Origin of the sequence: Streptomyces sp. NPDC006733 (assembly GCF_040636125.1) — a bacterium.
In the GTDB taxonomy this organism is placed as follows: Bacteria; Actinomycetota; Actinomycetes; order Streptomycetales; family Streptomycetaceae; genus Actinacidiphila.
In genome coordinates, this window is sequence record NZ_JBEYJD010000060.1 from 1 (window position 1) to 44548 (window position 44548).

Consider the following 44548-nt stretch of genomic DNA (forward strand, 5'->3'; position numbering starts at 1 on the left):
CGGCCCCCCCCCGCGCCCCGGGCGGGGGGGAGCCCCTGGCCCCCACCCCCCCCCGCCCCCCCCCCCCCCGGGGGGCGGCCCCCCCCCCCCCCCCCCCGCCCGGGATCAGCGCTCGGCCGGCTCCTGGATCAGCTCTTCGAGCAGCCGGGCAGGGCGTCGGTCTTGTCGGCCTTGATGTTCTCCAGGGCCGCCATGGCGTCGTCCATGGTGCTCACCTTGACGAGGGTCAGGCCGGACGGGATGTCCTTGGCCGCCTCGGCGCAGTTGTCGGCCGGGGTGAGGAAGTACTGCGCGCCCTGGCCGCGCGCCCCGATCGTCTTGAGTCCGATGCCGCCGATCGGGCCGACCTTGCCGTCGTCGTCGATCGTGCCGGTGCCGGCCACGAACTTCCCGCCGGTCATGTCGCCCGGGGTGAGCTTGTCGACGATGCCGAGGGCGAACATCAGGCCCGCGCTCGGGCCGCCGACGTCGGCCAGCTTGATGTCGATGGTGAACGGGAACAGGTGCTCGACACCGGCCTGGATCCCGACGACCGCCCGCGCCTTGCCCTCGTCGGTCGACTTCCGGGTGGTGACCACGACCTGCTGCGTCGCCGTCTCCTTCTTCTTCGCCGCCGCCTCGGGGATGACGGTGAACGTGACGTTCTGACCCGGCTGGTGCTTGGTGACGAGCTTGGCGACGTCGCCCGGGTTCTTCACCTCGGTGCCGTCCACCGCCTTGATCACGTCGCCCGCGTGCAGCTTGCCCTCGGAGGCGCTGTCCTTGACGACCACGCCGACGATGACGCGCGAGGAGACCGGGATGTTCAGCCTCTTGAGCGCGGCGACCTTGGCGCTGTCCTGGGACTGGGTGAACTCCTCGGCGTTCTGCTGGTCGGCCTGCTCGGCCGTCTGGCCCTGCGGGTAGAGGGTGTCGTGCTCGACGACCTTCTCGTCATGGCCGATCCAGCCCACCACGGCTTCCACCAGGTTCATCCGGTACTCCGCGCCCGTGACCCGCACCGTGGTCATGTTCAGGTGACCGGTCGTCGGATACGTCGGGTGCCCGGAAATCTGCAGGACCGGTTCACCCCCGTGGTCGCCCAGGGTGTTGACGGTCGGCCCGGGAGACATCTCGGCGTAGGGAGCCGGAGTCAGGAGCGCGACGCACAGCAGCGCTATCAGCGTCATGGTCGCGGCGATCAGCGTCGCGGTGCGGCGTGGCATGCCACGAATGTACGGGACCGGTCCGACAAGCGGCCCGCTGGGCCGGTCGGCGGTGGCGGGGATGCCGGAGGCCCGACTATCCGGAATGGGACTTCTGCATCGCCTCGCGGAACCGCTCGTAGTCCGCGAGCGAGGATCCGTCCCCGGTGGCACGGGTACGTGCCGCCCAACTGCCCCAGACAGTAGCGACGAGCACGGCGACAAGCGGAATGAGCAACCAAGCCAGCGCTGCCATGAAGTACTCCCGACCCGCGAACGCCGAATATGGACCTATGAGCAGATTAACCACCCAGTAGGACAACGGTCGGGGCGGGTCAGGAGTTACGCAACCGGAGGGCGGCCAGGCGTGGGCCGGACGGCCCAACCGCGCCGGCGCTACGCGCCGACCCGCCCACCCGTCGCCCGACCACCACCCCTGTCGGACGGCGCTACGCGCCGACCCACTCTTCCTGACCATCCGCGAAGGTCTGGTGCTTCCAGATCGGGACCTCGGCCTTGAGCTCGTCGATCAGCCGGCGGCAGGCCGCGAACGCCTCGCCGCGGTGCGGGCACGAGACTGCCACGACCACCGCCAGATCGCCCACTCGGAGGTCACCCACACGGTGGACGGCCGCCAGCGCGCGCACCGGGAACTCCGCCGCGACCTTCTCCGCGATCCGCCGCATCTCCGCCTCCGCGGTGGGGTGCGCGGAGTAGCCGAGGCCCGTCACGGCCGCGCCGGAACCGCCGTCGTGGTCCCGTACGGTCCCGACGAACAGCGCCGTGCCCCCGGCCTCCTCGTGCCCGACGGCCGCGAAGACCTCGTCCACGGACAGGGGCGTGTCGCGGATCTCCAGGAGCCGGATCGGGTTCTGCGCGTCAGCGTGCGTCGGTGCCATGCGGCACATGCTGCCTCATCAGCCCGCGATGCGGAAGTTCGATTCCGGCAGCCCGACCGCAGCGTCCGGCGGCTGCCGCCCCCGGGTCCCGCCCCGGATCCGACCCCTAGATGCCGCGCCGCTTGCGGGCCCGGCGCACCAGGGCGGCCGTGCCCACCAGGGCGACCGTCGCGCCCGCCGCGCCCAGGGTGGTGGCGTCCTTGCGGCCGAGGCGGCGGCCGGCGACGGAGTTGCGGCCCGCGACCTCCTCCAGGAGCTGCGCGAGCACCTCCTCGTTGGTCCACTGGGGCCGCCAGCCCGCCTCGTGCAGCCGGCTGCCGCTGACCACCCAGGGGTGCATCGTGTACGCCAGGTCGCCGGCCGGGGACGGGGTCAGGCCGAGGCGGTGCAGCCGCGAGGCGGCGCCGAAGGCGATGGCCGGCGGCAGCTCCATACGGCGGATGCCCGACAGCTCCTCGACCTCCTCCTGCTCCAGCCAGCCGTCGCAGCCGACGGCCATCTCCCCGTCGACCTTCTCCAGGACGGCGTACTCCAGCGCCGACACCAGGTCCTCGACGTGGCAGAACTGCCAGCAGGGGCGGCTGCCCGCCACCACGAGGAGCCGCGGCGACTCGAAGTACCTGGTCAGCGCGGTGTCCGTGCCGCCGACGAGGACGGCGGGGCGCAGGATCGTCACGTTCAGCCCGGGGTGGGCGCGCGGGGCGCGGCGGCCCAGCCGTTCGATCTCCAGCAGGTCGTCGACGAAGCTCGCCTCGGCGGTGGCCCGCAGCGGGGCGTCCTCCGCGAGCGGAACGTCGTTGTCGGCCTGGGCGCCGTAGACCATCGCCGACGTGCACAGCACCGCCCGGCGCACCCCGGCGGCGGCCGCCGCGGTGAGCACCGTCTGCGTGCCGCGCACGTTGAAGGCCGTACGCGCCTTGGGGTCGGACTCCAGATCGAGGTCGAGCCCCAGGTGGACGACGACGTCGACACCGCGCAGCTTCTCCGCGATGGCCGGGTCGCGTACGTCGAGGACCCGCCAGGTCGCTCCTGGCACGTCCCCACGGCGCTCGTCGATCGCGACGACCTTCTTGACGTCGTCCGAATCGACGAGCCGCAGGGCCAGCAGATGGCCGAGGCCGGACGCCGCACCGGTGATCGCCACCACAGGGCCCGCGGGGGCCTTGGACGGGCTCCGCTCTGGGCGAACGTGTGCTTCTGGGGAACTCACCGGGTGTCTCCCACGGTTGTTTCTGGTACGAGGTGCGCACTTGCTACGCAGCCATCCTGCCTGACTGGTGTCTAGGCTGGAGGTACAGCCCACAACACACCGCCCCACAGACAGCCCCCAACACATAGAGCCGAGGAAACCCGTGAGCGACCACCCATTCGGATTCGGCGTCCCTCCGGAGGAGCCCGAGGACGGGGACGAGGGCAAGAAGCAGGGCCCCGGCGGATCGGGGCAGGGGCCTGCCAACAACCCCTTCGGCTTCGGTGGCGTGAATCCCTTCGGCGGCGCCGGCGGCGACAACCCCTTCGCCGCGATGTTCGGCTCCCTGAACCCCAACGACCTCGGTGCCGCCTTCCAGCAGCTCGGCCAGATGCTGTCCTACGAGGGCGGCCCGGTGAACTGGGACATGGCGAAGGACATCGCGCGCCAGACGGTCGCGCAGGGCACCTCGGACGGGGTGAAGGACGCGAGCGTGGGCCCGGCCGAGCGCGCCTGGGTCTCCGAGGCCGTCCGGCTCGCCGACCTGTGGCTGGACGGGGCGACGTCGCTGCCGTCCGGTTCGGGCAGCGCCGTGGCGTGGAGCCGCGCCGAATGGGTCGAGGCGACCCTGCCGGCGTGGAAGGAGCTGGTGGACCCGGTCGCGGAACGGGTCGGCGCCGCCATGGGCGATGTGCTGCCCGAGGAGATGCAGGCCATGTCCGGGCCGCTGCTCGGCATGATGCGCTCCATGGGCGGGGCGATGTTCGGCAGCCAGATCGGCCAGGCGCTGGGCACCCTGGCGGGTGAGGTGGTCGGCTCCACGGACGTGAGCCTTCCGCTCGGCCCGGCCGGCAAGGCCGCGCTGCTGCCCGCGAACATCGCGGCCTTCGGCGAGGGCCTGGGCGTCCCGCAGGAGGAGGTGCGGCTCTACCTGGCGCTGCGTGAGGCCGCCCACCAGCGGCTCTTCGCCCATGTGCCGTGGCTGCGGGCCCACCTGTTCGGCGCGGTCGAGGGGTACGCCCGCGGCATCAAGGTCGACACGACCAAACTGGAGGACGCGGTCGGCCAGCTCGACCCGTCGAACCCCGAGGCCATGCAGGAAGCGCTGGCGCAGGGCATGTTCCAGCCCGAGGACACCCCCGAGCAGAAGGCGGCCCTGGCCCGGCTGGAGACGGCGCTCGCGCTCGTCGAGGGCTGGGTGGACGCGGTCGTGCACGCCGCCGCGGCCCCGCACCTGCCGTCCGCCGCCGCGCTGCGCGAGACGCTGCGCCGCCGCCGGGCGACCGGTGGCCCCGCCGAGCAGACGTTCGCGACGCTCATCGGTCTGGAGCTGCGCCCGCGCCGGCTGCGCGACGCCTCCCGGCTGTGGGCCTCGCTGACCGACGCCCGCGGTGTCGACGGGCGGGACGGGCTGTGGGAGCACCCGGACATGCTGCCCACCGCCGAGGACCTGGACGATCCGGACGGCTTCGTGCACCGCGAGACCGCCGACTTCTCCGAGCTCGACAAGATGCTCGGCGAGGCCGCCGAGAAGCGCCTGTCCAAGGGCGACGCGGACAAGAACGACACGCCGACCGACCGCCCGAAGGGCGACGACAGCAAGGACGACGAGGGCAAGTGAGTCTGCACGCGGACGCGGCGCGCGTCCTGAAGGAGTGGGACGCGCCCGACGCCGGCCAGGAGAAGCTGCGGCTGGCCTACCTCGACCACCTCGACAGCGCCCCCGAGGGAATGTGGAAGGCGTCGCAGCCGGGCCACATCACCGCCAGCGCGCTGGTGGTCGACCCGGGGACCGGGCGGGTGCTGCTGACCCTGCACAAGAAGCTGCGGATGTGGCTGCAGATGGGCGGCCACTGCGAGCCGGAGGACGCCACACTGGCGGCCGCCGCGCTGCGCGAGGCCACCGAGGAGTCCGGCATCGCCGGGCTGGAGCTGCTCCGTCCGGAGCCGGTGAACCTGGACCGGCACCTGACGCCGTGCGCCTGGCACCTGGACGTGCAGTACGCGGCAATCGCGCCGCCCGGCGCGGTCGAGGCGATCAGCGAGGAGTCGCTGGACCTGCGCTGGTTCGGCTACGACGAGGTCGGCTCGGTCGCCGACGGTTCGGTGGAGACACTGCTGGCCCGGACCCGCGCGCTGCTCTGAGCCGCTGCCGGGCCGTGCCCGCGCGCTGCTTCGAGGCGGCGCGCGGGCACGGGCCGTGCCGTGGACCGGCTCAGCGGTTGTTGGTCCAGATGTTGCCCTGGTTCTGGGCGTGGGCGCCCTGCTGGCCCACCCCGAACTGGGCGCGCAGGCCCTGGCCGATCTGCGCGTTCTGCGGCGGCATCAGCTCGCTGGGCTGGACCAGGACGTATCCCTGGCCCACGAAGTTGAGCTCCCAGCCCTCGCCGGTGTTGCCGCGCCGGCGGTAGACCGACGAGCTGCTGGTCTGCGCCTGCATCTGCACCCGCAGCGAGGACGACCAGGCGACCACCGCGTCCGCGTCGCAGGAGACGTACTTGTCCGGGGTGACCGGCATCAGCAGCGGCTTGCCGGAGGTCATCAGCGCGACCTTGCCCTGGCCCGAGATGTTCAGGTTGTAGGCGCCGGTGCCGGACAGGCCGAACTGGCTGTCCACGGCGATCACGTCCCAGTGCAGCCCGGAGTCGAGGGCGAGCACGTAGGCGCTGTCCACGGTGAGGCCGTCGTGGTCGACGTCCACCACGTGGATGTGCTGCGCCAGGTTGGCGAGGTAGACCGTGCCCTGCCCGGAGCAGCGCATCAGGTCCAGGCCCTCGCCGGTGGCCATCCGCGCGCCGCGCTGGTTGCGCGACTGGAACTCGCCGTCGAATTCGATCATGCCCTGGTAGGCGACCATCGCGCCCTTGCGGGCGAGGCAGTCACGGCCGGAGTTGCCCTCCAGCTTGACCCGCAGCAAGTACGGGTTCTGGAGTGCGTAGAGGTCGTTCGACTGGACCTCGGTGTTCGCGAAAAGCGGGCTCTGCATATCGGTCGCTCCCCCTCAGCCCCGTGCCCGGAGGCGGTCTGTGCTGTCCTCGCTGGGCTGTACGACGACGAAGCCCTGGCCGGAGAACGCGATCTGGAACGCCTCGCCGCTGCCCCGCCCGATCAGGGAGGACGCCTTGAAGCTGCGCTTGGCCTTCATCTTCAGCCCCGACGACCAGGCCACGAGTGCGTCCGGGTCGACGTAGGTCTCGTCGGCGCCGCTTCCGCAGTCGACGACGATCGGTGTGCCGCGGGAGGTGATGGCGACCCAGCCGGTGCCCTTGACCCCCACGTTGAACAGGCCCTGGCCGGCGAACTTGGCGAGCCCCTTGACCCGCTCGACGCCCCACTGCAGGTGCGCGTCGAAGGCGAGCAGGTTGGTGCCGTTGACCGACAGGGACTCGTTGTTGAGGTTGACGCACACCACGTCGGCGCCGTAGTCGGCCAGGTAGAGCAGGCCGTCCCCGGTGCACTTCATCAGGGGCGCGCCCTCACCGGTGAGCCACTGCGAGGCCATCTGCCGGACGGCGGGCGGGTTGGGCTCGTACTGGACGAAGCCCTCGTAGGCGACCATCGAGCCGGTGCGGGCGAACAGGTCCTGGCCGGTCTGCATGGCGACCTTGAGCATCGCCGAGCCGTGCGTGTCCATCCGGGCGGTCACCGGGGCCGGTGCGTAGCCCGCGATCATCTGCTGGTCCATGTGCGGGTCACACCTCGTAGGGCTGGACGACGATGAAGTTGCCGGGAGCGCCGCGGAACTGCAGGTTCACGGTCTCTCCGCTGTGGCCGGGGTAGGCGTTCCTGCGCAGCCGGACCTGGCTGGAGATGATCACCTGGGACGCCGCCGACCAGGCGACGATCGCGTTGCAGTCCGCGTATGTGGTCGGGGTGACCGGCAGCACCACGGGGGTGCCGTGGGTCTTGACGATGATCGTCCCGGTGCCCTGGAACTGCATCGTGAAGAGCGCGCCGCCGGGGATGCCGTGGCCCTCGATCCTGCGCACCTCGTACTGCAGGGTCTCGTCGAACGCGAGCACGTTCTCCGAGGAGACGCAGATGGCGTCGCCCTGGAGTTCGATCGGGTGCAGATGGGCGCCGTTCTCCGCGAAGAAGACCTGGCCCTGGCCGGTGCAGCGCATCAGCTGCATCTCCTGGCCGGTGGCGCCGCCGACGATCCGGCCGGCGAAACCCGCGCCCTTGTAGCTGTACTCGACCTTGCCCTGGTAGAGCACCATGCTGCCCTGGCGGGCGAGCACCGGCTGCCCGCCGGCCTGCGAGAGGTCGACCCGCATCATCTTGTTGTTCTGCTGCGTCCACCGCTGGCCGGTGGGCGTCTCGCGGAACTTCTGCAGCGCGCCGGAGATCCCGCCCACCGGCTGGCCCGCCTGCGGCTCGCCGTACGGTGCCGGCTGGCCGGGGACCTGGCCGAACTGGGGCTGGCCGGGCGGCTGACCGAACTGGGGCTGGCCCGGCGGCTGCGCGTACTGCGGCGGGCCGGGGGGCTGGCCGAACTGCTGGCCCGGGGGCGGTCCCGGCGGCGGGACCTGGCCGAACTGCGGCGGGGTGGCCAGCGGCGCGACCATGGTCGGCTGCTGGTGTATCGACGGGTTGCCCGGGGGCGGCGCGAAGCCCTGCGCGGCGGCCGGCTGCGGAGCGCCGAACGCGGGCGCGGGCTGCGGGGGGCCGGGCGGAGCACCGAAGGAGGGGGCGGGCGCGGCACCGCCGGGCGGCGGCGCGAAGCCGGGGGCGCCGCCCTGCTGCGGCGGCGCGGCGGCCGGCGCCTCCTCGGCGACCTCGCCGCCGAAGTTGCGCAGCAGCGCGTCCAGCCCGCCGTCGAAGCCCTGGCCGACGGCGGCGAAGCGCCACACGTCCTTGAGGTAGATGTCGGCGAGCATCACCGCACGCTCGGTGGTGAACTCGGCACCGGTGAATCCGTAGCGCGCGACTTCCTCACCGCCGGCGACGATCCGGATGTACCCCGGGCCCACCTGCGACATCTGGCCGTTGCCGTCGACGGTCGCGGTGAAGGAGAGCTTGCGGATCTTGGGGGGAATCCGGTCGAGCGTGACGCGGAAGGACTCGCTGTCCCCCGCCTGCGCGCCGAGCTGCTGGATGGATTCCTCGGGCGACTTGGGCTGGTTGAAGAAGATGAAGTAGCTGTCGTCGGACAGCTGCTCCTTCTCGTCGAGCCCGAAGCAGCTGATGTCGAACGACAGGCCGGGTCCGGCGATCTGCACACCGATGTACAGATCCGTCCCCGCCGTGAGATCACTGATCTTGGCCTTGTGGCCACGTTGGAATTCCCTGGCCATACGAACGACCGTCCCCCATCCCGTAAATACATGTGCGTTGCGACAGGCTAGCCCCTGGCCCCGACAGCGGCTATTCCTCGCGGACGGTCGGAAGCTGCGGCAGCCGACCTGCCGCCACGACGCCCTCCAGGTACCCGCGGGCCCGCTCGGTCCGCGGGTACGACTCCAGCAGCTTCCAGAAGCTCGGGCCGTGGCCCGGCACCAGCAGATGCGCGAGTTCGTGCAGCAGAACGTAGTCGATGACGTACTCGGGCATGCCCTGCAGCCGGTGCGAGAGGCGGATGCTGCCCTCGGAGGGGGTGCAGGATCCCCAGCGCGAGTTCTGGTTGGTGACCCAGCGGACCGAGTCCGGCTCCGCGCGGGCGTCCAGGTACTGCTCGGAGAGCTGGGCGGCGCGCGCGGAGAGCTCGTCGTCGCCCAGGATCCGTTTGCTCTCCTGCGCCGCGAGTTTCTCGAGCATCACCGTCACCCAGCGTTGCTCCTCGGCGACCGACATCCGGGCCGGGATGAGGACCACGGTGCGGTCGCCCTCGCGGTAGGCCGAGACCGTCCGGCGCCTTCGGGCGCTGCGGCGCACTTCGACCTCACTCGTCCGGGAGGTGAGGGACTGCTGGCTGGAGAGGTCATGCGCTGGGTCGGCGGACACGCTCCGACGTTACCGGGTGGGGGTCCGGGAAGTCCCGTCCCCAGGCCGGTTGGCGCGGGAATCCCCTCGCTTCGTGCGCATATTGAACGACTGTCCCCCACAACCTGTGGATAACTTTTCGTCACCGTCGGCGCTCACGCGCATTCTGTGATCACCGCACTACAGGCGTGCCAAATCCAATGATCTTGAATGAATTCGCGGGCTTCCATCGGAGGTGATCATGCGGCCGGGAGGATGAGCGATTGCTCACAACCCCCATCCCGACCTTTGCGGGGGTGGCGTCGAGGGCATGGGTGGGGTGGGCCCGCTCCCGGTGCCCGGCGACGTCGGACGCGGTTGCGGTTGCGGCGTGGGAAGTGCCGTGAGGGCGGTGCTGCCCGCCGCGCCGCGAGTGCGGAGAGGCACAATGGCCACGAGACCGACGGGAAAGAGGAGCGCATGTCTGATCTTCCTCGTAAGGCGGTGACTCGCACCGCGAAACTGGCCGCGCTCCCCCTGGGGTTCGCGGGCCGCGCCACACTCGGGCTGGGCAAGCGGCTGGGCGGTCGTCCCGCCGAGGTCGTCGCGACCGAGCTGCAGGAGCGGACGGCCGAGCAGCTGTTCAAGGTGCTCGGCGAGCTCAAGGGCGGGGCCATGAAGTTCGGCCAGGCCCTGTCGGTGTTCGAGGCCGCGCTGCCCGAGGACGTGGCCGGTCCGTACCGCGCCGCCCTCACCAAGCTGCAGGACTCCGCGCCCCCGATGCCCGCGAGCACCGTGCGCAAGGTCCTCGCCGAGCGGCTGGGTCCCGACTGGCGGAAGCTGTTCACGTCGTTCGACGAGACCCCGGCCGCCGCCGCCTCGATCGGCCAGGTGCACCGCGCCGTCTGGCACGACGGCCGGGCGGTGGCGGTGAAGGTGCAGTACCCGGGCGCCGGCGCCGCCCTCCTCTCCGACCTGGCCCAACTGGGACGGGTGGCACGCCTGTTCGGTCCGATGATCCCGGGCATGGACATCAAGCCGCTCATCGCCGAGATGCGCGACCGGGTCTCGGAGGAGCTGGACTACGAGCTGGAGGCGGCCGCCCAGCAGGCGCACGCCACGGAGTTCGCCGACGACCCCGACGTCCTGGTGCCCCAGGTGGTCCACCAGGCCGACCAGGTCCTGGTCACCGAGTGGATGGACGGCGTGCCCATGGCCGAGGTGATCGCCAAGGGCACCCCGGAGCAGCGGGACCGGGCCGGCCAGCTGCTGGCGCTCTTCCTGTTCGCGGGCCCGGCGCGTACCGGGCTGCTGCACGCCGACCCGCACCCGGGGAACTTCCGGCTGATGGTGGACGACGGCCCCGCCAAGGGCTGGCGGCTGGGCGTGCTGGACTTCGGGACGGTGGACCGGCTGCCCGACGGGCTGCCGCTGCCGATCGGCACCGCGCTGCGCCTCGCGCTGGAGGACGACGCGGAATCGGTGCACGCGCTGCTGCGCCAGGAGGGCTTCGTCCGGCCGTCGATCAAGCTGCGCCCGGACGCGGTGCTGGACTACCTGCGGCCGATCATCGAGCCGGCCGGGTCCGAGGAGTTCACCTTCACCCGCGGCTGGATGCGAGCGCAGGCGGCGCGGATCGCCGATCCGCGCTCGCCCGCCCACCAGTTGGGCAAGCAGCTGAACCTGCCGCCGGCGTACCTGCTGATCCACCGCGTGACGCTGAGCACCATCGGCGTCCTGTGCCAACTGGGCGCGACGGTGCGGCTGCACGACGAGCTGCTGGAGTGGTTGCCGGGCTTCGACGCCGGTGGGGCGGCCGAGTCGGCGTGACCGTTCAGCGGCCCGCTACCACCAGGAGGAGTCGAGACGGCCTTCGATGCTGCGGAGGTTCTCCCGGCCGCACCGGTCACAGAAATAGACGCGCCGGCTGTTCTCCACGGAGCAGGTCCAGGTGATCGGGAGCCCCTCCTCGACGGTGCCGCAGCGCGCGCACGTCGTCGTCCGGGCAGTTTCGACCCGGTCGTGCTGAGTCTTCTGGTCCACTGGGCGACGATACCTCCGAGTAGCCGCCAAAGTTCGTAACGCACCGCGGGGCCGGTCCATTCGGACCGGCCCCGCGGTGTTCGCTGTGGCACGGAAGGGTGGAACTCGGCCGTCACGGGGCGGCCGTTGACGCGTGGCTACCGCTTCTTACTGCATGACGGCCATCGCCAGCGCGCGGCGGGCGCGCAGCGAGACTCGTTCGGCCCGGCGCTGCAGTCGGCGTGCCGACACCAGTCGAAGGGCCTGACGTTCGTGCTCGGCCTCGTAGAGGCGTTGTTGCATATGGGCACGTGCCAAGGCTTCTGGCATGAGTTGCATCTCGGTGTTCCTGTTCTGGCGGGCGCTGCGGGCGCCGGAAGTGTGTCGTGCGGCTTCGGTGGCGTGCGCCACATCTGTGGAGGGGTTCATGGGGACCTGCTTCTCGGGGTCGTGCGTCACGGGTCGGTCGATGGTTCCTACGGTGCTGGTGTTCACACCGCTACTGCGTTCTTGCGCGGACGGCCACGGGGCCGCTTGCGGGCTACGACGACGCCCTGGATGAAGAGCTCTCCACCCCAGACGCCCCAGGGCTCCCGGCGGTCCTTCGCACCGGCGAGGCAGGCCTCGCGGACGGGACAGGTCTGGCACAGCGTCTTGGCGTACTCGACGTCGGCCGGGGACTCCGCGAAGAAGACCTCCGGGTCGTAGGTCCGGCAGGGGACGGGTACACCGAGGCGCTCGATTTCGTCATCGAGCTCGGTCAGGGGCAGCAACGGGACCTCCGAGTGGACCGCGGGCGGGGGAAGCGGGTCTGTGGGCGATACGGACGGGGCGTGCTGGGTGGCAGGCACGGTCGTGGTGTTCCTCGTCTGTCTGGTCCGGCCGGTGGGCCGGTTGTTTCGGCTGGAGAAAACAGAAGGGCCGCGGATCCCGGTCTGGGATTCCGCGGCCCTGGAAGGTGCCGGTCTGATCGTCGATCAGACTGGATCGCTCCAGGGTTCGAGCCCGCGGTAGGCCCACATCGAGAGGTGCTGCTGCTTCTGTCCATTTGTGCTGTAACCGGCACCGCCGGACGTAAAGACGTGGGCCGGGGCCTTCGTCTCCACTACTGCCGGTGCCTTGGTCGCTCGCTCGCTGCGCTCACGGATGGAAAGATCCGCGGCGGCAGCCAGACGCAGAGCCTTGGCTCCGGACATACCGGTGCCGGGCAGCGGGGCGCCGAGCGTGCAGGTGGCGATGACGACCGGACGATCGGTCAGTTTCACGTTCTTGATCTTGATGGTCACGGGTCTTCGCCTCCTCTCGGCGTCTCGTAGGGCTTGTGTGCTTACTCAGTACATCACGATCTCACCGGCTCTTGGAAGAGCCTCAGTGACCGTGCTCCGGAAGGCTATGGGGACTTCCGCGCCGTGCGCAAACTATTTTTCGGGTTCTTCTGCAACAGGTTCGTCACCGGGTCCACCGGCGGGTTCTCCGCCGGTGCACAGGGCCAGGACCTCGGCGCCGTACTTGTCCAGCTTTCGGCTGCCGACCCCGGCGATCGCCGAGAGCTCGGCCGCCCCCTCCGGCCTGACCTCGGCGATGGCCAGCAGGGTCTTGTCGGTGAAGACGCAGTACGCCGGCTGCCCCAGTTCCCGGGCCTGCTCCGCGCGCCAGTCGCGCAGCCGCTCGTACAGCCCCTCGTCCAGGTCCGACGGGCAGTCCTCGCACCGCATCAGCTTGATCTCGCCGGCCTCGGACAGGGTGCGGCCGCAGACCCGGCAGCGCACCGGGCCGCGCTTGCGCCGGGCGGCGGCCGCGCCGCGCTCGATGCCGCCGCCACCGGCCGCGAAGCGGTTGCCGGTGCCGCGCGTCGCGGAACCGGGCCGCAGGCCGTCCAGGAAGCGGGAGGGCTTGCGGGAGGCCCGGCCGCCCGGCGAGCGGGAGAGCGCCCAGGACAGGAAGAGGTGGAGCCGGGCCCGGGTGACGCCGACGTACAGCAGCCGGCGCTCCTCCTCGACCTGCTCGTCGGTCTTGGCGTAGGTGATCGGCATCATGCCCTCGGTCAGGCCGACGAGGAACACCGCGTCCCACTCCAGGCCCTTCGCGGCGTGCAGGGAGGCGAGCGTGACGCCCTCGACCGTCGGGGCGTGCTGGGCGCTCGCCCGCTCGTCCAGCTCCGCGACGAGGTCGGACAGGGTGGCCTCGGGGCGGGCCAGCGCGAAGTCGTCGGCGAGCCGGACCAGCGCGGCCAGCGACTCCCAGCGGTCCCGGACGGCGCCCGACCCGGCGGGCGCCTCGGGCGACCAGCCGCGGGAGCCCAGGACGGCCCGCACGTGCTCCGGCAGCTCCGCGTCCGCCATCCCGGGGTCGGAGCCGGCGCCGGCGCGGGCGGCGCCGCGCAGCAGCAGCCCGGCCTCGCGGACCTCCGGCCGTTCGAAGAACCGCTCCGCGCCCCGCAACTGGTACGGCACCCCGGCGTCGGCGAGCGCCTGCTCGTAGACCTCGGACTGGGCGTTGATGCGGTAGAGGATGGCGATCTCGCTGGGCCGCACCCCGCCGGCGACGAGCTCCTTGATCCGGCGGGCGGTGCCCTCGGCCTCGGTGGGCTCGTCCACGTACTCGGTGTAGCCGGGCTCGGGGCCCGGCTCGCGCTGCGAGACCAGCTCCAGCCGGTGCTGCGCCGCCTGGCCCCTGGCCTGGGCGAGCAGCCCGTTGGCCAGCTGGACGACCTGCGGGGTGGAGCGGTAGTCCCGGACGAGCTTCACGACGGTGGCCCCGGGGTGCCGGGTCCGGAAGCCGAGCAGGTAGTCCGGGGTGGCGCCGGTGAAGGAGTAGATGGTCTGCGAGGCGTCGCCGACGACGCAGATGTTGTCCCGCCCGCCGAGCCACAGGTCCAGCAGCCGCTGCTGGAGCGGGCTGACGTCCTGGTACTCGTCGACGACGAAGTGCTGGTACTGGGAGCGGATGGTGTCCGCGACATCGGGGCGCTCCTGGAGGACGCCCACGGTGAGCAGCAGCACGTCCTCGAAGTCGATGACGCCGCGGTCCCGCTTGAGCTGCTCGTACGTCGTGTAGATCTTCGCGATCTCCGCCGGGTCCCGGGGGACGTCGCGGCCGGCCTTCGCGGCGGCCGCCGGATAGTCCTCGGGGACGGTCTGGGTGACCTTGCACCACTCGATCTCGCCCGTCACGTCCCGCAGCTCGCTGCGGTCCAGCCGGATCCGGCAGCGCGCGCCGGCCTCGGCGACGAGCTGGACCTTGCGCTCGACGAGCCGCGGCATCTCGCCGCCGATGGCGCGCGGCCAGAAGTACTGGAGCTGGCGCAGGGCGGCGGAGTGGAACGTACGGGCCTGGACGCCGCCCGCGCCGAGCTGGCGCAGCCGGCCGCGCATCTCCCCCGCCGCGCGGGCGGTGAAGGTGACCGCGAGCACGCTGCCGGGCTGCAGTATCCCCGCCCGCACCCCGTAGGCGATCCGGTGCGTGATCGCACGGGTCTTGCCCGTGCCGGCCCCGGCCAGCACGCAGACCGGCCCCGTCAGCGAGGTCGCGACCTCGCGCTGCTCGGGGTCGAGCCCGTCGAGCACGGCGTCGGGGGAGTCCGGCACTGCCGGGAAGAGCGAGGTGTGCGTTGGTGCGGTCACCCCGCCATGCTGCCAGGTCCGCGGAGGCGGCCGGGAAAGTTATCCACAGCCGGGGTGTGATGGTCCGACCGCGGACGGTGGGAAACCGGTGGCGGTGGGGGCCGCAGGAATGTCCGGAGCGGGGTAGGCGTTGACGCGATCGAAGATTTCACCTGCGTGTGAGGAGCGGACACCCATGTCGGGCACTGTGACGATGTACAGCACCACCTGGTGCGGCTACTGCCGTCGGCTCAAGGGCCAGATGGACCGCGAGGGCATCGGCTACACGGAGATCAACATCGAGAACGACCCGGAGTCCGCGGCGTTCGTCGAGAAGGTCAACAACGGCAACCAGCTGGTCCCGACCGTGCTGTTCCCCGACGGCTCGGCGCTGCCCAACCCGTCGCTGGCGCAGGTCAAGCAGAAGCTCGGCGTCTGATCCTCGACGTCTGATCGGGCCGGGCCCGCAGGGCCCCGCCCCACCCGCATCCGCCGGGGCGCGACCGCGCCCCGGCGGAGTGCTGTCCGGCCCCGTGCGGGTCCGTCAGCCGGCTGCCGGGAACGGGGCGCCGTACCAGAGCTCCATCAGGCGGGCGGCGATCGAGATGCCGCCGGGCGGCAGGATCTCCCCGGACTCGATGCCCTTGCGCAGGTCCTCGCGGGAGAACCAGCGGGCCTCGTGGATCTCCTCACCGTCGACCTGGATGTCCGGCGAGGTGGCGCGGGCCATGAACCCGAGCATCAGGCTCGACGGGAAGGGCCACGGCTGGCTCGCGACATATGTCACGTCGCCGACCGCCACTCCCGCCTCCTCCGCCGTCTCGCGCACCACGGCCTGCTCCAGCGACTCGCCGGGCTCCACGAACCCCGCCAGCGTCGAGAACCGGCCCTCCGGCCAGTGCGCCTGGCGGCCCAGCAGCGCGCGGTCCTGGTCGTCCGTCACCAGCATGATCACTGCGGGGTCGGTGCGCGGGTAGTGCTCGGCGCCGCACGCCTGGCAGCGCCTGATGTGGCCGGCGGCGGCGATGACCGTGCGCTCGCCGCAGCGGGAGCAGAAGCGGTGCGCCCGCTGCCAGTTCTCCAGCGCCACGGCGTGCACCATCAGGCCGGCCTCCAGCGGGGAGAGCAGCCCGGCCACCTCGCGCAGCCCCGCCGCCCGCGCCACGTCGTCCATCCGGCCCGGCAGGCTGTCCTTCTGCAGCGCGAAGTACCGCACGCCGTCGTCGCCGATGCCGAGGAAGTAGCGGTGGGTCTCGGTCTCGGGCGCGTCGAAGGCCGGGACCATGACCAGCTCGGTGCGGCCGTCCTTCTCCTCGACCAGCACCTGGCCGCCGGAGACGACGAAGACCCGGGTCGTCGGGTGGCTCCAGGCCGCGGCCAGCCAGGCCTCGTCGAGCCGGTGGTGAGCGGCGCGGTCCACGGCCGCGTGGGCAAGGGTCAGCGGCTGGGTGGACAGGTCGATCTCGGACAAGGCTGCTTCCAACTCCCCGTGCGTACGTGCGGTACGCGGTAGCGCGGCTGTCGTGGTCGGTGACCGGTGTCGGTGGGGCGCGCCGGCGGAACCGGCGGCGTCACCCGGTGGCCCGGTCGGCGGCGGGGCGCCAGTTCTCGGCGAGGTCGCCCCAGAGGTAGGCGGCGGTCTCCACACCCTTGAACAGCAGGTCGAGCTCGACCTTCTCGTTCACCGAGTGCCAGCCGTCGGACGGAACGGAGATCCCCAGGAACAGCACCGGCACGTCCAGCACGTCCTGCAGATCGGCGGCGGGGCCCGAGCCGCCCTCGCGGGTGAAGAGGATCTCCTGCTGGAACGCCCGGCCCATCGCCCGGACGACCGACTGCAGCGCCGGGTGGTCGAGCGGGGTCAGGCAGGGGCGGGTGGTGCCCCAGAACGTGACCTCGTGGCGGATGCCCTCCGGGAGCCGGGCGGCGACCCAGTCGGTGACGAGCTGCTGCACCGCGTCCGCGTCCTGCCCGGCGACCAGCCGGAAGGACAGCTTCAGGTGGGCCGAGGCCGGGACGATGGTCTTGCCGCCGGGGCCCTGGTAGCCGCCGTACATGCCGTTGACCTCGGCGGTCGGCCGGGCCCAGATGCGCTCCAGGGTGGTGTGGTCCACCTCGCCGAGCGCCCCGTGGGACTTGGCGGTGCTCAGCCACTTCGACTCCTCGAACGGCAGCGCCGCGAAGAGCTTCCGCTCCCGGTCGGTCAGCTCGACGACCCCGTCGTAGAACCCCGGGATCGCCACCCGCCGGTCGTCGTCGTGCAGCGCGGCGACCAGCCGGGCGGCCTCGGTGGCGGGGTTGGGCACCGCTCCGCCGAACGAACCCGAGTGGATGTCCTGGTCCGGCCCGTACAGGTCGATCTGGCAGTCGGCCAGGCCGCGCATGCCGGTGCAGACGGTCGGGGTGTCCTCCGACCACATCCCGGTGTCGGAGACGATCACCGCGTCGCAGGCCAGCCGGTCGGCGCGCTGCTGGATCAGCTTCAGGAAGTTCGGCGAACCGGACTCCTCCTCACCCTCGATCAGCAGCTTGAGGTTGACGGCGGGCGCGGTCCTGCCCGTCGCGGCCAGGTGGGCGCGCAGGCCCAGTGTGTGGAAGAACACCTGGCCCTTGTCGTCGGCCGCGCCCCGGGCGTGGATCCGGCCGTCGGCGGTGTGCGGCTCGAAGGGGTCGGTGTCCCAGCCGTCCTCGCGGGCGGCCGGCTGCACGTCGTGGTGCCCGTAGACCAGCACCGTCGGCGCCTGCGGGTCGCCGGAGGGCCACTCGGCGAAGACCGCCGGCAGGCCGTCGGTCTCCCAGACCTCGGCGGTCGGGAAGCCGGTCTCCGCCAGTTTCGCCGCCAGCCAGCGCGCGCTCTCCAGCACGTCGTCCGCCCGCGCGGGGTCCGCGGAGACGGACGGGATCCGCAGCCACTCGACGAGGTCGGCGAGGAACGAGGAACGGTGGGCGTCGATGTAGGCGTGGACAGCGCTGTCCGGGGCGGTGCTCATGGCATCGAGCCTAACGGGCGCGCCGCACGGCCGGCGCCGGAGGCCATGATCAGCCGCCGGGGCCGCAGGCGGCCGGTCGATCGCGGCGGCAGGCCGGTCGCGGCGGCCGATCGCGGCGGCCGATCGGTCGCGGCGGCCGGTCGCGGGTCAGTCCGGCTCGTCGAGCAGCAGCCGCTCCAGGGCGGCGCGGTCCGGCAGGGACGCGGGCCGGACGACGTCGCCGGTCCGGACGTACAGGAACGCGGCGGTCACCCGGTCGAGCGGCAGCCCGTGCTGCTCGGCCCAGGCGAGGCGGTAGAGGGCCAGCTGCAGCGGGTCGCCGGACCGGGAGCGGCTGGTCTTCCAGTCGACGATCTCGTAGCTGGCGCCGCCGTCCGGGCCGTCACCCGGGCCTTCGGTCCGGTAGACGGCGTCGATGCGGCCGCGGATCATGCGGCCGGCCAGCGCCAGCTGGAAGGGGGCCTCGACGCGGTGCGGCGTCCGGTCCGCGTACGGGGTGCCGAGGAACGCCTCCTTGAGGACGGCGAGGTCCCGCTCGTCGTCGATCTCGTCCCCGCCCTCGACCCCGGGCAGGTCCTCGGGCGCGAAGAGCGGCCGCTCGTCGAAGCGGGACTCGACCCAGGCGTGGAAGCGGGTGCCGCGGCGGGCCGCGGGCTGCGGCGGGCGCGGCATGGGCCGGGCCAGCTCGCGGGCGAACCCGTCCGGGTCGGCGGCCAGCCGCATCAGCTGCGACGCCGTCAGGACGGCGGGCACCGGCACGTCCCGGACGGTCGCGCGGGCGCGCCGCAGCTCCCCGGCGAGCGCGTCCAGGTCGCGGTCCCAGGAGGCGACGAGCCGGGCCTCCTCGGGGAGCAGGTGCGCCCGTGCCGGGGCGTCGCCGTCGGCGCCGGCCTCGGCGAGCGTGTGGCCGGGGTCGGCGGGGCGCTCCGGCTCCGCGCCGGAGGTACCGGGATCGGGATGCTCGAAGCCCTCGGAGCGCTCGGAGCCTTCGGGATACTCGAAGCCTTCGGGGCGCTCCGCCGAGAGCTCGTCCCAGTCGGCGTCCTCCCACTCCTCCTCGTCCGCCCACCCGGGCTCGTCCTCCGCCGGCGCCTCGGCGTCGGCGAACGGCCCCGCCCCCGCGAACGGCTCCGACTCCGTGAACGCCTCCGCCTCCGGGAACGCCTCCGCCTCCGGGAACGCGTCGGCGAACGCGTGCTCCTGCGGCGCGTCCAGGTACGCGAGGACCGTCCTGGCCGCCTGGCGGCGGCGCTCCAGGGCGGTGGCGTCGAGCGGCAGCGGCCAGGCGTGCTCGACGGACGTCTCCAGCGCCGGGTTGACGGCGTCCTCCGCGGGCTCCTCGGCCCAGTGCTCGATCTCGCCGTGGCCCGCCTCGCAGTGCACGCGCAGCGCGTCCAGGAACGCGGACGGGCCGTACGGGTTCTTCTGGGTGGGCCCCCACCAGTAGCCGGAGCCGAGCAGCAGCGAGCGGGGCCGGGTGAAGGTCACGTAGCCGAGGCGGAGTTCCTCTATCCGGTTGTGCTCCTTCATCGCGTCCCGGAACCGGTCGAGGCCCGCCTTCGACCATTCCTCGACGTCGGGAAGGGTCGCCGCGTCACCGCGCAGCGGGTGCGGCAGCACCTTGGCGTTGGCGGTCCACAGCTCACGCCCGCGCTCGTTGGGGAAGCCCTTCCTCACCAGCCCCGGCACGGCCACCACGTCCCACTCCAGGCCCTTCGACTTGTGCGCGGTGAGCACCTTCACCGTGTTCTCACCGCCGGGCAGCGAGCTGTCGAGCCCCTTCTCGTACTGGGCGGCGGTGCGCAGGAAGCCGAGGAAGGCGAGGAGGGTCGCCTCGCCGTCGAGGGAGGCGAAGTTGGCCGCTATGTCCAGGAAGGCGTTGAGCGTCTCCTTGCGGCGGGCCGCCAGCGCGTGCGGGGACGCGGACAGCTCGACCTCCAGGCCGGTGACCGCGAGCACCCGGTGCAGGACGTCCATCAGCGGGTCGGCCAGCGCGCGCCGCAGATCCCGTATCTCGGCCGCCAGCCGGGCGAACCGGACCCGCGCCTCGGGCGAGAACGGCAGCTCGTCGCCCGGGTCGCCGTCCAGGAACGTCTCCAGGGCGTCGGCGAGGGAGACGACCTCGGCGGGGTCGACGCCCTCGACCGCCGCCGCCAGCCGCCGCTCCGGGTCGTCCTCCGCGCCGCCCGCGCCGAACCGGACCAGGACGCGGGCCCGGCGGCCGAGCAGCGCCAGGTCCCGGGCGCCGATGCGCCAGCGGGGGCCGGTGAGCAGCCGGACCAGCGAGGCGTTCGCCGTCGGGTCGTGCAGCACCTCGCAGACGGCGACGAGGTCCGCGACCTCCGGCAGGTGGAGCAGCCCGGACAGGCCCACGACCTCGACGGGGATGTCCCGGGCGACGAGCGCGGCATGGATGTCGGCGAAGTGGCCCGTCGTCCGGCACAGGACGGCGATCTCGCCGGGCTCGGTGCCGGTGCGCACCAGGTGGGCCAGCGAGTCCGCCAGCCACTCGATCTCCTCGGCCTGGCTGGGCAGCAGCGCGCAGCGCACCAGCCCGTCGCGCTCGGCGCCGGGGGCGGGGCGCAGCGCCTCGACGCCCTCGTGCCGGGCGCGCAGCTCGGTGGCGAGGCCGTTGGCGAGGTCCAGCAGGCGGCCGCCGCTGCGGCGGTTCTCGCTGAGCGAGAAGCGGCGGGCGGGCGTCCCGTCGGCGTTCGGGAAGTGGGCGGGGAAGTCGTCCAGGTTGGCGACGGAGGCGCCGCGCCAGCCGTAGATCGCCTGGCAGGGGTCGCCGACGGCGGTGACCGGGTGGCCGGTGCCCTCGCCGCCGAACAGCCCGGCGAGCAGCAGCCGCTGGGCGACGGAGGTGTCCTGGTACTCGTCGAGCAGCACCACCTTGTACTGCTCGCGCAGGATCGTGCCGACCTCGGGGCGGGTGCGGGCCACCGTCGCCGACAGGGCGATCTGGTCGCCGAAGTCGAGCAGGTCGCGGCGCTGCTTCTGCTCGCGGTAGGCGGCGGCGAGCCCGGTGAGGTCCTGGCGGGCCCGCGCGGTCTCCGGCAGCTTGCGCAGGTCCGCGTTGCTGAGCTTGACGGGGGTCAGGGTGTCGAGCCAGCCCGCGTCGTGGGCGAGCAGCCGGTCCGGGCGGACCAGGTGCTCGTTGAGCTCGCCCTCCAGCGCCAGCAGGTCGCTGACCAGGGACGGCAGGCTCTTGGTCAGCGCCGGGTACGGGCCGGGCGCGGCCCGCAGCACCTTCGCGGCGAGCTGGTAGCGGGTGGCGTCGGCGAGCAGCCGGGCGGTCGGCTCGAGGCCGATGCGCAGCCCGTGCTCCTTGAGCAGCTGGCCGGCGAACGCGTGGTACGTCGAGATCTGCGGCTCACCGGCCGCGCCGTCCCCCTCGCCGGGCGAACCGGGCGAACCGGGCGGCCCGATCGGGTCCGGATCGGTGATCCCGGCCTGGACGAGCGCCTTGCGGACCCGCTCGGCGAGCTCACCGGCGGCCTTGTTGGTGAACGTCAGCCCGAGCACTTCCTCCGGGGCGACCTGCCCCGTCCCCACCAGCCAGACGACGCGGGCGGCCATGACCGTCGTCTTGCCGGAGCCGGCCCCCGCCACGATCACGTTCGGCGCGAGGGGCGCCGTGACGCACTCCATCTGCTCCGGGGTGAAAGGGATGCCGAGGAGCGCCTTGAGCTGCTCGGGATCCGTGATGCGTGCTGCCACCCCAGTGAGGCTATCCGGCCCCACCGACAACCGGCGGCCACCCGGGCGGGGCACTACCCCGCCGGGGACTCACCCGGCGGGGCGCGCGCAGGTGCCCGTCAGACGTTCTTGCCGCCCTCGTCCGTGAACTTGCTCATGTCCACCGTCTGGGAGGCCGGCGGAGCCACCGCCTTGACCGGCTTGTCGAAGTCGGCGAGGGTCGCCGTGTTCGGCTCGTCACCGCCCTCGACGACGACCTTCAACGGGTACGGCTCCCCCTGGGCCGCCACGTAGATCGTCGTCTTCTCGGACTCGCCGGCCTTCTTCTGGATGATCGTGACGACCGGCTGCCCGGCGACCGTGGTCGGGGCTCCCTTGGTGAAGGTGCCGTCGGTGTCGTCCGACGACATCTCGTCGAAGAACGAGTCCAGGTCGCAGAAGGACCGCAGGTCCTCGTCCTTGGCGGCGTCGCCCGGTACCTGCATCCACTTGCCGTGCAGCAGCTCGACCATGGCCTTGCCGTCCTTGCCGCCCGCGTCGAGCCAGAAGGAGTCGTTGCCCTTGATGTAGCTGGTGTGGTGCGTGCCGATGAACTGCATCGTCTGCTTGTCCTGGCTCACCGCACCCGCGCACTCGCCCGCGGTGGACATCGAGGCCTTCAACTGCAGGGGCTTGCCGTCGCTGATGCCGACCACCTCCACCCGCACCGCCTTGAGGGCCTTGAGGGTCGCTTCGGCCTTGTCCGAGATCTGCCGCGCGGTCAGGGCGTCGAGTCCGGTCGGTGCCGTGGTGCTCGCCGAGGCCGTCGGCCTCAGCTTCGACCCGATCACCGCGTCGTCCGCCTTGTCGCCCCCGCAGCCGGTCAGCCCACCCACCAGGGCCGCACAGACCAATGAGGCCGCCACGACGTTCCGCTGTCCTGCCACCGAACTTCTCCTCCACCCACACGCGCCACACTGATAAGCACAAGATAAACATGCGGACGCAACGGGTTTGACCCGGGCCGAGCGCCCGAGGCCGCGGAGCGGACGGTCAGGCGTCGAGGCCCAGGCCGGAGTCCCCGCCGAGCCGGCTGACGTCGATCGTCCGGTTGGCGGGCGGAGCCGTGACGTTGACCGGCTTGTCGAAGGAACCGAAGGTCATGGTCGGTCCGGTCGGGTCCGTGACCTTGAGGAGGTAGGCCGGGCCCTGAGCGGCCACGTAGTACGTCGCGGTCCCCGTCCGGTCCCTCTTCCTGATGGTGACCACCGGCTTCCCGTCGATCGTTCCCGGGGCACCCTTCGTGGCCGTTTCGTGCTCCGACCGCAGGATTCCGACGACGTTCGCCACGTCGCAGCTCTTCGAGAGCCGTTTGCCGGGGGTCGAGGTGGCGGCGAACTTGATCCACCGGTCGGCCGCGAGTGCCCCGAACGCCTTGCCCTTGGGGCCCATGGCCGACCAGTACGCGGCATCGCCCTTGACGTAGGCGGTCCTGTCGGCGGTTCTGACGATCTGCGTCGTCCCACCGTTCATCCGAGCGGCGGCCGCGCAGGCTCCGCTCCTGGTCGCGGCGATCTTCACCTGCGCCGGCTTGCCCCGCACGACCATGGAGACCTCCATGGTCATGGAGCTGACGGAATTCATCGTGTCCCAGAGCCGGCGGGAGATCTCCGGCGCCGACAACCCGTTCAGCGAACCGTCCGACGCGTGGGTCGCGTTCGCGGACCTCGACGCCGGCTGGACCGATCTGCCGCGCTCCGCCGTGTCCTGGCAGCCGGAGAGCGCCCCCACGGCCGCGACGCAGACCACAACGACTGCGACAACACTGCGCCTCAACGCCACGACGGCCACTTTCCCTCAACCCGCGTCCCCGCACACCCGCCCCAGCGCGGATGCCCCTGTACCGAACTGACGCCCGAACGGCGGGAAGGGTTGCACCAAGGAGACACCGGTCACATCCGCGCCCGGCGGACTACTCCACGACGTGCCGGCCCTCCGGCTGGGCGCTGCAGGCCGCGCGGAACGCGCAGTGCGTGCAGTGCTGGCCGGTGGCGGGGGCGAAGCGCTCGTCCAGGACGCGGCCGGCCGCACCGGCCAGCAGGTCCTCCACCGCCCACTCCCCCTCGCCGTCCCCCTCCTGCCGCTTCTCCACGAGGGGCTGCTGGCGCTGGACGGCGGGCACGGTGTCGCCGCCGTCCTTCTTCGCCGCCCCGAGGCGCAGCTGCACCAGTTCGGCGCCGCCCGGCAGCGGGCGCTCGCCGCCGAAGAGCTCGTCGACCGCGCCCTCGCGGACCGCGAGCTGGTAGACGGCGAGCTGCGGGTGGCGCTCGACCTCCTTCGCCGTCGGCTTGGACTTGCCGGTCTTGAAGTCGACGACGTACGCGTTGCCGTCCGCGTCCGCCTCGACCCGGTCCATGCTGCCGCGGACGCGGACCTGCACCTCGCCCGCCTCGATGACGACGTCGAAGCCGTGCTCGGTGGCGACGGGGGTGCGGCCGCGCTCCATCACGTGCCAGTGCAGGAAGCGTTCCAGCGCGTCCCGCGCGTTCCGCTTCTCCTGGAGGGACTTCCAGGGCGCGTCGAAGGCGAGGGCGTCCCAGACCGAGTCCAGCCGGGCCATCAGCACGTCCAGGTCGGCGGGGGTCCGCCCGGAGGCGACCTCGTCGGCCAGCACGTGCACGACGTTCCCGAAGCCCTGCGCGGCGGTCGACGGCGGCTCCGCCTTCACCTCGCGGCCCAGGAACCACTGCAGCGAGCACGTGTTCGCGAGCTGGTCCAGCGCGCTGCCCGACAGCGCCACCGGCTGGTCGCGGTCGCGCAGCGGGACGGCCGAACGCGTCGGCTCGTACAGGCCCCACCAGCGGTCGGGGTGCGCGGAGGGCACGAGCGCGTGCCCGGCGTCGTTGAGCGAGGCGAGCCGGGCCAGCCGCAGCGCGGCGGCCTCGCGCAGCGCCGGGGACGCGGCCGGGTCGACGGTGGTCGCGCGCAGCTCCGCGACGAGCGCCGAGACGGCCAGCGGGCGGCGCGCTCGGTGCGTGACGTCCTGCGGCTCGACGCCCAGCTCGGTCAGGAAGCGGGACGGCTGGTCGCCGTCGTCGGCCGCCGCCTTGACCGCCGTGACGACGAGCCGCTCCTTGGCGCGGGTCGCCGCCACGTAGAACAGCCGCCGCTCCTCGGCCAGCAGCGCGGCCGGGGTGAGCGGTTCGGCGAGTCCGTCACGACCGATCCGGTCGGCCTCCAGCAGCGAACCCCGGCGGCGCAGGTCGGGCCAGAGGCCCTCCTGCACTCCGGCGACCACCACCAGCCGCCACTCCAGCCCCTTGGACCGGTGCGCGGTCATCAGGCGGACCGCGTCGGTGCGGACGGCCCGGCGGCTCAACGTGTCGGCGGCGATGTCCTGCGCGTCCAGCTCCTCCAGGAAGTTCAGCGCGCCTCGGCCGCCGGTCCGCTCCTCGGCGCGCGCCGCCGTCTCGAACAGCGCGCACACGGCGTCCAGGTCGCGGTCCGCGTTCCGGCCGGCCGTTCCGCCGCGCGTCGCCGACCGCTCCAGCCGCTGCGGCCACGTCGACCCGTCCCACAGCTCCCACAGCGCCTGCTCCGCCGTGCCGCCGCCCGCCATCAGCTCCCGCGCCTTGCGCAGCAGCAGCCCGAGCCGCTGCGCGCCGCGCGCGTACGCCGGGTCGTGCGCCACGAGTCGCTCCGGCTCGCCCAGCGCCTCCGCGATCAGCAGATCGGAGGGGCGCGGCACGGCACGGCCGGCGGCCCGCTCCTCCTCGCGCAGGGCCCGTCCGAGACGGCGCAGGTCGGCGGCGTCCATGCCGCCGAGGGGTGACGTCAGCAGCGTGATCGCGTCCTCGACGCTGATCGAGCCGGGGTCGGGTTCGGGCTCGGTGTCGGGTTCGGGGTCGGGCTCGGTGTCGGGCTCGGGGTCGGGGGCGTCGGATACCGCCTCGTCGTCGCCCGGCTCGTCCTCGCCCTCGTCCGCCTCGCTCGGCTCCCCCGGCCCGTCCGGCCCGTCCGGCTCGCCCGAGCGGCTCTGGGCCGGCACCACGGGCGCCTCCTGCGCGCCCGCGGCGGCGACGCGCAGCGCCAGCAGGAGCGGGGCGACGGCGGGCTCATGACGGAGGGGGAGGTCGTCGCCGTCTATCTCGACGGGGACCCCCGCGGAGGTCAGCGCCCGGCGCAGGCCCGGGATGGAGCGGGCGCCGGCGCGGACCAGGACGGCCATCTCCCGCCACGGGACGCCGTCCTCCAGATGGGCGCGGCGCAGGGTGTCGGCGATGCCGTCGAGCTCGGCGCCCGCCATCGGGTACGTGCGGACGGCGACCGTGCCGCCCTCCCGGACCGCCGTCAGCTCGCGGTGGGCGCGGACGGCCGCCGCCGGCAGCCGCGGCAGCGACATCCGGCGGGTGACGAGGCGGGTGGCGTCCAGCAGGGCGGCGCCGGCCCGGCGCGAGACGGTGAGGACGTGGACGGGGGCCGGACGGCCGTCGCGGCGCGGGAAGGCGTCGGGGAACTCCAGGATGCCGTTCACGTCGGCGCCGCGGAAGGCGTAGATCGACTGGTCCGGGTCACCGAAGGCGACGAGCGTGCGGCCCTGGCCCGCCAGCGCACGCAGCAGCCGGACCTGCGCCGGGTCGGTGTCCTGGTACTCGTCGACGAAGACCGCGTCGTACTGCCGCGACAGGACGTCGAAGACCTCCGGGCGCTCGGCGAGCAGCACCGCCCGGTGCAGCAGCTCGGCGTAGTCCAGGACGCCCTGGAGGTCGAGCACGTCCAGGTACTCGGCGAGGAAGGACGCCGCCGCCGACCAGTCCGGGCGGCCGATCCGCCGGGCGAAGTCCTGCAGCGCGGCCGGTCCCAGCCCCAGCTCCCGGCTGCGCGCGAGCACGGCGCGCACCTCGTCCGCGAAGCCGCGGGTGGTGCGCGCGGCCCGCAGGTCGTCGGGCCAGCGGATCCGGCCGCGGCCGTCCTTCTCCAGCGCGCTCTGACCCGTCAGCAGCTCGCGGACGACGACGTCCTGCTCGGGCCCGGACAGCAGCCGCAGGGGATCGGCGAAGAGCTCCGGGTCCTGGTGCGCGCGGAGCAGGGCGTAGCAGAAGGAGTGGAACGTGGTCGCCTGCGCGGTGGCGGTGCCCCCCAGGCGGGCCGCCATCCGGTCCCGCAGCTCGACGGCCGCCTTGCGGCTGAACGTCAGGACGAGGATCCGCTCGGGGTCCGTGCCGAGCCGCACCCGTTCGGCGACCGCCTCGACCAGGGTCGTGGTCTTGCCGGTGCCCGGTCCCGCCAGGACCAGCAGCGGTCCCGAGCGGTGCTCAACCACCGCGCGCTGTGCGGCGTCCAGAACAGGAGGCGCGGTCCGCGCGGGCGGGGTCCGCAGCAGACGGTAGGCGCCGGTGCCCGTGTCGATCCCCCGGTGCGGCGCGCGCTGCGCCGGTCGGAGGGAGGAGGAGGTCACGTGGTTCGCCGGTTCCGTGGGTGCTGTGAGTGGATCGGGTGGATCGGGTGGCTACGGTGCTTCGCGGGCTGCGGGTGCTGCGGGCGGCCCGGGTGTCGCGACTGCCCGGTGGTCCGGACGGTGCCCGCGGTGGCGCCGGTGCGGTCAGCTGTCGACGCTACGCCTCCCGGCACACGGGCCGCAGCCAGTCCCGCCCGTGTTCGGGCGTGGAGTCGGTCACGTACTCGACCGCATGCTCACTCACCTCATCCGCGTAGCCGCCGCCGTACTCCGTACGGACGCCCCACCGCATGTTCCGGGCCGCCATGGCCGAAGCTGGGGAACGTGAGCATCCGGTCGTCACTTCCCGGCGGGCGCGCCGTCCCACCGGGCCCGCCGCATGTCGACGCGCGGCACGTGGCCCTCGGCGGAGCGCGCCGCCTCCCGCAGCGGCGTGCCCTCCTCGCGGTAGTGCGCCAGCGCCCGCAGCTCGTGACCGGGCAGCAGCCGGCCGTCGGAGCGCACCACGCGCCACCACGGCACGGCGCCCCCGTACAGCGCCATGACGCGGCCGACCTGCCGCGGCCCTCCCTCGTCCAGCCACTCGGCGACGTCCCCGTACGTCATCACCCGGCCGGGTGGGATGGCCTCGGCGGTTTCGAGCACCCGCTCCACGTATTCGGAGGGCCCGGCACCCTCGTCCGTCCGCTCACTCATCCGGCCCATCCTGCCTCAGACCACCGACAACGGGGGGTTCAGCGCGCATCCCCGGACCGCTCATGCCACCATCGTCGGCGGGGTGACAGGTGATAAGCGAGCAGGACGAGGCAGCGGGACAGCACGAACAGGACGCGGCGGCCGCATCGGCCGGACGCGCCGTTGACGTGTCGTCGCCCGGTGCGGGGACACCGGAGGCCGCCGGAGGCGCCGGACGGACCAAGGCGGCAGAAGCCTCCGAAGCGGACACCGCTCCCGAGGTGGCAGGAGCCTCCACGGCCGCCGCGGCGAGCACCGCTGCTGCGGCAGCCGGGGCAGCCGGGGCTCCGGGAGCCGCCACAGCCTCCGGAACCTCCACTGCCACTGCGGCCTCCACGGCTTCCGGAGCCATCACGCCCTCCGCGGGCTCCACGCCCGCCCGCGTCCTGGACGAGCCCGAGGTCGTGCACAGCGACGACGTCTCCAGCGACGAGCCGCTGCTCGCCGCCCGCGTGCACCGTCCCGCCGACCTCATGCGCTTCCTGCTCGGCCTGCTCGGCATCGCCGTCGTCATGGCGATTGCCGGTTTCGCCCACGCCACCACCAGCGGCGTCGAGGCGGACATCGCCAAGGGCGCGCGCAACGCGCCCGACGCGCTGAGCACGTTCGCCGGCCTCACCGCGAGCATCGCCGTACTGATCGTCCCGGTCGCCTTCGCGATCGAGCGGCTGATCAAGCGGGACGGGCTGCGGATCGCCGACGGGGTGCTCGCCGCCGTCCTCGCCCACGGCGTGGCGCTGGCCACCGACCTGTGGGTGACCAACGCCGCCCCGGACCCGATCCGGGCCGCGCTGACCCAGCTCGCGCCGAGCGGCGGCGGGATCACCGACCCCGTGCACGGCTACCTGGCGCCGGTCATCGCGTACATGACGGCCGTCGGCATGGCCCGGCGCCCGCGCTGGCGCGTGCTGCTGTGGTTCGTGCTGCTGCTGGACGCGTTCGCGGTGCTGGTCGGCGGTTACACGACGCCGTTCTCGATCGTCGTGACGGTGCTGATCGGCTGGACGGTCGCCTACGGCACCCTGTACTCGGTCGGCTCGCCGAACGTCCGGCCGACCGGCCAGAACCTGCTCGCCGGCCTGCGCCGCGTCGGCTTCGCACCGCTGACCACCCGCCGCGCGGACGACGAGGTCCCCGAGACCCCGGACTCCGAGCGCGGCCGCGGCTACCTCGTCACGCTGGAGGACGGCCCGCCGCTCGACGTCACCGTCGTGGACCGCGAGCAGCAGGCGCACGGCTTCTTCTACCGGGTGTGGCGGCGGATCTCGCTGCGCGGCATCAACCAGCGGCGCAGCCTGCAGTCGCTGCGCCAGACGCTGGAGCAGGAGGCGCTGCTCGCGTACGCGGCCATCGCCGCCGGGGCCAACGCGCCGAAGCTGATCGCCACCTCCGAGCTGGGCCCGGACGCCGTCATGCTGGTCTACGAGCACATCGGCGGCCGCCGGCTGAACGCGCTGCCGGACGACGAGCTGACCTACGACCTGCTCTCCAACGCCTGGCAGCAGGTCAAGGCGCTCCAGTCGCGGCGCATCGCGCACCGGCGGCTGATCGGGGACTCCCTTCTGGTGGATCGTTCCGGCAAGGTCTTTCTGACGGACCTGCGCGGCGGCGAGATCGCGGCCGGCGACATCGTGCTGCGGATGGACATCGCCCAGCTGCTGACGACCATCGCGCTGCGCGTCGGCCCGGAGCGGGCGGTGAAGACGGCCGTCGCCGTCCTCGGCCCCGACGCCGTCGCGAACTCCCTGCCGCTGCTGCAGCCGATCGCGCTGAGCCGCTCGACCCGCGCGGAGCTGAAGCAGCTGAACCGCGAGCGGGCGCAGCGCGAGCGGGACGCCGTGCTCGCCGCGTCGGCGGCCGACAAGGAGGCGCGCCTCTCGGCGGCCGTGGCCGCTCCCTCGCGCGGGTCGGCCAAGGCCGAGAAGCGGGCCGAGAAGCGGGCCATCGAGGTGGCCCAGGACGAGGCCCGCGAGGAGGACCTGCTCGCCAAGATCCGCCAGCAGGTGCTGCTCATCCGCCCACAGGCGCCGGTGGAGCCGGTCCGCCTGGAGCGGATCAAGCCCCGCACGCTGGTCACCGTCATCGCGGGCGCCTTCGCCGCGTACTTCCTGCTGTCGCAGATCAGCTCGGTGCCGATCGCCGACACGATCTCCCGGGCGAACTGGGGCTGGGCGGCCGTCGCCGTGGTCGGCTCCGCGCTCAGCTACGTGGCGGCGGCGTGCGCGCTGGCCGGCTTCGTGCCGGAACGGCTGTCGCTGTTCCGGACGGTCATGGCGCAGATCGCCGGCTCCTTCGTCAAGCTCGTCGCCCCGGCGGCGGTCGGCGGCGTCGCCCTCAACACCCGCTACCTGCAGAAGACGGGCGTCCGGCCGGGCCTCGCGGTGGCGAGCGTCGGCGCGTCGCAACTGGTCGGCCTCGGCTCGCACATCCTGCTGCTGCTGACGTTCGGCTACATCACCGGCACCGAGAAGACGCCGTCCCTGTCACCGTCCCGCACGGTGATGGCCGGACTCCTCACCGCGGGGGTGCTGGTGCTGGTCGGGACGGCGATCCCGACGCTGCGCAAGTTCGTCTCCACCCGGGTGCGGGCGCTGTTCGCGGGGGTCATCCCGCGCATGCTCGACGTGCTGCAGCGTCCGGCGAAGCTGGTGACGGGCATCGGCGGCACGCTGATGGTCACGGTCACCTTCATCATCTGTCTCGACGCCTGCGTACGCTCCTTCGGCGGCAGCCTCAGCTACTCGACGATCGCCGTCGTCTTCCTCGCGGGCAACGCCCTCGGCTCGGCGGCGCCGACCCCCGGCGGCGTCGGCGCGGTCGAGTTCGCCCTCACCGGTGGTCTGATCGCGGCCGGCCTGCCGGGCACGATCGCCACGCCGGCGGTGCTGCTCTTCCGGCTGCTGACGTTCTGGCTCCCCGTGCTGCCGGGGTGGCTCTCCTTCAACTACCTCAGCCGCCGGGGCGATCTCTGAGTCCGGTGGCGGCCGGGACATTTGTACCGCCGAAGCCCGGAGATCCATCTCTGTCGGGCGGACCTCCCTCCGCGCGAAGCTCTTCCTGAAGGCGGAACGGGACGTTCTCACGGAGGAGCCGGGAATGACGCAGGTGCAGCACGAGGCGCGGGTCCGGCCCGAGGCGGTAACCGGAATGGGGGCGGTCGACGGGGCTGGTGCCGAGCGGGAGCCCAACCCGCTGGCGGCGATGGCGCGGCCGCTCGTGCTCGACATCGCCGTGCCGCTCGGTTCGTACTACCTGCTGCGCGACGGCTTCGGCGTCGGCCTGGTCCCGGCACTCCTGCTGAGCAGCGTCGTCCCCGGCGTCCGCACCGTCGTCGGGGCGGTGCGCGACCGGTCGTTCAACGGCCTGGCCGGCATCATCCTGGCGGTCAACCTCGTGGGCATCGTCCTCAGCTTCGTCACGGGCGACGCCCGCCTGATGATCGTCAAGGACTCGGCCCTCAGCAGCGTCGTGGGCCTCTCCGTACTGGTCGCGGCCGCCACCGGGAAGCCGCTGATGTCCGCCGGGCTGAAGCCCTTCATGACGAAGGGCAGGGCCGCCAACGTCCGCGCCTGGGACCGGCTGACGGCCGTCGACCCGCGCTTCCGCCGCGCGGAGGTGCTCTTCAGCGTGATCTGGGGCGCCTGCCTGCTGGCCGAGTGCGTCGCGCGGATCGTGCTGGCCTTCGTCCTGCCGGTCTCCACCATGGTCTGGCTGTCGACCGTCCTGCTGATCGGGTCCATCCTGCTCGCGGCGGTGGTCGGCGCCATCGCCACCAACCCGATCGAGCGGATGATCGCGGAGGAGGCCGCGGCGCAGGACGGCACCGTCGGTGTCCCCGGTCCGAAATCCGAGTGATCCGCGCACGTATCTCCGTGCACGGATCTAGGCCCGGCGACATTAGCTGACGTACCGTCAGAGACTTCTCGACGCAGAGGAGGAGACGGCCGTGCCACAACGCCCCGTTCCGCTGGACGAGTACCCCGTGCACCAGATCGCCCGCTCCATGCGCCATGTCGCCAGCGGCGACCGCAACGCCTACGACCGGTCGATATTCCAGGTCTTCGACCACGAGGGCCGGGCACTGCTCATCACCGGCCTCGGCGTCTATCCCAACCTCGGCGTCACCGACGCCTACGCGACGCTCCTCCAGGGCGACCGGCTCATCGCCGTCAGGGCCTCCGACGCGCTGGGCGAGGACCGGATGCGGCAGCAGGTCGGCCCGCTGCGCATCGAGGTGCAGGAACCGCTCAAGCGGCTGCGGCTGGTGTGTGAACCGGAACAGGAACAGGAACAGGGCGACGACGCCGGGGACGAGGCGGCGAGCCTCTCCTTCGACCTGGTCTGGGAGGCGGACTTCCCGGCCGTCGAGGAGCCGCACCACATCCAGTACACCGGCGACCGGCTCTTCCTGGAGGCCAACCGGTTCTGCCAGGCGGGCAGCTGCCATGGCGTGATCCGTACGGGCGGCCGGGAGATCACCGTCGAGCGCGGCCGCTTCACCGCCACCCGCGACCGCAGCTGGGGCGTGCGCCCCATCCCCGGCGAAGCGCCCGGCCGGGCGGCGGAGGAGTTCCGTACCGAGGGCTTCCACTGGCTGTGGATCCCGATCCGCTTCGAGGACCGCTTCGTCATGGTGATCCTCCAGGAGGACGCCGACGGCTACCGCACCCTCGACAGCGCCGTCCTCGTCCACCCCGCCGACGCCGGCCGTCCCGACGAGCAACTGGGCCGCGCGCACGTCGACATCACGTACCGCTCCGGCAGCCGGCACCCCGAGTCGGCCGTCATCCACCTCACCGGCGCCGACCGCAAGCCGATCGAGATCCACGCCGAGCTGCTGGGCGGCAGCCCGCTGGCGGTCGGCGCGGGATATCCGCCGGCCGGCGACTGGCAGCACGGCGAGTGGAAGGGCCGCGGCTGGCTGGACCGCCGCACGTACGACCTGTCGGACCCGGCGGGGCTGGGGCTGGCGGCGTACGGCGTCATCGACCACGCGGCCCGGTTCACCTGGGACGGCGCCACCGGTTACGGGATCTTCGAGCACGGCAGCTTCGGGCGGCACGACCCCAGCGGGTTCGCCGGCTTCGACTCGGTGGCGCCGTAGCCCCGGCCCGCCACGTCCGGACTGCCCGCCGAGTCCGGACCGTCCGCCGACTCCGCACCGGCCGCCACGTCCCGACCGTCCGCCACGTCCGCCACGTCCGCCACGTCCGCCCGTCCGCCCGTCCGCCACGTCCGTCCGTCCGTCAACTTCCGTTCGCCACCCCGTAGCCCGTTGGAGCACACCCGCGTACTCCCCTCCGATCCCGGCAAGTAATGGGGGGTAGCCGAAGCCCCTGTCCGGCAAGGCCCGCAAGGAGGAACCGTGTCGAGCCCGACCCCGCCCCCCGCGCCGCACCTGACCACCAGCACCCGCGATCCGAAGCTCCTCCGGCAGCGGCTCGACGCCTGGCTGCACGCGCGCGAACCCGGTGCGCACACCCGCTCCTTCCACGTCCCGTCCTCGAACGGCATGTCCAGCGAGACCGTCCTGTTCGACCTCGCCGTGCCGCACCGGGCGGGCACCGCCCGCCAGCAGCTGCGGCCCTGCGTCCTGCGGCTGGCCGCCGACCCCGACGCGTACGCGGCCTTCCCCGTCTACGACATGGAGCGCCAGTACCGCACCATCGAGGCCGTCGCCCAGCACAGCAAGGCACCCGTCCCGGCCCTGATCTGTCTGGAGAACGACCCGGCGCCGCTCGGCGCGCCGTTCTTCGTCATGGAACGCGTCGAGGGGCGCGTGCCGCCCGACGTCATGCCGTACACCTACGGCGACAACTGGCTCTTCGACGCCGACCCCGCCGACCGCGAGCACCTCCAGCACTCCACCGTCGACGTGCTGGCGGAGCTGCACACCGTCCCCGTCGAGTCGGTCGCGTTCCTGGCCGGCCCGTCCGGCGACGCCCTGCGCGACCATGTCGCGGCCCAACGCGACTACTACCACTGGGTGATCGAGGGCCGACCCAGCTCGCCGCTCATCGAGCGCGCCTTCGAACGGCTCGACGAGATCTGGCCGGCGGACCCGGGCCCCACCGTCCTGAGCTGGGGCGACGCCCGGATCGGCAACATCCTCTACGCGGGCTTCGACCCCGTGGCCGTCCTCGACTGGGAGATGGCCGCGCTCGGCCCCCGCGAGCTCGACCTCGGCTGGATGATCTACCTCCACCGCTTCTTCCAGGACCTCACGGAGCAGACCGGCTACCCGGGCCTGCCCGACTTCATGACCCGCGACGCCATCGCCGACCGCTACCGCGACGCCACCGGCCACACCCCCCGCGACCTGGACTTCCACACCCTGTACGCGGCACTGCGGCACGCCAACGTGATGCTCCGCATCGGCTACCGCCAGATCCACTTCGGCGAACGCCCCCTCCCGGCCGACCCGGATGACCTGATCATGCACCGCACGTCCCTGGAAGCCATGATCGACAACCGCTACTGGTAACGACCCATGGCCCCGGCGCGGTCGGCCGGGGAGAGCACCGCCCTTCCCCGACCGACCGGCCCGCCACGTCCCGTGCGCCGACAGTGACATGAACGTGACGCGTTAGGCACGGACCCTCCCTCGCTCCTCCCGCGTCCCTTGGGTAACGTCGTACGTCCTACGTACGGGGACCACGGGGGCGTACAGAGAGCTGACCCGCCGGTGCCCACCCACCGACCGGGAGCCCTTCACCTTCATGCGAGCCCCCACAGCGCTCACCGCCGTCGCCCTCGCGGCCGCGTCCGCCGTCCTGCTCACCGCCTGCGGCGGGAGCGGCGGGTCGGACGGCGGATCGGACACGATCAAGGGTGCGCAGACGGCCGCGCCGTCCGCCTCCGCGACCACGGCCGCGGCGACCGGAGCCCCGACGGCGGTCGACCCGAGCCTGGCGCTGCCGGCCGATCTGAAGCTGGACTTCGCCTGGACGGCGCCGGCGGACCCCGCCCAGGCGCTCGTTCTGACCACCACGGCGAACTACCTGCAGTCCCTGGCGCACGGCGTCGTCACACAGAGCTTCCCGAAGAGCGGGCTGCGGACCTACTCCACCGACCAGGCCCTCGCGTACGGGAAGAGCTACATCAAGCTCCGCGTGGATCTGAAGCGGACCCTCACCGGCACCGCCGGCTTCTACCGGCCCCAGGTCACGATCGCGGCCAACAAGACCTCCGCCAAGGTCACCCTCTGCGAGAACCAGGGCAAGTTGTACAGCAAGGAGATCCCGACCGGGAAGGTCCACGTCAACGCCGAGAGCGTCAGGAGCTACTCGTCGTACGAGCTCGTCCTGGCGAAGTTCCGGCCCGGCGTCGATCTGTGGCAGGCGAAATCCATCGTGGTGAAGGAGAGTGCGCTGCAGTGCAAGCCATAGGTAACGCGTTGCCGCTGGGACGGGCGTTGGCCCTCGCCGTGGTCGCCGTCATAGCCGCCGCCGGAACGAGCTACGCCGACGAGGACCTGCCGAAGCCGCCCACGACGCAGCAGTCCGGCGGCAACAACAACGGCTCCGTGAGCGCCGGTGTCTCCATCACGGCGGTCACCCCCGGCGCCACCGACCCCGGCCGCAAGCAGATCGCCTCCGTCGACACGTCCTGGACGCCGCCGCCGTGCTGGTTCGGACCGAAGTACAGCGCCAAGGAGTTCAAGGCCGAGTACCTCAAGAACTTCCACGAGACCTCCCCCGACGTCCACGGCACCGCCTCCACCGCCATGGGTCAGGACCTCGCCCACTACCAGAGCGGGTTCGACTACCCCGACGACAAGGGCTACAAGGACTTCAACGTCGAGCAGGAGGGCAAGGGCCAGTGGTGGGCGGTGTCCACCAACCCCGCCGCCAGCGCGTTCGACCAGATGGGGTGCAACGACCAGACGCCGCGGTGGGTGCCGAACGGCGAGGACCCGCCGGCCGGGACGAAGCACGTCATCACCCCGGAGATGCTCGCCAAGCTCGCCTACGCGAGCACGCGCCTGCCGGGCGTGACGATCACCATGAGCCCGGCGACCGGCCAGACGGTCAACCTGCCGACGTGGGTGTGGCTCAAGGAGAAGTACACGCCGGTGAAGGTCCGCGCGTCCGTCAACCTCGGGGGCGGCCGCGAGATCTGGGCCGAGACCACCGCGCAGGCGCGGAGCGTGCGCATCCAGCCCGGGACCGCCGACGCGACGGTGTTCCCCGGCTCGGGCCAGTGCCCGATCGCCCCGGACGGCACGGTGGGCGCCGCGTACTCCAAGGGCGCGACCGGCAACCCGCCCTGCGGCGTCACGTATCTGCGGTCGACGGCGGGTTCCGGTGCGTACCAGCTCAATGTGACCGCGACGTGGAACGTCAACTGGGTCGGCTCCAACGGTGCCGGGAGCGGTCTGCCGGACGGCGTCATCAACGAGCCCAAGGCCGTCACCGTCCGCGAGATCCAGAGCATCGTCCGCTGACCGCAAGGCTCACCCCCGGCGTATCCATGAGCGGACCTATCCGCCCGTATGGGATCATCCGCGCATTGGGAACGACGGGTGGGAGACGCATGAACGACGTACGGGTGCGGCGGGGCGCGGCGGTCGGTGTCGCGTTGGTCGTGGCGCTGGGGGCGGCGGGGTGTACGGGCGGGGATGCCGGCGCCGCGGATGACAAGCCGTCGGTGACGGCTTCCGTGACGGGCGGCGGTACGCCGGCGGCCGGCGGGCCGGCGGCGCTGCCCGGGTCGCTGACGGGGCAGCAGCTGAGCTGGCGGCGGTGTCCGGCGCCGAGCGTGGCGCAGGGGGCCGACGGGCGGGCGCCGGGGAGCGAGTGGCAGTGCTCGACGCTCAAGGCGCCGCTGGACTACGCCAAGCCGGACGGGCCGACCATCGGTCTCGCGATGATCCGCGCCAAGGCCAAGGGCAGCGGCCGGATCGGGTCGCTGCTCTTCAACTTCGGCGGTCCCGGCGGCTCCGGGGTGGCCGCGCTGCCGTCGTTCGGCAAGGACTACGCCAAGCTGCGGACGCGCTACGACCTGGTGAGCTTCGACCCGCGCGGCGTCGGTGAGAGCCGGGGCGTGCGGTGCCTGGACGACCGGGCCACGGACGCCTCGCGGTCGATCGACGGGACGCCCGACACGCCCGACGAGATGCGGGCGCAGAAGGCCGACCTGAGCAAGCTGGTGGCGGCGTGTGTGAAGAACTCCGGCGCGGTGCTGCCGCACGTGGACACCATCAGTGCCGCCCGCGACATGGATCTGATGCGCCAGGTGCTGGGTGACCGGAAGCTGTACTACTTCGGCATCTCGTACGGGACGGAGCTGGGCGGCGTCTACGCCCACCTGTTCCCGGGCACGGTGGGCCGCGCGGTCCTCGACGGCGTGGTCGACCCGACGCTCGACCCGGAGCAGGCCGGCCTCGGCCAGGCGAAGGGCTTCCAGCTCGCGCTGGACAACTACCTGACGGACTGCGCGCAGCACACCGCCGACTGCCCGACCGGCGGCAGCCGGCAGGCCGGCGACCGGTGGGTGGCCGCGTTCCTGGCGAAGCTCGACGGGAAGCCGCTGCCGACCAACGACGGCCGCGAGGTCACCCAGACCATCGCGACCAACGGGATCGCCGCCACGCTGTACTCGAAGGACGACTGGAAGTACCTGACCATGGCGCTCAGCGAGGCCAAGGAGACCGGTCGGGGCAATCTGCTGCTCGCCTTCGCCGACTCGTTCGCCGGCCGCGACCAGAAGGGCCGCTACAACAACCTGATGCCGGCCAACACGGCCGTCAACTGCGCCGACGCCAAGCAGCGTTACACCCAGGAGCAGGTGCGGGAGAAGCTGCCGGCGTTCCGCCGGGCCTCGCCGATCTTCGGCGACTTCCTGGCCTGGAGCCTGCCGGCGTGCACCGGATGGCCCGTGCCGGGGAACTGGCAGACGCCGGACGTGAGCGCCCCGGGCGCCGCGCCCATGCTCGTCATCGGCAACACCGGCGACCCCGCCACACCGTACGAGGGCGCACGGAAGATGGCGACCGGGCTCGGTGCGGAGGTCGGGATCGAGATCACGTACCAGGGCGAGGGGCACGGCGCGTACAACAGCGGCAACGCCTGCATGACGAAGACCGTCAACGCCTACCTGCTGGACGGGAAGGTGCCGGCCAAGGGCACCGTCTGCTCCTAGCCGTCACGTATACACGTATAAAGGGGCCCGCGGACCGTCGTTCCGGTGGTCTGCGGGCCCCTTCACGTGCGTGACTAGTAGACCGGCTTGTGCGGCTCGATCGTGTGCACCCAGCCGATGACGCCGCCACCGACGTGCACCGCGTCCGAGAAGCCCGCGGACTTCAGGACGGCGAGGACTTCCGCGGAGCGGACACCCGTCTTGCAGTGCAGGACGATGCGCTTGTCCTGGGGCAGGTTCTGCAGGGCGGTGCCCATCAGGAACTCGCCCTTGGGGATCAGCTTGGCGCCCGGGATGGAGACGATCTCGTACTCGTTCGGCTCGCGGACATCGATGATCTCGATGTTCTCGCCGTCGTCGATCCACTCCTTGAGCTGCTTCGGCGTGATCGTCGAACCCGCGGCGGCCTCCTGGGCCTCCTCGGAGACGACGCCGCAGAAGGCCTCGTAGTCGATCAGCTCGGTGACGGTCGGGTTCTCACCGCAGACCGCGCACTCCGGGTCCTTGCGGACCTTGACCTGGCGGTACGTCATCTCCAGGGCGTCGTAGATCATCAGACGGCCGACCAGCGGGTCGCCGATGCCGGCGAGCAGCTTGATCGCCTCGGTGACCTGGATCGCCCCGATGGACGCGCAGAGCACGCCCAGCACGCCGCCCTCGGCGCAGGAGGGGACCATGCCGGGGGGCGGGGGCTCCGGGTACAGGCAGCGGTAGCACGGACCGTGCTCGCTCCAGAAGACGGACGCCTGGCCGTCGAAGCGGTAGATCGAGCCCCAGACGTAGGGCTTGTCCAGCAGCACGCACGCGTCGTTGACCAGGTAGCGGGTCGCGAAGTTGTCCGTGCCGTCGACGATCAGGTCGTACTGGGAGAAGATCTCCATGACGTTCTCGGCCTCGAGGCGTTCCTCGTGGAGAACGACGTTCACGTACGGGTTGATGCCGAGCACGGAATCGCGCGCGGACTGGGCCTTGGAACGGCCGATGTCCGCCTGGCTGTGGATGATCTGGCGCTGCAGGTTCGACTCGTCGACCTCGTCGAACTCCACGATGCCGAGCGTGCCGACACCTGCGGCGGCCAGGTACATGAGGGCCGGCGAGCCGAGGCCGCCGGCGCCGACACACAGCACCTTGGCGTTCTTCAGCCGCTTCTGTCCGTCCATCCCCACATCGGGGATGATCAGGTGGCGCGAGTACCTGCGGACCTCGTCGACGGTGAGCTCGGCAGCCGGCTCGACCAGGGGTGGCAGCGACACGGGGACTCCGGATCGGTAGGCATACGGGTGTACGGGTGGTTCTCTCCGTAACACTGCCACGCCGGTCTTCATTCCGAGACACCCGGTCCGAGGAGCGAGACCGAATTGGCTCAGATACTGGGCGGCGGCTGCTTTCGCACCGTTCGTACCGACTCGTCCCAGTAGCCGGGCAGTCCCTCCCACGGGTCGGCCCCGTCCCGGTCCGTGCGGTCGGTGAAGCAGACGGTGGCCGCGCCCTGCCAGCGGGCGATCCGCATCGCCGTCACCAGGTGCGAGCGCGGGATTCCGTGGACGAGGTGCGCGAAGCGCTCCGGCGGGTACGCGGCCGTCCACTCCGGCGCCTCGGACCAGCGGTAACGCGTCCAGGGGCCGCAGAACGTCACCAGCTGGTCGGCGATCTCGGCGTAGCCGGGGTACGGGTGCGTGCCGTGCCCCAGCACGATGTGCCCCTCACCAGCGCCCCCGCTGCCACCACCGTCGCCGTGCCCGCCCTCCCCCTCGTCCCCCGCCAGCAGCGCCCGCAGGGTCGTCGTCACCCGGCGGGACTCGCTCAGGGCGGCCCGTTCGGTCGGGGCGCGGTCCAGGTAGAAGCCGTCCAGCCGGTACCAGTCCAGGTAGTGGGAGGCCTCGGAGACCAGCGCGCCGAACGACCGCGCGCCCAGCGCGGCGTCCAGATGGCCGAGGACCGGCACGCCGCTCTCCCGGAGCCGCGCCACCGCCTCCGTGTACAGCGGGTCGGGCCGGGTGCCGGGACCGCCCGCCACGTTCAGCACCACCCAGTGCAACGGCGTCCCCGGGCGGGCGAGTTCCGCCCACTCGGCGGGCGCCACCAGCGGGTGCGCGTTGACCGGGACGCCGAAGCCGAGCCGGTCGGAACGGGCCTGGCCGCCCGACCCCCGGCCGGCTCCGCCGGTGCGGGCACGCGGCCCGGCGCCCCCGAAATGCGGCGGGGTCAGACGCGGCATGCCGCCTCCATCCAGACGTCGGCCAGCGACTCCTCGAGGCCGATACGGGGCCGCCAGCCCAGCCGGTCGCGGGCCGTCCGCACGTCCGCCTGCTGCCAGATGCCGCAGCCGTCGGGGTACGGGGGCGGGCCGGGCGCGACCTGCGGCTCGTCCAGCTCGTGCAGGGTGCCGTCGTAGCCCGCGACGTGTGCGAGCCCGGCGGCCATGTCACGCATACGTACGGCCCGGCCCGACCCGATGTTCACCAGGCCCTGCGCGGCGGACAGCGACGCCGCGTGCACCGCCCGCGAGACGTCCCGGACGTCGATGAAGTCCCGCTGCACGGCCAGCCCGCCGAGCTTCAGCTCGCCGTCGCCGCTCTGCATCGCCCGGCGCAGCGCCTCGGCCAGCCGTCCCAGCGGCGAGCTCGTCGGCGTGCCGGGGCCGACGGGGCTGAACACCCGCAGCACCACGGCGTCGAGACCCGAGCCCAGCACCAGCTCGGACGCGGCGAGCTTGCTCACCCCGTACGGGCCGCCCGGCCGCGGCACCGCGTCCTCGGCGGTCGACGCGCCCACGGGCGAGGGCCCGTACTCGGCGGCGCATCCCACCTGGACCAGGCGCGCACCGGTGCTGCTGCGCCGCATCGCCTCGCACACCGTCGCCACGGCCACCGTGTTGTGCCGGGTCAGCTCCCGGGCCCCACCGCGGGTGGCGCCCGCGCAGTTGACGACGACGCCCGGGTGGACGGCGTCCAGGAACCGCGCCAGCGCTCCCGGCGCCCCGCTCGCCAGGTCGAACCGCACGTCGGCGTCGTCGCTGCGCCCCAGCGCGGTCAGCTGTACGGCGGGGTCGGCGAGCAGCCGTTCGGCCACGTGCCGGCCGAGGAACCCATCGGCTCCGAGCAGCAGCACCCTCATCGCTGGCCACCTCCCAGCCCGTGGGACTGCCGGCGCTCTGTTCCGCGCGACGGGCGCGGCGAGGTGGTTCGGTGCGTGATCAACGTTGCTCCTGGTTGGGGTTGCGGAGGTCTGTGGGGCGGGGGCGGGCGGCAGTGCCGTGCGCCGAGGCCCTGGTAAGGGTGCGGAAGGCGTGCACGACGAGTACGGCGGCGGCGCAGCCGCAGGCCAGGACGGGGATCGCGGCCGGACCGAGCCGTTCGGCCGGGGCGGACAGGGCCGCCAGGCCCGGCACGCGGTGCAGTGCGGCTGCGCCGAGCGCGGCCGCCTCGACGGCGGCGGCCACGCCGGTCCCCCATGCCGCGGCCCCGGTGAAGCCGTGCACGGCGAGCAGCCGGGCGGTGAAGAGCAGCATCCCGAGGGCGCCCGCCTCGGCGACGCCGGCCGGGCCGGCCAGTGCGGCGGCGGCCCACAGGCACCCGAGCAGCACCAGCAGGTACAGCGCGAGGGTGCCGGCGAGCAGCGGGCGGACCCGGGCGGCGAACTCCGCGAGCCCGCGGCCGGCCGCCAGCTCGGCCCGTGCCCGCAGCGCGAAGCGGTGCGCGCACCAGGCGGCGGGCGCCAGGGTGAGGGCCAGCGCCACGAACGGGGCGGTGGCGGGCGGTTCGACCAGCGTGACCGCCAGCAGGCATCCGCCCGCCAGCGCCCCGGCCCGGCTGCCGGTACGCAGTGGGCCGCGTCGCAGCACCGCCCAGGTGGCCAGCGCGGCGAGCAGGGCGATCACCGCGCCGACGGCCGGCGACCGCGTCACGAGAGCGGCGGCCACCGCGCAGCCGGCGCCGGGCACGACGTGCGACAGGCCGACCCGCACCGGCCCGGTGCGGGGGGTGGGGCGCTCGCCCGCGGCGGTGCGCGGGACGCGGGCGTACAACTCGTCCGCGAGCGAGAACACGTCCCGGTGCCGGAACCGCCCCGCCACCTGATCCGTGACGCCGTGCGCCTCCAGCCCGGCGGCTATCTCCAGCACGTCCACGGCCCCGGCGCACAGCGCCTCGTGCCGGTGCATCACACCCCGCACGGGGTCGGCGGGCCCCCGCCGCCGTGCCGCCTCGGCGGCGGGCGGGAGGCCGCTGACAGCCACGGCCGGAGGGCCACTGACGGGCGCCGACGCGGGGTCGCTGACGGCCACGGGCGGGAGGCCACTGACGGCCGCAGGCGGAGGGCTGCTGACGGCCGCGGCCCGGGGGTCGCTGACGGCCGCGGGCGGGGGGTGGTTGACGGCCCCGGGCGGGGGGCTGCTGACGGCCGCAGGCGGGAGGCCACTGACAGCCGCAGGCGGAGGGGCGGCGTCTGCGGCCGGAGGGGCGCTGGAGTCCGTGGCCAGAGGGGCGGCGGCGTCCGCCGTCGGGTCGGCGGCCGACGGCTCAGCGGCCGGACGTTCGGGGGTTGTCGGTGCGGCGGCTGCCTCCTCCGGTGCGGGCACGCGGTCGTCTTCCGGGCGGTGGCCCGAGGCCGGGATCCGGTCGGGCTCGTCGGCCGCGTCGACGCGGCCGTCCGCCGTTGCCCCGGCGACCCGGCCGGAGGCCGACTGCTCGACGCAGTCGCTCAGCCCCTCGGCCACGGCCTCCGCCTCGGCAGCGGCAGCGACTTCCGCCGCGCCTGCGGCCTCGATCTCCGCCGCGGTCCGGATCTCCTCGTCCGGCGGGGCGGGTTGGGGGGTGACGATGCGGGCCAGGAGGGCGGCCTGGGCGGAGGTGTGCGTGGTCATCCGCGGTCACCGGCCTGGGCCCAGAGGGGGGTGAGGCGGCCGGGGACGTGGGCCTCGGCCGGTTCTGCGAAGGGGTGCAGGGGCGCGCGGCGCACCGGCCAGTGCGCCACCAGCTCCAGGTAGATCTCGCGGAACGCGCCCACGCACCGCTCCACCGTGAAGAGTTCCAGCGCCCGCTCCCGCGCCGCCGCGCCCAGCCGGGCCGCGCGCTCCGGCTCGCGCAGCAGCGCGAGGCACGCGTCGGCGAGGGCCTTGGGGTTGCGGGGCGGTACGACCAGCCCCGTGCCGCCGATGACCTCGCGGACGGCGCCCACGTCGGTGGAGACCGTCGCCCGCCCGCAGAACATCGCCTCGACGAGGCTCAGCGGGAAGCCCTCCACGATGCTGGACAGCACGACGACGTCCCCGGACGCGTACGCGTCCGCGAGCTGCGGCGCGCCCGGCGAGCCGATCTCCTCGAAGGTGACGGGGCTCTCGCCGACGGTCACCGCGTCCCGCGCCTCGTCGGGGAAGAGCTGCGCGGCGAGCGTGCGGCAGCCCGCCAGGTAGGAGTCGACGCCGCCGCGGACGTACAGGATCCGCAGCCGTGCGCCCGGTTCCGCCGTGCGTATCGCGTGGAAGGCGTGCAGGAGCGCGATCAGGTCCTTGCCGGGCTCCGGGCGGCCGACCCAGGTGAGGGTGGGATCCGGGTGCCCGGCGGGGGCGCCCGCGCCGGCCGCCTCCGCGGCCTCGCCCGCACGGGCGAAGCGGGCGGCCTCCATGCCCGGGTAGACGGTCCGCAGCCGCAGCCGGTCGGCTCCGCACCGCTCCTGCCAGCGCCGGGCGTGCGTGCTGCCCGGCGTGATCAGCGCGGCCTCGCGGTAGGACTCGCCGGCGAGCAGCCGGTGGAACGCGGTCAGCAGCGCGCGGACCTCGGCCGACAGGCCGGACGCGCGGTGGGCGAGGAGCGCCTCGCGCAGCCGGACGCCGTACTCGGTGACCAGGAGCGGCGTTCCGAAGAACCGTTTGGCCAGCAGCCCGGGAAGGGTCGCGGGACCCCCGGAGACGGCATGGCACAGATCCGCGGCGCCGAGCTCGTCCGGTTCGTACCAGGGCGCGGACAGCGGTCGCAGCGCGCGCTCCAGGAGTTCGGAGGCGACGAGCAGGTCAGCCACCCCGATGCCGGTCAGCAGGGGTCGTACGCCGGGGGCGCGGCAGGCGTCCTCCAGGGCGTGCAGGGCGTGCTCGGACCGGAGCAGCGCCGGCAGGCTGCCCTCCTCGCGGGCGAGTTCGGCCAGGCCGTACAGGCCGGAGGCGAAACGGTCCGCCCGGGCGCCCCCGTAACCGTCGGGTCCCGCGTCGGATATGCGCAGGACGCCGGGGGCGCCGGCGGCGGCGCCCGCCAGCGCTGCGGCCAGCTCCCCGTAGTGGTGCAGGAAGCGGTGGCGGCGGGCCGATCGGCCGCGCCCGCTGTCGTCCGGTGGCGGCTCCCCCCACAGGCGCTCGCTGCGCACCCGCCGTACCTGCGCGGGCACTTCGACCCGCCCGCCGGCCTCCGTCAGCTCCGACCGGCTGAGCGCGTAGACCTCGAACTCGTGGCCCGTGAGCCCGCGCACGAGCCGGTCGCACCAGGCGCCGCCTTCACCCCGTGCGTACGGGTAGCCACCCTCGGTGAGCAACGCGATGCGCATGGGTACGCCACCCTTCCTTCGCCGATCCGCCAGGGCTCCTGGCCGGGAGGGCGGATACGTCTGCCCGGCGCGACGACGGTATGCCGGTACGACAGTGGCGGGGGGGGGGGGGGGGGGGGGCCGCCCCCCCGGGGGCCAGACCGCGGGGAAGAACTGACACAACGCAAAAGAATTACAAGGCGTTAAGGGGCACGAACAACACGAGCACGCGCC

Annotated in this window: 37 protein-coding genes; 12 read left to right on the top strand and 25 right to left on the bottom strand. The window is 73.0% G+C overall.

Annotated elements, in window-relative coordinates:
- Nucleotides 1–128 precede the first annotated feature (128 nt).
- The 3 genes from ABZ721_RS35750 to ABZ721_RS35760 form a co-directional block, all read right to left on the bottom strand.
- Nucleotides 129–1205 carry a PDZ domain-containing protein gene (locus ABZ721_RS35750; RefSeq protein ID WP_358792960.1) on the bottom strand — a complete coding sequence of 359 codons (1077 nt, stop codon included), beginning with the start codon at nt 1203–1205 and terminating at the stop codon, nt 129–131.
- A gap of 428 nt (nt 1206–1633) precedes the next feature.
- Entirely contained in the window at nt 1634–2092 is a 459-nt protein-coding gene (locus ABZ721_RS35755) for a molybdenum cofactor biosynthesis protein MoaE (RefSeq protein WP_358792961.1), read from the bottom strand.
- 97 nt (nt 2093–2189) lie between these two features.
- The gene (locus ABZ721_RS35760) at nt 2190–3293 is read right to left on the bottom strand and encodes an SDR family oxidoreductase (RefSeq protein ID WP_358792962.1); all 1104 of its coding nucleotides are present in this window, start codon (nt 3291–3293) and stop codon (nt 2190–2192) included.
- 142 nt (nt 3294–3435) lie between these two features.
- Here ABZ721_RS35760 and ABZ721_RS35765 point away from each other — a divergent pair, with 142 nt between their 5' ends.
- Nucleotides 3436–4893, top strand: coding sequence for a zinc-dependent metalloprotease (locus tag ABZ721_RS35765; RefSeq protein WP_358792963.1), 1458 nt, complete (start codon nt 3436–3438; stop codon nt 4891–4893).
- The gene (locus ABZ721_RS35770) at nt 4890–5417 is read left to right on the top strand and encodes an NUDIX hydrolase (RefSeq protein ID WP_358792964.1); all 528 of its coding nucleotides are present in this window, start codon (nt 4890–4892) and stop codon (nt 5415–5417) included. The genes ABZ721_RS35765 and ABZ721_RS35770 overlap by 4 nt, the downstream gene beginning before the upstream one ends.
- Before the next feature lie 70 nt (nt 5418–5487).
- Here ABZ721_RS35770 and ABZ721_RS35775 read toward each other — a convergent pair whose 3' ends face one another.
- From ABZ721_RS35775 to ABZ721_RS35790, 4 genes are all read right to left on the bottom strand, one after another.
- The gene (locus ABZ721_RS35775; RefSeq protein ID WP_358792965.1) at nt 5488–6258 is read right to left on the bottom strand and encodes an AIM24 family protein; all 771 of its coding nucleotides are present in this window, start codon (nt 6256–6258) and stop codon (nt 5488–5490) included.
- A 15-nt stretch (nt 6259–6273) separates the two neighbouring features.
- Nucleotides 6274–6957 (bottom strand): AIM24 family protein, encoded by a 684-nt coding sequence (locus tag ABZ721_RS35780; protein ID WP_277439996.1) that lies wholly within the window; start codon nt 6955–6957, stop codon nt 6274–6276.
- Nucleotides 6958–6964: 7 nt separating this feature from the next.
- A complete protein-coding gene (locus ABZ721_RS35785) occupies nt 6965–8569 on the bottom strand; it encodes a TerD family protein (protein WP_358792966.1) in 1605 nt (534 codons plus the stop codon).
- A gap of 70 nt (nt 8570–8639) precedes the next feature.
- On the bottom strand, nt 8640–9215 hold the full coding sequence (locus tag ABZ721_RS35790; protein WP_358792967.1) for a M48 family metallopeptidase: 576 nt from the start codon (nt 9213–9215) through the stop codon (nt 8640–8642).
- A gap of 438 nt (nt 9216–9653) precedes the next feature.
- Here ABZ721_RS35790 and ABZ721_RS35795 point away from each other — a divergent pair, with 438 nt between their 5' ends.
- On the top strand, nt 9654–11003 hold the full coding sequence (locus tag ABZ721_RS35795) for an AarF/ABC1/UbiB kinase family protein (protein ID WP_358792968.1): 1350 nt from the start codon (nt 9654–9656) through the stop codon (nt 11001–11003).
- A 15-nt stretch (nt 11004–11018) separates the two neighbouring features.
- Here ABZ721_RS35795 and ABZ721_RS35800 read toward each other — a convergent pair whose 3' ends face one another.
- The 5 genes from ABZ721_RS35800 to ABZ721_RS35820 all read right to left on the bottom strand — a co-directional run bounded on the left by ABZ721_RS35800 (nt 11019) and on the right by ABZ721_RS35820 (nt 14818).
- The gene (locus ABZ721_RS35800) at nt 11019–11216 is read right to left on the bottom strand and encodes a hypothetical protein (protein WP_358792969.1); all 198 of its coding nucleotides are present in this window, start codon (nt 11214–11216) and stop codon (nt 11019–11021) included.
- Between the two features lie 147 nt (nt 11217–11363).
- Nucleotides 11364–11624: a hypothetical protein gene (locus ABZ721_RS35805; RefSeq protein WP_358792994.1), complete on the bottom strand. Its 261-nt coding sequence runs from the start codon at nt 11622–11624 to the stop codon at nt 11364–11366.
- A gap of 62 nt (nt 11625–11686) precedes the next feature.
- A complete protein-coding gene (locus tag ABZ721_RS35810) occupies nt 11687–12046 on the bottom strand; it encodes a WhiB family transcriptional regulator (RefSeq protein WP_358792970.1) in 360 nt (119 codons plus the stop codon).
- Nucleotides 12047–12172: 126 nt separating this feature from the next.
- A complete protein-coding gene (locus ABZ721_RS35815; protein ID WP_358792971.1) occupies nt 12173–12481 on the bottom strand; it encodes a hypothetical protein in 309 nt (102 codons plus the stop codon).
- A 132-nt stretch (nt 12482–12613) separates the two neighbouring features.
- Nucleotides 12614–14818: an ATP-dependent DNA helicase UvrD2 gene (locus ABZ721_RS35820; RefSeq protein WP_358792972.1), complete on the bottom strand. Its 2205-nt coding sequence runs from the start codon at nt 14816–14818 to the stop codon at nt 12614–12616.
- 175 nt (nt 14819–14993) lie between these two features.
- On the opposite strand from ABZ721_RS35820, the gene ABZ721_RS35825 reads away from it, so the two are divergent.
- A complete protein-coding gene (locus ABZ721_RS35825) occupies nt 14994–15236 on the top strand; it encodes a mycoredoxin (RefSeq protein WP_358792973.1) in 243 nt (80 codons plus the stop codon).
- A 105-nt stretch (nt 15237–15341) separates the two neighbouring features.
- On the opposite strand, the gene nudC is transcribed toward ABZ721_RS35825, so the two are convergent.
- From nudC to ABZ721_RS35850, 5 genes are all read right to left on the bottom strand, one after another.
- Nucleotides 15342–16268: an NAD(+) diphosphatase gene (gene nudC / locus ABZ721_RS35830; protein ID WP_358792974.1), complete on the bottom strand. Its 927-nt coding sequence runs from the start codon at nt 16266–16268 to the stop codon at nt 15342–15344.
- A 100-nt stretch (nt 16269–16368) separates the two neighbouring features.
- Nucleotides 16369–17787, bottom strand: a complete 1419-nt coding sequence (locus tag ABZ721_RS35835; RefSeq protein ID WP_358792975.1) for a dipeptidase — start codon at nt 17785–17787, stop codon at nt 16369–16371.
- Nucleotides 17788–17934: 147 nt separating this feature from the next.
- Nucleotides 17935–21507 carry a UvrD-helicase domain-containing protein gene (locus ABZ721_RS35840; RefSeq protein ID WP_358792976.1) on the bottom strand — a complete coding sequence of 1191 codons (3573 nt, stop codon included), beginning with the start codon at nt 21505–21507 and terminating at the stop codon, nt 17935–17937.
- 98 nt (nt 21508–21605) lie between these two features.
- Nucleotides 21606–22412: a hypothetical protein gene (locus tag ABZ721_RS35845; RefSeq protein WP_358792977.1), complete on the bottom strand. Its 807-nt coding sequence runs from the start codon at nt 22410–22412 to the stop codon at nt 21606–21608.
- Nucleotides 22413–22518: 106 nt separating this feature from the next.
- Nucleotides 22519–23091 (bottom strand): hypothetical protein, encoded by a 573-nt coding sequence (locus ABZ721_RS35850; RefSeq protein WP_358792978.1) that lies wholly within the window; start codon nt 23089–23091, stop codon nt 22519–22521.
- Between ABZ721_RS35850 and ABZ721_RS35855 the strand changes: the two genes are divergently transcribed.
- Nucleotides 23084–23377, top strand: a complete 294-nt coding sequence (locus ABZ721_RS35855; protein ID WP_358792979.1) for a hypothetical protein — start codon at nt 23084–23086, stop codon at nt 23375–23377. The genes ABZ721_RS35850 and ABZ721_RS35855 overlap by 8 nt on opposite strands.
- 60 nt (nt 23378–23437) lie before the next feature.
- Here the strand turns inward: ABZ721_RS35855 and ABZ721_RS35860 are convergent, their stop codons facing one another.
- From ABZ721_RS35860 to ABZ721_RS35870, 3 genes are all read right to left on the bottom strand, one after another.
- Nucleotides 23438–26845, bottom strand: a complete 3408-nt coding sequence (locus ABZ721_RS35860) for a UvrD-helicase domain-containing protein (protein WP_358792995.1) — start codon at nt 26843–26845, stop codon at nt 23438–23440.
- Nucleotides 26846–27080: 235 nt separating this feature from the next.
- On the bottom strand, nt 27081–27230 hold the full coding sequence (locus ABZ721_RS35865; protein WP_358792980.1) for a hypothetical protein: 150 nt from the start codon (nt 27228–27230) through the stop codon (nt 27081–27083).
- Nucleotides 27231–27262: 32 nt separating this feature from the next.
- On the bottom strand, nt 27263–27619 hold the full coding sequence (locus ABZ721_RS35870) for an MGMT family protein (RefSeq protein ID WP_358792981.1): 357 nt from the start codon (nt 27617–27619) through the stop codon (nt 27263–27265).
- Nucleotides 27620–28062: 443 nt separating this feature from the next.
- Here ABZ721_RS35870 and ABZ721_RS35875 point away from each other — a divergent pair, with 443 nt between their 5' ends.
- The 7 genes from ABZ721_RS35875 to ABZ721_RS35905 all read left to right on the top strand — a co-directional run bounded on the left by ABZ721_RS35875 (nt 28063) and on the right by ABZ721_RS35905 (nt 37801).
- Nucleotides 28063–30630, top strand: coding sequence for a flippase-like domain-containing protein (locus tag ABZ721_RS35875; RefSeq protein ID WP_358792982.1), 2568 nt, complete (start codon nt 28063–28065; stop codon nt 30628–30630).
- A 124-nt stretch (nt 30631–30754) separates the two neighbouring features.
- Nucleotides 30755–31513: a VC0807 family protein gene (locus ABZ721_RS35880; RefSeq protein ID WP_358792983.1), complete on the top strand. Its 759-nt coding sequence runs from the start codon at nt 30755–30757 to the stop codon at nt 31511–31513.
- A gap of 91 nt (nt 31514–31604) precedes the next feature.
- Nucleotides 31605–32762, top strand: a complete 1158-nt coding sequence (locus ABZ721_RS35885; RefSeq protein ID WP_358792984.1) for a hypothetical protein — start codon at nt 31605–31607, stop codon at nt 32760–32762.
- A gap of 261 nt (nt 32763–33023) precedes the next feature.
- Nucleotides 33024–34142, top strand: a complete 1119-nt coding sequence (locus ABZ721_RS35890) for a phosphotransferase family protein (protein ID WP_358792985.1) — start codon at nt 33024–33026, stop codon at nt 34140–34142.
- A 235-nt stretch (nt 34143–34377) separates the two neighbouring features.
- A complete protein-coding gene (locus ABZ721_RS35895; RefSeq protein WP_358792986.1) occupies nt 34378–35046 on the top strand; it encodes a hypothetical protein in 669 nt (222 codons plus the stop codon).
- A complete protein-coding gene (locus tag ABZ721_RS35900; protein WP_358792987.1) occupies nt 35034–36104 on the top strand; it encodes a hypothetical protein in 1071 nt (356 codons plus the stop codon). The genes ABZ721_RS35895 and ABZ721_RS35900 overlap by 13 nt, the downstream gene beginning before the upstream one ends.
- Before the next feature lie 89 nt (nt 36105–36193).
- Complete coding sequence (locus tag ABZ721_RS35905) at nt 36194–37801, top strand: alpha/beta hydrolase (protein ID WP_358792988.1); 1608 nt, start codon at nt 36194–36196, stop codon at nt 37799–37801.
- A gap of 74 nt (nt 37802–37875) precedes the next feature.
- Here the strand turns inward: ABZ721_RS35905 and moeZ are convergent, their stop codons facing one another.
- From moeZ to ABZ721_RS35930, 5 genes are all read right to left on the bottom strand, one after another.
- Nucleotides 37876–39054 (bottom strand): adenylyltransferase/sulfurtransferase MoeZ, encoded by a 1179-nt coding sequence (moeZ, locus tag ABZ721_RS35910; RefSeq protein ID WP_358792989.1) that lies wholly within the window; start codon nt 39052–39054, stop codon nt 37876–37878.
- Nucleotides 39055–39164: 110 nt separating this feature from the next.
- Nucleotides 39165–40019 carry a spherulation-specific family 4 protein gene (locus ABZ721_RS35915; protein ID WP_358792990.1) on the bottom strand — a complete coding sequence of 285 codons (855 nt, stop codon included), beginning with the start codon at nt 40017–40019 and terminating at the stop codon, nt 39165–39167.
- The gene (locus ABZ721_RS35920) at nt 40007–40918 is read right to left on the bottom strand and encodes an NAD(P)-dependent oxidoreductase (RefSeq protein WP_358792991.1); all 912 of its coding nucleotides are present in this window, start codon (nt 40916–40918) and stop codon (nt 40007–40009) included. Before ABZ721_RS35920 ends, ABZ721_RS35915 begins: the two co-directional genes overlap by 13 nt.
- Nucleotides 40919–40997: 79 nt before the next feature.
- Complete coding sequence (locus ABZ721_RS35925; RefSeq protein WP_358792992.1) at nt 40998–42665, bottom strand: hypothetical protein; 1668 nt, start codon at nt 42663–42665, stop codon at nt 40998–41000.
- Nucleotides 42662–44335, bottom strand: a complete 1674-nt coding sequence (locus tag ABZ721_RS35930) for a DUF3492 domain-containing protein (RefSeq protein WP_358792993.1) — start codon at nt 44333–44335, stop codon at nt 42662–42664. Before ABZ721_RS35930 ends, ABZ721_RS35925 begins: the two co-directional genes overlap by 4 nt.
- Nucleotides 44336–44548 lie beyond the last annotated feature (213 nt).

Coding starts and splice junctions, on each gene's coding strand:
- ABZ721_RS35750 (WP_358792960.1), bottom strand. CDS start 1,205: ATGCCACGCCGCACCGCGACGCTGATCGCCGCGACCATGACGCTGATA.
- ABZ721_RS35755 (WP_358792961.1), bottom strand. CDS start 2,092: ATGTGCCGCATGGCACCGACGCACGCTGACGCGCAGAACCCGATCCGG.
- ABZ721_RS35775 (WP_358792965.1), bottom strand. CDS start 6,258: ATGCAGAGCCCGCTTTTCGCGAACACCGAGGTCCAGTCGAACGACCTC.
- ABZ721_RS35780 (WP_277439996.1), bottom strand. CDS start 6,957: ATGGACCAGCAGATGATCGCGGGCTACGCACCGGCCCCGGTGACCGCC.
- ABZ721_RS35785 (WP_358792966.1), bottom strand. CDS start 8,569: ATGGCCAGGGAATTCCAACGTGGCCACAAGGCCAAGATCAGTGATCTC.
- ABZ721_RS35795 (WP_358792968.1), top strand. CDS start 9,654: ATGTCTGATCTTCCTCGTAAGGCGGTGACTCGCACCGCGAAACTGGCC.
- ABZ721_RS35805 (WP_358792994.1), bottom strand. CDS start 11,624: ATGAACCCCTCCACAGATGTGGCGCACGCCACCGAAGCCGCACGACAC.
- ABZ721_RS35825 (WP_358792973.1), top strand. CDS start 14,994: ATGTCGGGCACTGTGACGATGTACAGCACCACCTGGTGCGGCTACTGC.
- ABZ721_RS35835 (WP_358792975.1), bottom strand. CDS start 17,787: ATGAGCACCGCCCCGGACAGCGCTGTCCACGCCTACATCGACGCCCAC.
- ABZ721_RS35855 (WP_358792979.1), top strand. CDS start 23,084: ATGGTCATGGAGCTGACGGAATTCATCGTGTCCCAGAGCCGGCGGGAG.
- ABZ721_RS35850 (WP_358792978.1), bottom strand. CDS start 23,091: ATGACCATGGAGGTCTCCATGGTCGTGCGGGGCAAGCCGGCGCAGGTG.
- ABZ721_RS35865 (WP_358792980.1), bottom strand. CDS start 27,230: ATGGCGGCCCGGAACATGCGGTGGGGCGTCCGTACGGAGTACGGCGGC.
- ABZ721_RS35870 (WP_358792981.1), bottom strand. CDS start 27,619: ATGAGTGAGCGGACGGACGAGGGTGCCGGGCCCTCCGAATACGTGGAG.
- ABZ721_RS35880 (WP_358792983.1), top strand. CDS start 30,755: ATGACGCAGGTGCAGCACGAGGCGCGGGTCCGGCCCGAGGCGGTAACC.
- ABZ721_RS35895 (WP_358792986.1), top strand. CDS start 34,378: ATGCGAGCCCCCACAGCGCTCACCGCCGTCGCCCTCGCGGCCGCGTCC.
- ABZ721_RS35905 (WP_358792988.1), top strand. CDS start 36,194: ATGAACGACGTACGGGTGCGGCGGGGCGCGGCGGTCGGTGTCGCGTTG.
- ABZ721_RS35915 (WP_358792990.1), bottom strand. CDS start 40,019: ATGCCGCGTCTGACCCCGCCGCATTTCGGGGGCGCCGGGCCGCGTGCC.
- ABZ721_RS35920 (WP_358792991.1), bottom strand. CDS start 40,918: ATGAGGGTGCTGCTGCTCGGAGCCGATGGGTTCCTCGGCCGGCACGTG.
- ABZ721_RS35925 (WP_358792992.1), bottom strand. CDS start 42,665: ATGACCACGCACACCTCCGCCCAGGCCGCCCTCCTGGCCCGCATCGTC.
- ABZ721_RS35930 (WP_358792993.1), bottom strand. CDS start 44,335: ATGCGCATCGCGTTGCTCACCGAGGGTGGCTACCCGTACGCACGGGGT.